70 protein-coding genes, 1 tRNA gene and 1 pseudogene (1 of these 72 running past the window's edge) are annotated in these 53,047 nt (G+C 66.1%); 49 read left to right on the forward strand and 23 right to left on the reverse strand.

Annotated elements, in window-relative coordinates:
* Nucleotides 1-64 precede the first annotated feature (64 nt).
* From AC07WC_RS15370 to AC07WC_RS15415, 10 genes and pseudogenes are all read left to right on the forward strand, one after another.
* Nucleotides 65-502: a hypothetical protein gene (locus AC07WC_RS15370; protein WP_495210846.1), complete on the forward strand. Its 438-nt coding sequence runs from the start codon at nt 65-67 to the stop codon at nt 500-502.
* Between the two features lie 70 nt (nt 503-572).
* Nucleotides 573-2,630, forward strand: a complete 2,058-nt coding sequence (locus AC07WC_RS15375; protein ID WP_495210767.1) for a TonB-dependent copper receptor — start codon at nt 573-575, stop codon at nt 2,628-2,630.
* A 249-nt stretch (nt 2,631-2,879) separates the two neighbouring features.
* Entirely contained in the window at nt 2,880-3,968 is a 1,089-nt protein-coding gene (locus AC07WC_RS15380) for an efflux RND transporter periplasmic adaptor subunit (protein ID WP_495210768.1), read from the forward strand.
* Nucleotides 3,965-7,090, forward strand: a complete 3,126-nt coding sequence (locus AC07WC_RS15385) for an efflux RND transporter permease subunit (protein ID WP_495210769.1) — start codon at nt 3,965-3,967, stop codon at nt 7,088-7,090. Before AC07WC_RS15380 ends, AC07WC_RS15385 begins: the two co-directional genes overlap by 4 nt.
* 129 nt (nt 7,091-7,219) lie before the next feature.
* Entirely contained in the window at nt 7,220-8,737 is a 1,518-nt protein-coding gene (locus AC07WC_RS15390; RefSeq protein WP_495210770.1) for an alanine/glycine:cation symporter family protein, read from the forward strand.
* Nucleotides 8,730-9,569 carry a TrmH family RNA methyltransferase gene (locus tag AC07WC_RS15395; protein WP_495210771.1) on the forward strand — a complete coding sequence of 280 codons (840 nt, stop codon included), beginning with the start codon at nt 8,730-8,732 and terminating at the stop codon, nt 9,567-9,569. Before AC07WC_RS15390 ends, AC07WC_RS15395 begins: the two co-directional genes overlap by 8 nt.
* A gap of 558 nt (nt 9,570-10,127) precedes the next feature.
* Nucleotides 10,128-11,129 (forward strand): hypothetical protein, encoded by a 1,002-nt coding sequence (locus AC07WC_RS15400; RefSeq protein ID WP_495210772.1) that lies wholly within the window; start codon nt 10,128-10,130, stop codon nt 11,127-11,129.
* A 61-nt stretch (nt 11,130-11,190) separates the two neighbouring features.
* A complete protein-coding gene (locus tag AC07WC_RS15405) occupies nt 11,191-11,343 on the forward strand; it encodes an alanine:cation symporter family protein (protein ID WP_495210773.1) in 153 nt (50 codons plus the stop codon).
* A 276-nt stretch (nt 11,344-11,619) separates the two neighbouring features.
* A pseudogene (locus AC07WC_RS15410) lies at nt 11,620-11,984 on the forward strand (alanine:cation symporter family protein); the annotation flags it as partial.
* Nucleotides 11,985-11,991: 7 nt separating this feature from the next.
* Nucleotides 11,992-12,138 carry a hypothetical protein gene (locus tag AC07WC_RS15415; RefSeq protein ID WP_495210774.1) on the forward strand — a complete coding sequence of 49 codons (147 nt, stop codon included), beginning with the start codon at nt 11,992-11,994 and terminating at the stop codon, nt 12,136-12,138.
* Nucleotides 12,139-12,188: 50 nt separating this feature from the next.
* Here AC07WC_RS15415 and AC07WC_RS15420 read toward each other — a convergent pair whose 3' ends face one another.
* From AC07WC_RS15420 to AC07WC_RS15435, 4 genes are all read right to left on the reverse strand, one after another.
* Nucleotides 12,189-13,610, reverse strand: a complete 1,422-nt coding sequence (locus AC07WC_RS15420; RefSeq protein WP_495210775.1) for a M28 family peptidase — start codon at nt 13,608-13,610, stop codon at nt 12,189-12,191.
* A 176-nt stretch (nt 13,611-13,786) separates the two neighbouring features.
* Nucleotides 13,787-14,200, reverse strand: coding sequence for a large-conductance mechanosensitive channel protein MscL (mscL, locus tag AC07WC_RS15425; RefSeq protein WP_495210776.1), 414 nt, complete (start codon nt 14,198-14,200; stop codon nt 13,787-13,789).
* A gap of 56 nt (nt 14,201-14,256) precedes the next feature.
* Nucleotides 14,257-14,964, reverse strand: a complete 708-nt coding sequence (locus AC07WC_RS15430; protein WP_019183922.1) for a fumarylacetoacetate hydrolase family protein — start codon at nt 14,962-14,964, stop codon at nt 14,257-14,259.
* A 109-nt stretch (nt 14,965-15,073) separates the two neighbouring features.
* Nucleotides 15,074-15,349: a hypothetical protein gene (locus AC07WC_RS15435; protein ID WP_019183923.1), complete on the reverse strand. Its 276-nt coding sequence runs from the start codon at nt 15,347-15,349 to the stop codon at nt 15,074-15,076.
* Nucleotides 15,350-15,526: 177 nt separating this feature from the next.
* On the opposite strand from AC07WC_RS15435, the gene AC07WC_RS15440 reads away from it, so the two are divergent.
* On the forward strand, nt 15,527-15,874 hold the full coding sequence (locus tag AC07WC_RS15440) for a Rieske (2Fe-2S) protein (RefSeq protein ID WP_495210777.1): 348 nt from the start codon (nt 15,527-15,529) through the stop codon (nt 15,872-15,874).
* 55 nt (nt 15,875-15,929) lie between these two features.
* On the opposite strand, the gene AC07WC_RS15445 is transcribed toward AC07WC_RS15440, so the two are convergent.
* Genes AC07WC_RS15445 through thiS form a run of 4 tightly spaced genes read right to left on the reverse strand, consistent with a single transcriptional unit; the run spans nt 15,930 to nt 19,569 of the window.
* Nucleotides 15,930-17,777 (reverse strand): SLC13 family permease, encoded by a 1,848-nt coding sequence (locus AC07WC_RS15445; RefSeq protein ID WP_019183925.1) that lies wholly within the window; start codon nt 17,775-17,777, stop codon nt 15,930-15,932.
* Between the two features lie 24 nt (nt 17,778-17,801).
* Nucleotides 17,802-18,536, reverse strand: coding sequence for a tRNA (guanosine(46)-N7)-methyltransferase TrmB (trmB, locus tag AC07WC_RS15450; RefSeq protein WP_495210778.1), 735 nt, complete (start codon nt 18,534-18,536; stop codon nt 17,802-17,804).
* Nucleotides 18,536-19,330, reverse strand: a complete 795-nt coding sequence (locus tag AC07WC_RS15455) for a thiazole synthase (RefSeq protein WP_495210779.1) — start codon at nt 19,328-19,330, stop codon at nt 18,536-18,538. The genes trmB and AC07WC_RS15455 overlap by 1 nt, the downstream gene beginning before the upstream one ends.
* Before the next feature lie 38 nt (nt 19,331-19,368).
* Nucleotides 19,369-19,569, reverse strand: coding sequence for a sulfur carrier protein ThiS (gene thiS, locus AC07WC_RS15460; protein WP_495210780.1), 201 nt, complete (start codon nt 19,567-19,569; stop codon nt 19,369-19,371).
* 204 nt (nt 19,570-19,773) lie between these two features.
* Here thiS and AC07WC_RS15465 point away from each other — a divergent pair, with 204 nt between their 5' ends.
* The gene (locus AC07WC_RS15465; protein ID WP_495210781.1) at nt 19,774-21,603 is read left to right on the forward strand and encodes an autotransporter outer membrane beta-barrel domain-containing protein; all 1,830 of its coding nucleotides are present in this window, start codon (nt 19,774-19,776) and stop codon (nt 21,601-21,603) included.
* A gap of 125 nt (nt 21,604-21,728) precedes the next feature.
* Nucleotides 21,729-21,802 (forward strand) — tRNA-Gly (locus AC07WC_RS15470).
* A 59-nt stretch (nt 21,803-21,861) separates the two neighbouring features.
* Here AC07WC_RS15470 and AC07WC_RS15475 read toward each other — a convergent pair.
* From AC07WC_RS15475 to AC07WC_RS15545, 15 genes are all read right to left on the reverse strand, one after another.
* On the reverse strand, nt 21,862-22,902 hold the full coding sequence (locus AC07WC_RS15475) for a tyrosine-type recombinase/integrase (protein ID WP_465163829.1): 1,041 nt from the start codon (nt 22,900-22,902) through the stop codon (nt 21,862-21,864).
* Nucleotides 22,903-23,100: a DUF4224 domain-containing protein gene (locus AC07WC_RS15480; RefSeq protein ID WP_346492260.1), complete on the reverse strand. Its 198-nt coding sequence runs from the start codon at nt 23,098-23,100 to the stop codon at nt 22,903-22,905.
* A 1-nt stretch (nt 23,101) separates the two neighbouring features.
* Nucleotides 23,102-23,389 (reverse strand): hypothetical protein, encoded by a 288-nt coding sequence (locus AC07WC_RS15485; RefSeq protein WP_495210782.1) that lies wholly within the window; start codon nt 23,387-23,389, stop codon nt 23,102-23,104.
* Nucleotides 23,386-23,574, reverse strand: a complete 189-nt coding sequence (locus AC07WC_RS15490; protein ID WP_495210783.1) for a hypothetical protein — start codon at nt 23,572-23,574, stop codon at nt 23,386-23,388. The genes AC07WC_RS15485 and AC07WC_RS15490 overlap by 4 nt, the downstream gene beginning before the upstream one ends.
* Nucleotides 23,567-24,211 carry an ASCH domain-containing protein gene (locus AC07WC_RS15495; protein WP_495210784.1) on the reverse strand — a complete coding sequence of 215 codons (645 nt, stop codon included), beginning with the start codon at nt 24,209-24,211 and terminating at the stop codon, nt 23,567-23,569. Before AC07WC_RS15495 ends, AC07WC_RS15490 begins: the two co-directional genes overlap by 8 nt.
* 123 nt (nt 24,212-24,334) lie before the next feature.
* On the reverse strand, nt 24,335-25,498 hold the full coding sequence (locus AC07WC_RS15500) for a hypothetical protein (RefSeq protein WP_495210785.1): 1,164 nt from the start codon (nt 25,496-25,498) through the stop codon (nt 24,335-24,337).
* Entirely contained in the window at nt 25,495-26,034 is a 540-nt protein-coding gene (locus tag AC07WC_RS15505; RefSeq protein ID WP_495210786.1) for a hypothetical protein, read from the reverse strand. Before AC07WC_RS15505 ends, AC07WC_RS15500 begins: the two co-directional genes overlap by 4 nt.
* Nucleotides 26,027-26,209, reverse strand: coding sequence for a hypothetical protein (locus AC07WC_RS15510; protein ID WP_474756410.1), 183 nt, complete (start codon nt 26,207-26,209; stop codon nt 26,027-26,029). Before AC07WC_RS15510 ends, AC07WC_RS15505 begins: the two co-directional genes overlap by 8 nt.
* Nucleotides 26,197-26,331: a hypothetical protein gene (locus AC07WC_RS15515; RefSeq protein WP_495210787.1), complete on the reverse strand. Its 135-nt coding sequence runs from the start codon at nt 26,329-26,331 to the stop codon at nt 26,197-26,199. Before AC07WC_RS15515 ends, AC07WC_RS15510 begins: the two co-directional genes overlap by 13 nt.
* Complete coding sequence (locus AC07WC_RS15520) at nt 26,328-26,564, reverse strand: hypothetical protein (RefSeq protein ID WP_495210788.1); 237 nt, start codon at nt 26,562-26,564, stop codon at nt 26,328-26,330. The genes AC07WC_RS15515 and AC07WC_RS15520 overlap by 4 nt, the downstream gene beginning before the upstream one ends.
* Nucleotides 26,561-26,737 carry a hypothetical protein gene (locus AC07WC_RS15525; RefSeq protein WP_495210789.1) on the reverse strand — a complete coding sequence of 59 codons (177 nt, stop codon included), beginning with the start codon at nt 26,735-26,737 and terminating at the stop codon, nt 26,561-26,563. Before AC07WC_RS15525 ends, AC07WC_RS15520 begins: the two co-directional genes overlap by 4 nt.
* Nucleotides 26,734-26,907, reverse strand: coding sequence for a hypothetical protein (locus AC07WC_RS15530; RefSeq protein WP_495210790.1), 174 nt, complete (start codon nt 26,905-26,907; stop codon nt 26,734-26,736). Before AC07WC_RS15530 ends, AC07WC_RS15525 begins: the two co-directional genes overlap by 4 nt.
* Complete coding sequence (locus AC07WC_RS15535; RefSeq protein ID WP_495210791.1) at nt 26,904-27,317, reverse strand: hypothetical protein; 414 nt, start codon at nt 27,315-27,317, stop codon at nt 26,904-26,906. Before AC07WC_RS15535 ends, AC07WC_RS15530 begins: the two co-directional genes overlap by 4 nt.
* Entirely contained in the window at nt 27,314-27,565 is a 252-nt protein-coding gene (locus tag AC07WC_RS15540) for a hypothetical protein (RefSeq protein WP_495210792.1), read from the reverse strand. The genes AC07WC_RS15535 and AC07WC_RS15540 overlap by 4 nt, the downstream gene beginning before the upstream one ends.
* A gap of 181 nt (nt 27,566-27,746) precedes the next feature.
* The gene (locus AC07WC_RS15545) at nt 27,747-28,145 is read right to left on the reverse strand and encodes a hypothetical protein (protein WP_495210793.1); all 399 of its coding nucleotides are present in this window, start codon (nt 28,143-28,145) and stop codon (nt 27,747-27,749) included.
* Nucleotides 28,146-28,640: 495 nt separating this feature from the next.
* Between AC07WC_RS15545 and AC07WC_RS15550 the strand changes: the two genes are divergently transcribed.
* The 36 genes from AC07WC_RS15550 to AC07WC_RS15725 form a co-directional block, all read left to right on the forward strand.
* On the forward strand, nt 28,641-29,141 hold the full coding sequence (locus AC07WC_RS15550) for a hypothetical protein (protein ID WP_495210794.1): 501 nt from the start codon (nt 28,641-28,643) through the stop codon (nt 29,139-29,141).
* Between the two features lie 109 nt (nt 29,142-29,250).
* Nucleotides 29,251-29,793 carry a phage regulatory CII family protein gene (locus AC07WC_RS15555; protein ID WP_495210795.1) on the forward strand — a complete coding sequence of 181 codons (543 nt, stop codon included), beginning with the start codon at nt 29,251-29,253 and terminating at the stop codon, nt 29,791-29,793.
* Entirely contained in the window at nt 29,790-30,101 is a 312-nt protein-coding gene (locus tag AC07WC_RS15560) for a winged helix-turn-helix domain-containing protein (RefSeq protein ID WP_495210796.1), read from the forward strand. The genes AC07WC_RS15555 and AC07WC_RS15560 overlap by 4 nt, the downstream gene beginning before the upstream one ends.
* Nucleotides 30,102-30,104: 3 nt before the next feature.
* On the forward strand, nt 30,105-30,992 hold the full coding sequence (locus AC07WC_RS15565; protein ID WP_495210797.1) for a helix-turn-helix domain-containing protein: 888 nt from the start codon (nt 30,105-30,107) through the stop codon (nt 30,990-30,992).
* Nucleotides 30,982-31,635: a hypothetical protein gene (locus tag AC07WC_RS15570; protein ID WP_495210798.1), complete on the forward strand. Its 654-nt coding sequence runs from the start codon at nt 30,982-30,984 to the stop codon at nt 31,633-31,635. The genes AC07WC_RS15565 and AC07WC_RS15570 overlap by 11 nt, the downstream gene beginning before the upstream one ends.
* A complete protein-coding gene (locus tag AC07WC_RS15575; RefSeq protein WP_495210799.1) occupies nt 31,635-31,883 on the forward strand; it encodes a hypothetical protein in 249 nt (82 codons plus the stop codon). The genes AC07WC_RS15570 and AC07WC_RS15575 overlap by 1 nt, the downstream gene beginning before the upstream one ends.
* Nucleotides 31,880-32,785 (forward strand): hypothetical protein, encoded by a 906-nt coding sequence (locus AC07WC_RS15580; RefSeq protein WP_495210800.1) that lies wholly within the window; start codon nt 31,880-31,882, stop codon nt 32,783-32,785. Before AC07WC_RS15575 ends, AC07WC_RS15580 begins: the two co-directional genes overlap by 4 nt.
* A 130-nt stretch (nt 32,786-32,915) precedes the next feature.
* Complete coding sequence (locus AC07WC_RS15585; RefSeq protein WP_495210801.1) at nt 32,916-33,149, forward strand: hypothetical protein; 234 nt, start codon at nt 32,916-32,918, stop codon at nt 33,147-33,149.
* Nucleotides 33,149-33,517, forward strand: coding sequence for a Ref family recombination enhancement nuclease (locus AC07WC_RS15590; protein ID WP_495210802.1), 369 nt, complete (start codon nt 33,149-33,151; stop codon nt 33,515-33,517). The genes AC07WC_RS15585 and AC07WC_RS15590 overlap by 1 nt, the downstream gene beginning before the upstream one ends.
* Entirely contained in the window at nt 33,514-33,984 is a 471-nt protein-coding gene (locus AC07WC_RS15595; protein WP_495210803.1) for a hypothetical protein, read from the forward strand. Before AC07WC_RS15590 ends, AC07WC_RS15595 begins: the two co-directional genes overlap by 4 nt.
* A gap of 49 nt (nt 33,985-34,033) precedes the next feature.
* Complete coding sequence (locus tag AC07WC_RS15600) at nt 34,034-34,237, forward strand: hypothetical protein (protein WP_353086557.1); 204 nt, start codon at nt 34,034-34,036, stop codon at nt 34,235-34,237.
* Nucleotides 34,221-34,925 carry a hypothetical protein gene (locus AC07WC_RS15605; RefSeq protein WP_495210804.1) on the forward strand — a complete coding sequence of 235 codons (705 nt, stop codon included), beginning with the start codon at nt 34,221-34,223 and terminating at the stop codon, nt 34,923-34,925. Before AC07WC_RS15600 ends, AC07WC_RS15605 begins: the two co-directional genes overlap by 17 nt.
* A gap of 285 nt (nt 34,926-35,210) precedes the next feature.
* Nucleotides 35,211-36,002 (forward strand): DNA adenine methylase, encoded by a 792-nt coding sequence (locus AC07WC_RS15610; protein WP_495210805.1) that lies wholly within the window; start codon nt 35,211-35,213, stop codon nt 36,000-36,002.
* Between the two features lie 52 nt (nt 36,003-36,054).
* On the forward strand, nt 36,055-36,261 hold the full coding sequence (locus AC07WC_RS15615) for a hypothetical protein (RefSeq protein WP_319624126.1): 207 nt from the start codon (nt 36,055-36,057) through the stop codon (nt 36,259-36,261).
* On the forward strand, nt 36,258-36,797 hold the full coding sequence (locus tag AC07WC_RS15620) for a lysozyme (protein WP_495210806.1): 540 nt from the start codon (nt 36,258-36,260) through the stop codon (nt 36,795-36,797). The genes AC07WC_RS15615 and AC07WC_RS15620 overlap by 4 nt, the downstream gene beginning before the upstream one ends.
* Complete coding sequence (locus tag AC07WC_RS15625; RefSeq protein ID WP_495210807.1) at nt 36,794-37,303, forward strand: hypothetical protein; 510 nt, start codon at nt 36,794-36,796, stop codon at nt 37,301-37,303. The genes AC07WC_RS15620 and AC07WC_RS15625 overlap by 4 nt, the downstream gene beginning before the upstream one ends.
* A 15-nt stretch (nt 37,304-37,318) precedes the next feature.
* Entirely contained in the window at nt 37,319-37,609 is a 291-nt protein-coding gene (locus AC07WC_RS15630) for a hypothetical protein (protein ID WP_495210808.1), read from the forward strand.
* 20 nt (nt 37,610-37,629) lie between these two features.
* Nucleotides 37,630-37,962, forward strand: a complete 333-nt coding sequence (locus tag AC07WC_RS15635; protein WP_495210809.1) for a DUF1064 domain-containing protein — start codon at nt 37,630-37,632, stop codon at nt 37,960-37,962.
* Nucleotides 37,962-38,177: a hypothetical protein gene (locus tag AC07WC_RS15640; protein ID WP_495210810.1), complete on the forward strand. Its 216-nt coding sequence runs from the start codon at nt 37,962-37,964 to the stop codon at nt 38,175-38,177. The genes AC07WC_RS15635 and AC07WC_RS15640 overlap by 1 nt, the downstream gene beginning before the upstream one ends.
* Before the next feature lie 611 nt (nt 38,178-38,788).
* Entirely contained in the window at nt 38,789-39,040 is a 252-nt protein-coding gene (locus tag AC07WC_RS15645) for a hypothetical protein (protein WP_495210811.1), read from the forward strand.
* Nucleotides 38,997-40,877, forward strand: coding sequence for a terminase large subunit (locus AC07WC_RS15650; RefSeq protein WP_495210812.1), 1,881 nt, complete (start codon nt 38,997-38,999; stop codon nt 40,875-40,877). The genes AC07WC_RS15645 and AC07WC_RS15650 overlap by 44 nt, the downstream gene beginning before the upstream one ends.
* Nucleotides 40,878-40,885: 8 nt before the next feature.
* Nucleotides 40,886-42,157 carry a phage portal protein gene (locus AC07WC_RS15655; RefSeq protein ID WP_495210813.1) on the forward strand — a complete coding sequence of 424 codons (1,272 nt, stop codon included), beginning with the start codon at nt 40,886-40,888 and terminating at the stop codon, nt 42,155-42,157.
* Nucleotides 42,135-42,977: a head maturation protease, ClpP-related gene (locus AC07WC_RS15660; protein WP_495210814.1), complete on the forward strand. Its 843-nt coding sequence runs from the start codon at nt 42,135-42,137 to the stop codon at nt 42,975-42,977. Before AC07WC_RS15655 ends, AC07WC_RS15660 begins: the two co-directional genes overlap by 23 nt.
* An 11-nt stretch (nt 42,978-42,988) precedes the next feature.
* A complete protein-coding gene (locus AC07WC_RS15665) occupies nt 42,989-44,239 on the forward strand; it encodes a phage major capsid protein (protein WP_495210815.1) in 1,251 nt (416 codons plus the stop codon).
* Nucleotides 44,240-44,298: 59 nt separating this feature from the next.
* A complete protein-coding gene (locus AC07WC_RS15670; protein ID WP_495210816.1) occupies nt 44,299-44,826 on the forward strand; it encodes a hypothetical protein in 528 nt (175 codons plus the stop codon).
* A gap of 3 nt (nt 44,827-44,829) precedes the next feature.
* Nucleotides 44,830-45,309, forward strand: coding sequence for a head-tail connector protein (locus tag AC07WC_RS15675; protein ID WP_495210817.1), 480 nt, complete (start codon nt 44,830-44,832; stop codon nt 45,307-45,309).
* Nucleotides 45,306-45,641, forward strand: a complete 336-nt coding sequence (locus AC07WC_RS15680; protein ID WP_495210818.1) for a phage head closure protein — start codon at nt 45,306-45,308, stop codon at nt 45,639-45,641. Before AC07WC_RS15675 ends, AC07WC_RS15680 begins: the two co-directional genes overlap by 4 nt.
* Nucleotides 45,634-46,137 (forward strand): HK97-gp10 family putative phage morphogenesis protein, encoded by a 504-nt coding sequence (locus AC07WC_RS15685; RefSeq protein WP_495210819.1) that lies wholly within the window; start codon nt 45,634-45,636, stop codon nt 46,135-46,137. The genes AC07WC_RS15680 and AC07WC_RS15685 overlap by 8 nt, the downstream gene beginning before the upstream one ends.
* Entirely contained in the window at nt 46,137-46,496 is a 360-nt protein-coding gene (gene gp17, locus AC07WC_RS15690; protein ID WP_495210820.1) for a tail completion protein gp17, read from the forward strand. The genes AC07WC_RS15685 and gp17 overlap by 1 nt, the downstream gene beginning before the upstream one ends.
* An 84-nt stretch (nt 46,497-46,580) precedes the next feature.
* Nucleotides 46,581-47,051 carry a phage tail tube protein gene (locus tag AC07WC_RS15695; RefSeq protein WP_495210821.1) on the forward strand — a complete coding sequence of 157 codons (471 nt, stop codon included), beginning with the start codon at nt 46,581-46,583 and terminating at the stop codon, nt 47,049-47,051.
* Nucleotides 47,052-47,180: 129 nt separating this feature from the next.
* Nucleotides 47,181-47,558, forward strand: a complete 378-nt coding sequence (locus AC07WC_RS15700) for a phage tail assembly chaperone family protein, TAC (RefSeq protein WP_495210822.1) — start codon at nt 47,181-47,183, stop codon at nt 47,556-47,558.
* 29 nt (nt 47,559-47,587) lie between these two features.
* A complete protein-coding gene (locus AC07WC_RS15705) occupies nt 47,588-47,851 on the forward strand; it encodes a hypothetical protein (RefSeq protein WP_495210823.1) in 264 nt (87 codons plus the stop codon).
* A gap of 3 nt (nt 47,852-47,854) precedes the next feature.
* A complete protein-coding gene (locus AC07WC_RS15710) occupies nt 47,855-49,822 on the forward strand; it encodes a hypothetical protein (RefSeq protein ID WP_495210824.1) in 1,968 nt (655 codons plus the stop codon).
* 4 nt (nt 49,823-49,826) lie between these two features.
* Nucleotides 49,827-50,588 (forward strand): hypothetical protein, encoded by a 762-nt coding sequence (locus AC07WC_RS15715; RefSeq protein ID WP_495210825.1) that lies wholly within the window; start codon nt 49,827-49,829, stop codon nt 50,586-50,588.
* A gap of 60 nt (nt 50,589-50,648) precedes the next feature.
* Nucleotides 50,649-50,978 (forward strand): hypothetical protein, encoded by a 330-nt coding sequence (locus AC07WC_RS15720; protein ID WP_495210826.1) that lies wholly within the window; start codon nt 50,649-50,651, stop codon nt 50,976-50,978.
* Nucleotides 50,979-51,045: 67 nt separating this feature from the next.
* Nucleotides 51,046-53,047: the 5' end (the start) of a tape measure protein gene (locus AC07WC_RS15725; protein WP_495210827.1), read on the forward strand. The gene runs 2,483 nt beyond the window's last position; 2,002 of the gene's 4,485 nt are visible here — the first part of the coding sequence; the start codon lies at nt 51,046-51,048; its stop codon lies beyond the right edge, outside the window.

Raw genomic sequence — 53,047 nt, forward strand, 5'->3', positions numbered from 1 at the left:
GGTGAACGTCCGCCGTCGCCCGTATGCCGTTTTTCTGCAGCTTGCCTTCGTGGCGACGCTGCTGATGGCGCTGGCGCCGCTGCTCAGCCGCTGGCAGCAGGCGCACGCCGAAGCCCCGGTGATGCTGATGCCGACCGGCATGACCCACGCGATGCCTGCGCCGCCGGATGCGCACGCGGGGCACGCCATGCCGCAGCACGACATGCAACATCACCTCATGCCGCATCACGACATGGCGATGCAGCCCATGGCGGTGGATGCCACGCCGGGTGCCCATGACGCCCCCGTGCCGTCGCCGCCGCCGATGAGCGAGCACGCCGGGCATGGCGACGCCTGCGAGTACTGCATGATGGCCTCGCGGCTGATGCCGTGGCTGGCGGTGCTGATCCTGCTGTTGCCGGCGATGCCGGTCATCGCACCGCGCGTGCTGCGCGCGGTGCCCACGCCACGCAGCCTGCGCTGGCCGGCCCACGCCGCGCGCGGCCCGCCCGCGCTCTCCTGAAACCACCGCCCTTCCTGCCCGTGTCGCCGTGATGGCGGCGCGTGCCTGCGTGCTTTTCTGGAGTTTCACCATGACTGTTTCTTCCCGCAGCGCGGGCGCACTGACGCGCCTGTCTGTTTCCCTCTCGCTGGCCCTGGTCGCGCTGCCGCTGCATGCCGCCAACGATGACGCCCGCACCCTCGATACGCTGGTGGTCACCGCCACCGCGCCGTCCTCGCCGCTGCACTGGGTCACCGATCCGCGCCTGCCGCGGCAGCCGGTGCCGGCCAGCGATGGCGCCGATTACCTGAAGACGGTTCCCGGCTTCGCCGCGGTCCGCAACGGCGGCACCAACGGCGATCCGGTGCTGCGCGGCATGTTCGGCTCGCGCCTGAACATCGTCAGCAACGAAGGCAACCTGATCGGTGCGTGTCCTTCGCGCATGGACAACCCCTTGTCCTACATCGCCCCGGAAACCTTCGACCGCTTGACCATCATCAAGGGGCCTCAGAGCGTGCGCTGGGGCGCCGGCGCCTCGGCCGGCACGGTGCGCTTCGAGCGCGATACGCCGCGTTTCGATCAGCCGGGCATGGACATCAACGCCAGTGCGCTGGTCGGCTCGCGCAACCGCAACGACCAGGTGCTCGATCTCACCGCCGGCGCCGCACCGGGCTACGTGCGCATCAACGGCAACCGCTCCGAATCGGATGACTACGAGGATGGCAACGGTGACGTGGTGCCATCCAAGTGGCGCAAGTGGAACAGCGACGTCGCGGTCGGCTGGACGCCCGATGCCGATACCGTGCTGGAGCTGTCGGCCGGCACCGGCGATGCGATCGCGCGCTACGCCGGCCGCGGCATGGACGGTGCCGCGTTCAAGCGCACCAGCTACGCCGCACGATTCGAAAAGGACAATCTGCCCGGTGCATGGGACAAGCTGCAGGCGAACCTGTACTACAACGACGCCGACCACGTGATGGACAACTACACGCTGCGCACGCCGAACCCGGCCAGCAGCATGCCGATGCCGATGGCGTCCAACGTCGATCGTCGCACCACCGGTGGCCGCATCGCCTCGGAGTGGCGCTGGCAGGACATCGCCATCGTGGCCGGCGTGGACGTGCAGGACAGCCGTCATCGCAGCCGCAACGGGATGGGGCGCAACGTGTACCGGCAGCAGCCGTGGCGCACCGACGCGCGCTTCGAGAACCTCGGTGCATTCACCGAGATCACCCTGGGCGAGGGCACCGCGCAACGCTGGGTCGGTGGCCTGCGCATCGACCGCGCCGAGGTGAAGGATGAGCGCGCCACCGCCGGCATGATGGCGATGCCGAACCCGACCGCCGGGCAGACCCGTCGCGAGAACCTCGGCAGCGGCTTCGTCCGGTTCGAGCGCGACCTCGCACCCGCGTTGACCTGGTACGCCGGCGTTGGCCACAGCGAGCGCATGCCCGACTACTGGGAACTGTTCTCGCCGGATCTCGGCCCGGTGGGCGCGATCAACGCCTTCACCGGCGTGCAGCCGGAAAAAACCACCCAGCTCGATCTGGGCCTGCAGTACCGCACCGACCGCCTCAATGCCTGGGTCTCGGCGTATGCCGGGCGCCTCCAGGACTACATCCTGTTCACCTACCGCGACGGCGGCATGATGGGCAGCACCAGCCAGGCCTCCAATGTGGATGCGCGCATCGCCGGCGCCGAGGCCGGTGCGGAATGGCAGCTGGCCCCGCAGTGGACGCTCGGCGGCACGCTGGCCTATGCCTGGGGCGAGAACCGCAGCGATGGTCGCGCCCTCCCGCAGATGCCGCCGCTGGAAGCCCGCCTCAGCACTGCCTGGGAAGGCGAACGCTGGACCGTGGGGGCGCTGGCACGTGCGGTGTCCCGCCAGGGGCGGGTCGCGGCCGGGCAGGGCAACGTGGTCGCCCGCGACCTGGGCCCCAGCGCCGGCTTCGCTACCCTGGCCTTGAACGCGGGCTACCGGGTCAACGACGCACTGCTGGTCAGCGCCGGCGTCGACAACCTGTTCGACCGCGCCTACAGCGAGCATCTGAACCTGGCCGGCAGCGCCGATTTCGGTTTCCCGGCCGATCCGGTGCGGATCAACGAACCCGGTCGCACGGCCTGGCTCAAAGTGAACTATCGTTACTGAGCACCACCGCTGGACGGGGGGCGATGCCTCCCGCCCGGCGCCGGCCGTTGCCGGGCACGACAGCCCGGCGTGGGCCGCGCATTTCGACATGCGTCGATACACGGCGATACATCCTGCGCGGGCCCCAGCACGGAAAGGCCTTCGCCCGTCACCGTCCGCTGTGAACAGCCCGGTAAACGCTTGGCACATATGCCCCGGCCCGACCCCTCTATACACTCGGCGGTCGAGAAACAACCGGGAATGGATTACATGTTGGGACGCATCGCAGCGCGCTTCGCCGCTGGCATCACCTTGGTCGCATTGGCTGGGTGTGGCAGCAAAGACGAGGCCGCTCGCCGGCAGGCAGACGCTGTACCGGTCACCACCCAGGTGGTGCGGACCTCGGCATGGAGCGACACTCTGCAGGCACTGGGTACGGCCAAGGCACGCGAATCGGTGACGGTCACCGCCAAGGTCAGCGAAATCATCGAGACGGTGCACTTCGAAAGCGGCCAGCAGGTCAGTGCCGGCACGCCGCTGGTGACCCTGCGTGGGCAGGCCCAGGAGGCCGCGCTGCTGCAGGCCCAGGCCACCTTCCTGGAAGCGGACCAGCTGTACAAGCGCCAGCGCGAACTCGCGGCGCAGCAACTGGTGGCCAGCTCCACGCTGGATACCCAGCGCGCCATCCGCGATGCCGCCGATGCACGCGTGCGTGAAATGCAGTCGGACATCGGCGATCGCCGCGTGCGTGCGCCGTTCGCCGGCGTGCTCGGCATCCGCCAGGTCAGCGCCGGCTCGCTGGTCACGCCCAGCACTGCGATCACCACGCTGGATGACATCGAGCGCATGCACGTGGACTTCCAGGTGCCCGAAGCCGAACTGGCCTCGCTGAGCACCGGCGACAAGGTCAACGCGACCAGCGTGGCCTACCCGGGCCGCAACTTCGAAGGCCAGGTCGCCACCATCGATACTCGCGTCGATCCGGGCACGCGTGCGGTCACGGTGCGCGCCGATTTCATCAATGCCGACCATGCGTTGCGCCCGGGCATGCTGCTGGATGTGCGCATGTTCCGCCCCGAGCGCCAGGCGCTGGTGATTCCTGAAATCGCCGTGGTGCAGGTCGGACGCGATTCCTATGTGTTCCGGGTCAAGCCGGACCAGGTGGTGGAGCGTGTGGACATCACCGCCGGCGCGCGCCGCAGCGGCGTGGTCGAAATCCGCGATGGCCTTACCGCCGGTGACCGCATCGTGGTGGACGGGACCGGCAAACTGCGTCCGGGCCTGAAGATCCAGGCCGACGAGGCGGCACCGGTCACCCCGGGCGCCACTGCCACGGCCGAACCGGACGCCGCCGGATGAAGCTTTCCGACGTTTCCATCCAGCGGCCGGTCTTCGCGGTCGTGATGAGCCTGCTGCTGGTGGTGCTGGGCTTCATGTCGTTCACCCGTTTGACCCTGCGCGAACTGCCGGCGATCGATCCGCCGATCGTGTCGGTCTCGGTCGATTACACCGGCGCGTCGGCGGCGGTCATCGAAAGCCGCATCACCCAAGTGCTGGAAGATGCGCTGGCCGGCATCGAAGGCATCGACACCATCAACGCGCGCAGCTCCAACGGGCGCTCGCAGGTCAGCATCGAGTTCACCTCCAACCGCGATATCGAAGCGGCCGCCAACGACGTGCGCGATGCGGTCAGCCGCGTGGCCGACCGCATGCCCGAAGAGGCGCGGCCGCCGGAAATCGCCAAGGTCGAGAGCGACGCCGATCCCATCATCTGGCTCAACATGAGCTCGACCTCGATGGACACGCTGGAGCTGAGCGACTACGCCGACCGCTACATCGTCGACCGCTTCTCCAGCCTGGATGGCGTGGCCCAGGTGCGCATCGGTGGCCGCCAGCGCTATGCGATGCGGATCTGGCTGGACCGCGACCAGCTCGCCGCACGCGGGTTGACCGTAGGCGACGTGGAAACCGCGCTGCGCAACGAGAACGTCGAACTGCCCGCCGGCCGCATTGAATCCACCGACCGCGATTTCACCCTGCGCGTGGAGCGCAACTACGTCAAACCCGAGGACTTCGCCGGCATCCCGCTGGGCAAGGGCGCCGACGGCTACGTGGTGCGTATGGGTGATGTGGCGAAGATCGAACTGGCCTCGTCCGAACGCCGTGCCTACTACCGCAGCAACGGCGAGCCGAACATCGGCCTGGGCATCGTCAAGACCTCCACCGCCAACGCGCTCGATGTCGCCCGCGAAGCGCGCGCCGAAGCCGAGCGGATCAGCAGTACGCTGCCGGAGGGCACGCGTATCTTCGTCGCTTTCGACAACACCACGTTCATTGAAGCCGCCGTCGATCGCGTGTACGCCACGCTGGTCGAGGCGATGCTGCTGGTGCTGGCGGTGATCTGGCTGTTCCTGGGCAGTTTCCGCGCGGCGTTGATTCCGGCGGTGACGGTGCCGGTCTGCCTGATCGCCGCCTTCATCGCGTTGTATGCGTTCGGCTTCTCGATCAACCTGCTGACCCTGCTCGCGCTGGTGCTGTGTATCGGCCTGGTGGTGGATGACGCCATCGTGGTGGTCGAGAACGTGCAACGCCGCATCGATCTGGGTGAACCCCCGCTGGTGGCCTCCAAGCGTGGCACCACCCAGGTCGCATTCGCGGTGATCGCCACCACGGCGGTGCTGGTCGCGGTGTTCCTGCCGGTCGGCTTCCTGGAAGGCAATACCGGACGCCTGTTCCGCGAGCTGGCCGTGGCCCTGGCCGCAGCGGTGGCGCTGTCGGCGTTCGTGTCGCTGACGCTGACGCCGATGATGGCCTCCAAGCTGCTCAAGCCGCATACCGGCCAGGCACCCAAGGGCCTGCACGGCGTCATCAACCGCAATCTGGATCGGCTGTCGGCCGCCTATGGGCGATTCCTGGAAGCGCACGTGACCCGCACCTGGATCTACATCGTGGTGATGATTCTGTCGCTGCTGGCCAGTGCGCTGCTGCTCAAGGTACTGCCGTCCGAGCTGGCCCCGGCCGAAGACCGCGGCTCGTTCCAGATCATGATCGACGGCCCGGAAGGCGCCGGCTTCGACTACACCGTCGGCCAGGTCCAGCAGGTCGAGAAGATCGTGTCCGGCTTCGTCGGCGAGGATGAGCCGATCGTGCGCGCCAACCCGCGCGTGCCCGGTGGCTGGGGCTCCAGCGAAGAAATGCATACGGGCCGGATCAGCGTGTTCCTGCAGCCGTGGCGGCAGCGCGATGTGTCCACGCCGGATGTGGCGGCCGACCTGCAGACCCACCTCAACGATCTGCGCGGCGTGCGCGTGCGCACCCAGGTCGGCGGCGGCCTGGTCCGCAGCCAGGGCCAGCCGTTCCAGATCGTGCTCGGCGGCCCGGAATACGCGGAGATCGCGCAATGGCGTGATCGCCTGCTGCTGCGCATGGCCGACAACCCCGGCCTGGTCGGTGCGGACTCGGATTACAAGGAGACCCGCCCGCAGATGCGCGTGAACATCGACCGCCAGCGTGCGGCCGACCTGGGCGTGTCGGTCACCGCGATCGGCAGCGCGCTGGAAACCATGATGGGCTCGCGCCGCGTCACCACCTTCGTCGACAACGGCGAGGAGTACGACGTGCTTGTCCAGGCCGGCCGCGAAGGCCGCGCCTCGCCGTCGGATCTGGCTGCGATCCGCGTGCGCGCCAGTGGTGGCGAACTGGTGCCGCTGTCCAACCTGGTCACGCTCAGCGAAGTGGCCGAGGCCGGCAGCCTCAACCGCTTCAACCGGCTGCGCTCGATCACGATCAACGCCGGCCTGGCCCCGGGCTATCCGCTGGGTGAAGCCATCGCCTGGGCCCAGCAGGTGGCCAGCGAAGAGCTGCCGCAGCATGCGCAGATCAGCTGGAAGGGCGAATCGCGCGAGTACCAGAACGCCGGCAGTGCCGTGCTGCTGACCTTCGCGATGGCCCTGCTGGTGGTGTTCCTGGTGCTGGCCGCGCAGTTCGAGAGCTTCATCCATCCATTGGTGATCATGCTGACCGTGCCGCTGGGCGTGCTCGGCGCGCTGCTGGGGCTGTATGTCAGCGGCGGCACGATCAACATGTTCAGCCAGATCGGCATCGTCATGCTGGTCGGCCTGGCGGCCAAGAACGGCATCCTGATCGTGGAGTTCGCCAATCAGCTGCGCGATGAAGGCCGCAACGTGCAGCAGGCCATCGTCGAATCGGCGATGGTGCGCCTGCGCCCGATCCTGATGACCTCCATCGCCACCGTGGTCGGTGCGATCCCGCTGGTGGTGGCCGGTGGGCCGGGCTCGGCCAGCCGCGGCACGATCGGCGTGGTGGTGATCTTCGGCGTGACCGTGTCCACCTTCCTGTCACTGTTCGTGGTGCCGGCGTTCTACTTGCTGCTGGCCCCGTACACGCGTTCGCCGGAGGCCGTGGCGCGCGAACTGGCCCGCCAGGAAGCGGAAACGCCCTCCGTGGGCGGGCACGCCTGACCGGAATGGGCGGCACTGCCGCCCATTCATCGAAATTGCCACTACGCAGCCCGGCGCGGATCGTGGAGAATCGACCGGGTCCCAGCCGACGGGGACGTTCCTTTTGTTTCCGCCGACTGGAGAGAGCGCGTGGAAGAAGTTGTCAGTTTCATCAACGGGATCATCTGGAGCAAAGCTCTGATCTTCCTGTGCCTTGCCGCAGGCCTGTACTTCAGCGCCCGCACCCGCTTCATGCAGATCCGTGGCTTCGTGGAGATGTGCCGGCTCACCGCGCAGGGTGAGAAATCCGAGGCGGGCGTGTCTTCGTTCCAGGCACTGGCCATGTCCATGGCCGGTCGCATGGGCATCGGCAACATCGCCGGCGTGGCCACCGCGATCGCCTTCGGCGGCCCCGGTGCGATCTTCTGGATGTGGGTGATGGGCTTCCTCGGCGCCTCGACGTCATACGTGGAATGCACCCTGGCCCAGATCTACAAGACCAAGGATGCCGAAGGCCGTTACCGTGGCGGCCCGGCGTACTACATCGAAAAGGCCATGGGCCTGAAGTGGTACGCGTTGGCCTTCGCCGTTGCGACCATCATCGCCGCCGGCTTCCTGATGCCGGGCGTGCAGGCCAATGCCATCGCCGACTGCATCATCAATGCCTGCCGCGGCGGTGCGCTGTGCGGGCCGCTGGACGGCCAGTTCATGGGCATGGAGTCGGTGCAGGCGCTCAAGCTGGGCATCGGGACCGTGGTCGCGCTGCTACTGGCCGTGGTCATTTTCGGTGGCGTCAAGCGTATCGCCAACTTCGCCGAGGTGGTGGTGCCGTTCATGGCCGCCGCCTTCATCCTGATGGCCATCGTCATCATGATCCTCAACTATGACCGCGTGCCGGACATGTTCCGCACGGTGTTCAGCAGTGCCTTCGGCGCGCATGCGGCGTTCGGCGCGATGATGGGCCTGGCGGTGGAATGGGGCGTCAAGCGCGGCATCTACGCCAACGAGGCCGGCCAGGGCACTGGCCCGCACGCGGCCGCCGCCTCGGAGGTCTCGCACCCGGCCAAGCAGGGCTATGTGCAGGCCTTCGCGATCTACTTCGACACCATGATGGTGTGCACGGCCACCGCGTTCCTGATCCTGGCGGCGGGCACCTACAACGTGTATTCGCCGGTGCCGGGTGGCGCGCCCGTGTTCGCCGGCCTGGCCGGTGTGGCCGAAGGCGCGGGGTATGCGCAGGCCGCGGTGGAAACCGTGCTGCCGGGCTGGGGCGCAGGCTTCGTGGCGATCGCGATCTTCTTCTTCGCCTTCACCACGATCATGGCCTATTACTACATGGCCGAGACCAACCTGACCTACGTCAACAACAACGCCAAGCGTCCGCTGACCGTGCTGCTGCTGCGCCTGGGCATCATCGGCATGGTGATCTTCGGTGCGTTCCACAATGCCGGCATGGCGTGGGCGCTGGGTGACATCGGCGTGGGCCTGATGGCGTGGTTGAACATCATCGCGATCCTGATCGTGCAAAAGCCGGCGATGCTGGCCCTGCGCGACTACGAACGCCAGAAGAAGCTCGGCCTGGATCCGACCTTCGACCCCGATGCCCTGGGCATCAAGAACGCCGATTTCTGGCGTACCCGCAAGCTGGAGCTGTCCCGTAGTGAATGATCCCTGGAAGAATGCGCGCCGTCCGTCCTCGCGGCCGCCGCGCGCCACGCCGCTGCCGCCCCGCGAAGGTGGCACCCCGCCGCCGCCCGGCCGTGGCAACGACGAGCTGCGCCTGTACGGCTGGAATGCCGTGCAGGCACTGTTCGAGCATCGCCCGCAGGCGCTGCGCAAGTTGTACCTGACCGAGGCGCTGATTCCGCGCATGCAGCCGGTGCTGAAGTGGTGCGTGGCCAACCGCGTCGGTTACCGCGTGGTGGAAGAGGGCGATCTGAACAAGCTCGCCGCCACCACCCATCACGAAGGGCTGGTGGCCGACGTGCTGCGCGCGCCGATGCTGGCGCTGGACGAATGGCTGGCCACGCTGCCGGCCGGGAAGCCGGTGCTGGCGCTGTGGCTGGATGGCGTGGGCAACCCCCACAACTTCGGCGCGATCCTGCGCTCGGCGGCGCACTTCGGTGTGGCCGGGCTGCTGCTGCCACCGGATTCCACCCTGGCGTTGTCCGGTGCGGCCGCGCGCGTGGCCGAAGGTGGCGCCGAGGCGGTGCCGCTGGTGCGCCTGCCGGCGCTGCCCGAGGCGATGGCGCAGCTGCGTGGTGCCGGCTTGAGCCTGGCCGCAACGCTGGTGGAGGGCGGCGATGATCTGTTCGCCGCTGAGCTGCCTTCGCGGCTGGTGTACGTGATGGGTGCCGAAGGCGAAGGCATGGACCGCGCGCTGGCCCAGGGCTGTGACCATCAGGTCTCGATTCCGGGTACTGGCGTCGTGGAAAGCCTCAACGTCGCTTCGGCGACGGCTGTCCTGTTGGCGCAGTGGTACGGACGCAGTCGCGTTTGACCACTGTGTGCGTTTTCGGGGGAGCGCGGCGTCATTCGCGCCACCCACGGTGTGATCGGTTTCACCAAAATGGTCGTGACGACAACGCTTTCGGATTAATCGCATAGTGCATGCAGTGAAATCTGCGCACAGTGCGGAGTAGACGCTGTGCTGCGTGGATGAGGAGAGACACCCTCGCAGCGCGGCGATCCGCTTGTCCGGACCGCGAAGGTCTAGCGGCTCTCACCGCGTGGGGTGTGACGTTATCCCGGTAGCCCGATCGCACTGCGACCGGGCTTTTTTTGTCCGTCGCGGAGGGATTCAGCGCTGCGCGCGGGGGGTTACCGCTCGCCGGCGCAACAGCCGCCATTCGATCAAGCGGGGTGATCGAACAAGCCATCGCGAGCTGCCTGAAATTATCGTTTTCAACAGCATTCGAGCGACATGGGGGGGGCGACTTGTGCGATTAATCACAGAACACGACATTTCAGATTTTTGCGCATTTACGTGTTCCGTCGGTCTGTGCAGGTTGGCGCGTTGGTGCACCTCTGCGCCGTGCGCGTTCTTTCGGAGATTTACATGACCTTGCCGCTGTCGCGTTCGATCCGTCTGATTCCCCTCGTCATCGCTGTCGTTGTTGGTGCTGCCGTCTGTGTACCCGGTGCGGCCCAGGCACGCAGTCTTGACGATGCCAATTTCACCGGTCCGCTCATCACTCCCAATCCTGCGGGCATCGCGCAGGGGCATCTGTATGTCGAGCCTTACCTGATCCGCGTCGACAGCCGCTCCAGCTATGACGGCGCCGGCAACCGCCATCGCAGCGCGCAGGACAGCAGCGCCTGGCTCACGGTGCTCCCGATCGTCTATGGACTCGGCGAGCGGGTTACCGTCCAGGCCAACCTGAGCGCTGTCCGGGCCGAATCGGGAGGCGCGCGCAGCAGCGGGTTCCGCGCTGGCGATACCACTGCGAGGCTGCAGTATCTGCTGCAGGCACCAAGTGCCGACGGCACCCGGCCTGCCATCTCATTGGCGTTGAGCCAGCGCTATGCCACCGGCAGCCACGACCGGATCGGCGGCAATTCGCTCAATGCGCAGGGCGATGGCGTACAGCGCACCAGCCTGGCGCTGGGCATCCAGCAGGTAGTGTGGATGCCGAATGGCCGGCCACTGCGTTGGCGCGGGCAGCTGAGCGCCAGCCCGGCACCGGCGCGCGTGGCGGTGCACGGCCACAGCGTGTACGACACTCCGGCGGGCTTCCGCGGCAGCGTCGCGCGCGGCTCCGCGCTGTCCGGTTCGCTGGGAGCGGAGTACAGCATCAACCCGCGGTGGGTCGCGGTGATGGAGGTGGCCGCCAGCCGAGAAACCCGTCGTCGCCTCATCGGCTATGCACCGGGCACTCAGGGAATCGCGCACCACATCGATGAGGTGCGCCCCGCCAGCACGAGCGTGACCTTGGCGCCTGCAATCGAATACCACTTCACGCCGAAGATTGGCCTGATCGCCGGCGTGGAATTCAGTGTCGCCGGGCGCAACAGCGGCCACTTCATCAGCCCGCAGGTGGCCTTGGGCATGTACTTCTGAACCGATCACCGCCGCCTGTGGATGCCGCCCGGCATCCCGCCGAACCGACAAGGAGTACCTCATGAGTGTGGAAGCCGTTATTGGCTGGATTTTCGGTGTGATCTGGAGCCCCGCGCTGGTTGGACTGTGTTTGCTGGCAGGCCTTTATTTCAGTGTGCGTACCCGCTTCGTCCAGTTGCGCAGGCTGCCGGACATGGTGAGGTTGATGTTTTAGTCGCTCGCTTCGGCCGCCGGCGTATCCTCGTTTCAGGCCTTGAGCATTTCCCTGTCAGTCGGGCCGGCGTGGGCAACATCGCAGGGGGCGCGATGGCCATCGCCTAGTTGGTATGCGTGCCTGTTCGCGTTGAGTACGGTGATCGGTGCCGGTCTGTTCCTGACCGGGACCCAGTCCAATGCCATCGCTGCCTCGCTCTCACATGCGTGGCAGGTGCCTGCGTGAGCCTCGGCGGCTGGGGTGGTTGTGGTGCTGTCGCTCGTGATTTTTGGCGGTGTGCGTGGCATCGCGCAGGTGACCCAGGTGGTCGTTCCGTTCATGGCCGTCGGGTACCTGCTGGTGGCCGCCATCGCGGTAGTCATCAATCTGCAGGCCGTGCCGGAGATGTTCATGCTGATCGTGCGCAGTGCGTTCGGAACGGACGTTGCGTTCGGCGACATGATCGGTGCTGCGATCATGTGGGGCGTTCGACGCGGTGTGCTGTCCAACGAAGCGGGCATGGGCATAGGGGCGCACCCTGCTGCTGCGGCGGAGGTCAGCCACCCGGTCTACAGGGACTGGTGCAGTCGTTCTCCATCTACGTAGACACGCGCATGGTGTGCAGTGCGACCGCCTTCCTGATCCTCGCCACCGGCGTCTACAACGTGCATGACCCTGCCCAGGCAGAAACAGCGGGCGGGGCGGTGCGGACAGCAGCGGGCCGGCCTGGATCCGTGCTTCGATCCCGCGCAGATCGGCATCCGCAACGCAGCGCTGTGGAAGAACATCGCCGCCGCGAAACGCCTGTCTGGCTGATGTCGCAGCAGGCGAGGGTGTGCCCACAACGGCCTCGCCCGTTGCTGGCCTTACTCGCTCGGCGGTGTGGTCGGCTTGGCTTCACTGCCGAAGCTGCCATCGGCCTCGGCGGCCAGGTAGGCAAACACGGTGTAGGCCGCTACGTTCTGCGCCAGGGCGGCCGGGTCGATCTTGTCCAAGGTATCGTCGGCGGTGTGGTGCAGGTGGAAGTAATCGCTGCCGTCCTGCGCCAGCCACGCCCACGCGCCGCCCTTGGCGGCCAGCGGACCCACGTCCGGGCCCGGGCCGCCCTTGTCGGCGGCGTACTCGATGCTGAGCGGCTTGAGCACCTCGGCGATCTGGCGGGTCGCCTCGCGCGAGTTGGCCGGGTTCGGCGAGCCGGTGTTGAAGGCATAGATGCGACCCGCGCCGAAATCGCTTTCGGCCGCGAGCTGGTGCAGCACCACGTCCTTGGCGTGGGCTTCGGCATACGCCTTGCCGCCGTACAGACCCTGCTCTTCGTTGGCGAAGGCGACCACCCGGATGGTGCGCTTGGGCGCCTGCTTGAGCTGGCCGATCAGATGGCCCGCGGCCATGGTGATGCCCACGCCCGCGCCATCATCCACCGCGCCGGTGCCCAGGTCCCAGGAATCGAGATGTCCGCCGATCACCACCACTTCCTTGGGCAGGCTGCGCCCGGTGATCTCGCCGATCACGTTGTACGAGGTGGCCTTGCCATCCCAGCCGCAATCCAGGCTGAGCTTGAGCGTGGTGCTGCCCAACGCGAGCAGCCGCGCCAGCTGGTTGGCATCGGGCACCGACAGCGCCGCCGCCGGGACCGGGGTCAGGCCTTCATCGAAGCGGGTGATGCCGGTATGCGGCACACGGTGCGAGTCAGTCCCGGCCGAACGCATCACGAAGCCGATCGCGCCCTTGCGGATCGCCTCGGACGGGCCCTTGCTGCGCACTGCACCACCGTTGCCGTAGTCGCGGCCGTCGCGGTAGGCGGTCATCTGGTAATCGACGAAGGCGATCTTGCCCTTCAGCGAGCCTTCCGGCGCGGCCTGCAGCGCGGCCAGATCGGCGAAACGCACCACCTCGGCTTCGACCGTGCCACCCGGGCTGCCGCCGAGGGCGGTGATGGTCAGCGGCTGCGCGTGCTTGCCGATGACTTCGGCGTGCTCACTGCGGCGCTCCCACTTGGGGAAGGTGACCGGCTCGGTCCAGACCTTGTCGAACCCCAGCGATTTGAACTTGGCCACGGCCCAGGCCACGGCGCGTGCGTCGGCTTCACTGCCGGCGATGCGCGGGCCGATTTCGGTGGTCAGCGACTCGACCACTTTCCAGCCGGTGTCGTCCTTGAGGGCCTGCTCGCGCAGCTCGGCAGCGGTGGCCAGCGACTTGGGCGGCAGCGTGGTGATACCGGTCGCCGCGAATGCGGGTGCGGCCAGCAGGGCGAGGGAAGATGCGATGGCAAGGACGCGGCGACGCATGGGACGAACTCCGGGAAACGGGGCGGAAGCGTCCGAGCTTACCAGCCTGCCCGGCGCGTACATGGGCGGGAGGTCATGCCCGGGCGGATGCTGATTTCCAAAAGCGAAAGCCCCGCCAGGGCGGGGCTTTCGATGGGTGCTGCCGGCCAGCGGCCGGCACTGCCCGGGTTGCCGCCTCAGTGCTTGAGGTTGTCGCGGATCTCGCGCAGCAGCAGCACTTCTTCACTCGGCGCCGCCGGGGCGGCCGGCTCGGCCTGCTTCTTGCGGGCCAGGCGGTTGATGAACTTGACCACCATGAAGATGGCGAACGCCACGATGATGAACTGCACCACGGTGTTGAGGAAATCGCCGTAGCCGATCACCACGGCCGGGATCTCCTTGCCGTCTTCGGCGATCCGCGCCGGGGCCAGGGTCCAGGCCAGCTCGGAGAAGTCCACGCGGCCGATCACCCAGCCCAGCGGCGGCATGATGATCTTGTCCACCAGCGCGGTGACGATCTTGCCGAACGCCGCACCGATGACCACACCGACCGCCAGGTCGATGACATTGCCACGCATGGCGAATTCTTTGAACTCAGTCAGTACACCCATCGGGCTCTCCTGTCGTAGGGGAAATCAAATGACGCCGCAGCGTAACGCAGCTTTCGTCATCCGGCGATGATGCCGTGGCGCTCGGCCACGTTTTCCAGGCGTGCGCTGAAACGGTCGCCCGGCTTCAATGCGGCCACGCCGGAGGGCGTCCCCATGAACACCAGATCGCCCGCGCGCAGCGCCCACAGCTTGGAGAGCTCGTGCAGGATCTCCGGCACGTTCCAGATCATCTGGTCCAGCAGCGACTGCTGGCGAACTTCGCCGTTGATCTCCAGCGACAGGTTGAGGGCGGCCAGATCGCCCACTTCGCCGGCCGGCACCAGTTCGCTGACCGGGGCGGACTGATCGAAGCCCTTGGCCGGGTCCCAGGGATGGCCCTTGGCCTTGGCCTGCGCCTGCAGATCGCGGCGGGTCAGGTCCAGGCCGACGCCGTAACCGAACACCAGCGCTTCGGCCTGGTCGACCGGCAGTTCACCGGCGGGTGCGTCCTTGCCGATCGCCACCACCAGCTCCACCTCGTGGTGCAGGTCCTGGGTGGCAAGCGGGTAGGGGATCACATCGTCATGCCCGACCACGATCGCATCGGCCGGCTTGCTGAAGAACATCGGGCGGCCACGATCGTCGGCGGCAGGTACGGCCGCGCCCATTTCGCGCGCGTGATCGGCGAAGTTGCGGCCCACGCAGTAGATGCGGCGCACCGGGAAGGTACCGCCACCGGCGACCGGAATGCGGGGCTGTTCGGGCGTGGGGATTACATCGGTCATGCGCGCGTCCTGTGGAGAGGTTTCGCCGCAGTCTAGAGCGTTTTCCCGCGCCCACAAACAGAAACGGCCGCGCAGGGGCGCGGCCGTCATCGGGAGGGAAGCGCGTCGATCAACGCGACATCGGCAACGCCTGCTTGCGGACCACCCGGTATTCACCGTCCACGACCTGCGACGGAGCGGTGCGCGCATTCTTGCGCTGGGCGAGCAGCTTCCATGCCAGGCCGGCGATGATCATCGCCGCGCCCACGAACACACCAACGAACACCAGCGCGGCCAGGATCGCCAGGCCCAACAGGCCGACCGCGACGCGCACCAGCGGGTGGCGCGGCTTGCGCGGCGCGAACAGGGTGCGGAACTGGTTGAACTGGAAGATGCGGCTGTACATGGCACTCTTTTGGCTGAGGTCAGCAGTGGACGAGTATCCGCGCTGGCTTTTGTCATTGAGTGAAAAAGTCGTTAAACGTACCGCGCGTTCATTGCAAATCAATGACTTGTATTCATCCGGGAGCCAGTGACATGAGCGCGTGAGACACTGTGCTTCCGTTGCCTGTTGCTGGATGCCATGTCCCCGCCCGAGACCACCGCCATCGCCCTCATCGCCCTGGATGCCATTGCCGACGGGGGATTCGCCGACGTCGATGCCAGCATCGAGGGCGACAGCGAATCGGTGGTGCTGTACCGCGACGGTGAGCAGGTGCGTGGGTGGCTGAACATCTGCCCGCACGCGGGGCGCCGGTTGGACTGGGCGCCGGGTCAATTCCTGAAAAGCAAGGACGGTCACCTGGTCTGCGCCGCACATGGCGCCTCGTTCTCGCTGGACAACGGCGACTGCGTGGCCGGGCCGTGCCGGGGTGATCGCCTGCGCACGGTGCCGGTGCTGGTCCGCGATGGGCAGGTCTGGCTGGGATGACAACGAACGGCCGGCCACCCACCATCTGGTGGTGCCGGCCGCTGGCCGGCACCACCTAGAACATCAGGTTGATCATCAGCACCACCACCACCGTATAGATCAACGACAGTGGGGCGCCGACGCGCCAGAGCTCGCGCGGGGTGTAATTGGCCGGGCCGGTGATCATCGAAATCACCGGGTTGGACGCGGTCATCAGATTGTTCGAGGCCGACAGCGCCACGATCAGCGCGAACGCGGTCGGGCTGCCGCCTGCCGCCAGCGCCAGGTTCACCGCGATCGGCACCATCACGATCGTCGCGCCCACATGGCTGATCACCAGTGAGAACATCGTGGTCAACAACGCCAGCGCGATCTCCAGCACCCACACCGGGATGCCGGTCGGCAGCCGGTCGATGGTGTGGCCGGCGATCCATGCCGCCGCGCCACTGCTGTCCATCGCCCAGCCGAGCGGAATGAGCCCGGCCATCATGAACACCGTTTTCCAGTTGATCGAGGCATAGGCCTCGTCCATGCGCAGCACGCCGGTCAGCAGCATGCCGGCCACGCCGGTCATCAGGGTCAGCGCCACCGGCAGCTTGGAGGTCAGCGCGATCAGGATGGTGATGGCGAAGATGCTCATCGCGATCTTGAACTTGTGCGGCCGCTGCTCACCCTTGGGATAATCGGTCACCACCACGAAATCGCGGCTCTTGGCCGCCTGCGCCAGGTCGGTCCAGATGCTGTGGAAGACCAGCATGTCGCCGGCGCGCAGTGCCACGTTGCGCACGTCTTCGCGGATCACCTGCTTGTCGCGGTTGATCGCCAGCAGGCTGATGCCGCGCTGCTTGCGCAGGCGCAGGTCCGAGGCGCTCTTGCCGATCACATCGGAGGTCGGCGGCACCACCGCTTCGGAAATGCCGGCGCGGCTCGGGTTGAACAGATCGCCCAGGTGCTTCAGCCGCGAGGACATCCGCAGGAACTGGTTCTGCGCGAAATCGCTGACCTGCTGGCGCGCGCCCATCACGCCGAGCACGCTGCCCACCCAGATCCGCATCTCCGCCGGCGGCGCCAGACGGGTGTCGTTGCCGGTCTTGAGCGCCAGCAGCAGCGGCGCATCGTGCACGTTCTCCGCCTCGCCCAGGGTCATGCCGACCAGCGGACTCTCGGCGGTGACCACCAGCTCGAACACATCGCCTTCGATGCCGTAGGTCTTGGCGAAGTAACTCTCGGTCCGCGACGGGGTGACGCCATCGTTGGCCAGCGTTTCTTCCTCGACCAGCTTGCGGTCGCCGAAGTAGCGGAAGTACAGCAGCGAGGCGATCAGCAGCGCCACGCCGATCGGCAACGGCGCGAACATGCGCAGCGGCTCGATGGTGGCCAGGCCGGAGGGGAGGTTGTTGTTGGCCGAAGCCAGCAGATCGTTGAGCAGGATCAGCGGCGAGTTGCCGACCATGGTCAGCGCGCCCCCCATCACGATGGCCGCGGCAATCGGCAGCAGCAGCCGTTGCAGGGTCAGCCCGGTGCGCGCGGCCAGGCGCGAGGCGACCGGCAGGTACAGCGCCATCACTGAAGGATTCTGCATGAACGAGGAGTTCAAGCCGGCGATCGCCGTCGTCATCATCAGCAGGCGCGTCTCCACGCCATGCCCGCGCCGCAGCAGCCACGCCGCCAACCGGTTCAATGCCCCGGTGCGGTCCAGGCCCGCACCGAGGATGGTGGTGGCGATGATGCTCATCACCGCGTTACCGGAGAAGCCACCGAAGATCTCTTCCGGTGCGATCAGCCCGGTGACGCCGAGCACCACCAGCACCACCAGCGCCACCACGTCGGCGCGGATGCGCTCGAACAGGAACATCGCCATCGTGAAGCCGACCAGCCCGAGGACGAGCTTCATGTCGGTAGTCAGCGTCAGCGCGGTATCCATGGGGTGGCGCGGTTCCTTGTCGGATCAGGTGCGGTCGTACAGCAGGTCCCACACCCCATGGCCGAGCTTCTGGCCACGGGTTTCGAAATGGGTCTGCGGGCGCCATTCCGGCCGCTCCACCTGCCCACGCGGACCGGCGCGGTTGCTCAGCCCGGCGGTGGCGTCGAGCACGTCCCACATCTGCTCGGCGTAGTCTTCCCAGTCCGTGGCGCAGTGCAGGCGGGCACCGACGCGCAGCTTGCGCACCAGCAGCTCGGCAAAGCCGGGCTGGATCAGGCGGCGCTTGTTGTGGCGCTTCTTGTGCCACGGGTCCGGGAAATAGATGCGCACTTCATCCAGCGCGCCATCGGCGATTTCCTTCTCCAGCACCTCCACGGCATCGTGGTGGTACAGGCGGACATGATCGGCATTGTCGTCGGCCAGGGCGTTGAGCAGGCGGCCGACCCCGGGGGCGTGGACTTCCAGGCCGATGTAGTCGCGGCTCGGGTCCTGCTGCGCGGCGAAGCGCAGCGCGGCACCGTTGCCGAACCCGATCTCCAGCACCTTGTGCGCATCGCGCCCGAAGGTGGCCTCCAGATCGCGCGGCTCGCCGGTGAAGTCCAGCCCGAAGCGCGGCCAGCGGTCGTCGAAGGCGCGCTGCTGGGCGGGGGTGAAGCGGCCCTGGCGCAGCACGAAACTGCGGACCTCGCGGCGGCCTTCGGTGATGGTGAAGGGCTTGGGCGGCGCCTTGGCGCCAGCGCTGTCGAAAGGATTGGTCATCAGCCGATCAACCCGTCGATCGGCGAGGAAGCACTGGCGTAACGCTTGCGCGGAATGCGGCCGGCCAGGAAGGCCTCGCGGCCCGCTTCCACGGCCTTGCGCATCGCGCTGGCCATCAGGATCGGATTGCGCGCGCCGGCAATGGCGGTGTTCATCAACACGCCATCGCAGCCCAGCTCCATCGCGATCGCCGCATCGGAGGCCGTGCCCACGCCGGCATCGACGATGATCGGTACCTTGGCATCTTCGATGATCTGCAGCAGGTTGTACTTGTTCTGGATGCCCAGCCCCGAGCCGATCGGTGCGGCCAGCGGCATCACCGCAGCGCAGCCGATCTCTTCCAGGCGCTTGGCCAGGATCGGATCATCGGAGGTATAGGCCATCACCTCGAAGCCATCCTTGACCAGCTGCTCGGCCGCCTTGAGGGTCTGCACCACATCCGGGTACAGGCTCTTCTGGTCGCCCAGCACTTCCAGCTTGGTCAGGTTGTGGCCGTCCAGCAGCTCGCGGGCCAGCCGGCAGGTGCGCACGGCGTCCTCGGCGGTGTAGCAGCCCGCGGTGTTGGGCAGGATGGTGTAGCGGTCCGGCGGCAGCACGTCGAGCAGGTTCGGCTCGCCCGGGTTCTGCCCGATGTTGGTGCGGCGGATCGCCACGGTGACGATCCGGGCGCCCGCGGCCTCGGTGGCCAGGCGGGTTTCTTCCAGATCCTTGAACTTGCCGGTGCCGGTGAGCAGGCGGGAAGCATAGGTCTTGCCGGCGATCACCAGCGAATCAGTGGGGACAGGTGCGTTCATGCCCCGAATTATCGCCTATCGCGCGTCACGATGCTGCCTCACCCACCGCCGAGCGCATGCACGATCTCGACCACGTCGCCGTCATGCAGGCCGTGGCTGGCGTGCTGGCTGCGGGTCACGATCTCGCCGTTGACCTCGACCGCCACGCGGCGCTCCAGCAGCTGTTCGCTGAGCAGCAGGTCGTGGACGGTGGCGGTGTGCGGAAGCTGGCGGTTCTCGCCGTTGAGCTGGATGTTCATCACCGTATTGTCCCCCAATCCCTCCGCAGTGCGTACCCTGTGCGCCGCGCGGCAGAGGTGCCGCGAGCGCCAGGCCAACGATGGCCGGCGGCGGAGCTGCGGCGTTCATGCCGCAGCGCAGCGTGATGCCGGCGGGGTGCAGTGGAAACATGGCACCGTGCGCCGGCGTACGTCCGCCGTTTTCCCCACCCTCAAGGAGTTTCCATGTTGCTCAGCAAACGTCCGATCCGTTCCCTCATCGCCGTGGCCATCGCCCTGGCGGCGGTGCCGGCCATGGCGCAGTCGCCGTACACCAGGACCGTCTTCATCGGTGACAGCCTGACCGACGCCGGCTATTTCCGCCCGCTGCTGCCGGCCTCCGTGCAGCCGGTGACCGGCCAGTTCACCACCAACCCGGGCTGGACCTGGGCCCAGCACGTGGCCGACTACTACGGCACCAACGGCGCTGCCCACGGCAACGGCCAGAACGGTGACAACTACGCCATCGGCGGCGCCCGTGTCGGCGTGGACACCAGCCAGGTGCTGGCCGCGGGCACCCCGGCGGTACCGGTGTACTCGCTCAAGACGCAGACCGCCCAGTACCTGGCGGCCAACGGCGGCAAGGCCGACCCGAACGCGCTGTACACCGTGTGGGGCGGTGCCAATGACCTGTTCGCGATCCAGGCCGGCGCGCCGCTGGTCTCGACCCTGACCAATGCCGTCACCGACCAGGTCGGCATCGTCGGCACGCTGAAAGCAGCGGGCGCCGAGTACATCGTAGTGCCGACCATTCCGGACGTCGGCCTGACCCCGGGCGCCCGCGCGGGTGGCCCGGCCGGCATGGCCGCCGGCACCGCGCTGGCCAAGGCCTACAACGACGCCCTGTTCGGTGGCCTGAAGGCCGCGGGCCTGCAGGTGATTCCGGTGGATACCTTCCACATCCTGCAGGAAATCGTCGCCAACCCGGGCCAGTACGGCTTCGTCAACGTGACCAGCCCGGCCTGCACCACGGCCTCCTCGCTGACCTGCAACCCGACCAGCTATGCCACCCCGGACGCGGCCAACAGCTATGTGTTCGCCGATGGCGTGCACCCGACCACCGCCACCCACGAGATGCTGGGCGAATACACCCTGTCGATCCTGGAAGCCCCGCGCAACCAGCAGATCCTGACCCATTCGGCGCAGACCATCGGCCGTTCGCGCGCTGACCAGGTCAGCTGGCACGTCGACGGCCGTCCGGCCGACGGCCTGAGCTGGTGGGGCAACCTGCGCGGCGACATGCAGCGCTATGCGCACGCCGACCTGTACGACGGCATGGCCCCGGCCGGCCTGTTCGGTGTCGATTGGGCGCGTGATGGCATGGTGGTCGGCGGCTTCGCCGGCTACGGCCGCATGGATGCCGATTTCGGCAACAACAAGGGCGATTTCACCCAGTCCGACACCACGCTGGGCCTGTTCGCCGGCTGGTATGGCGAGCGTGCCTGGGTCAACGGCCAGCTCAGCTACAGCTGGCTGGACTACGACGTGACCCGCAAGCTGCAGCTCGGCCCGGCCACCCGCATCCACAAGGGCTCGCCGGAAGGCAGCAACCTGACCGCCGCGTTGAACGCCGGCTACGAGTTCGGCACCGAGGGCGGCTTCCGCCACGGTCCGGTCGCCGCCGTGATCTGGCAGAAGGTCAAGCTGGACGGCTACACCGAGTCCAACCTGAGCGCCTCGGCGCTGGGCTATGGCGATCAGGATACGGATTCCACCGTCGGCCGCGTCGGCTGGCAGGCCCGCTTCGATGGCGGCAACGTCAAGCCGTACGTGCAGGTCACCTATGACCACGAGTTCGAGGACAGCAAGCAGGCCAGCGCCTGGCTGCAGACCATGCCGGACGTGGGCATGTACAAGGTGCCGGGCCTGGAGTTCGACAAGAACTACGCCACCGCCGTCCTCGGTGCGCGCCTGAACCTGTGGGGCCTGAGCAGCAACATCGGCATGAGCACCACCACGATGCAGAAGCGTGCGCGTGACGTGTCGCTGTTCGCCAGCTTCGGCGGCAGCTTCTGATCCCGGCGTGCGCCGCGCCCGTCCGCGGGCGCCGCGCACGGCAGTGCGAAGCAGGAACCAACGGGCGGCCCAGTGCCGCCCGTTGCGTTCGAGGGCCTCGCCCGAATAGACTTACGCCGCGCCTTGCGGGTGTAGCTCAATGGTAGAGCTGTAGCTTCCCAAGCTACTGACGAGGGTTCGATTCCCTTCACCCGCTCCATATCCCCCAATGCCTGCGGGGATTTGAGCCGCTCCGCAATATCCCAGCCGCTCCGCAATTCAGCGAGTCGGCGTAGCTTTAGAGCCCCTTTTCTTTCGCACGTAGATCTCGGTCGTAGTGACCGATGAATGCCCCAGCTGGGCCTGCGCTTCGCGAATGTCATTGGCCGAATCGGCCTTGTCCGTTCCTGCCTTCGCGCGCAGGTCCCGGAACTGAAACTCCCCCTTTGCAATTCCGGCGTCGTCGCGCGCCTTGTCAAACCGGTAGCGCAGTGCTGCCCGGCCGAGTGCCAGCCCGCTGTCATCCACGATCAACCGGGTGCTGTATGGCTTGGATCTTCCGTCGGGTAGCTTCTCGCTCTTCCGCTTCGCGATCCGCTCCAGCAACGCCGCGAGCTCACCCGTGATCTCCATGATCACCTTGTTGGTGGACTTGGCCTGCGTGATTGCCAGGCCGCGAGGCGTGATCTGGCGCATGTCCATGGACCAGACGTCGCCGACGCGCTGGCCGGTGAGGTAGGCAAGATCCATGGCATCCCGCAGTGATGCGTCGGCGTGGCGGTAGACCGCCTGGAACACCTCGTCCTCCACGTACACGCCGCGGCCAGATTCCTTGTTCCGCCGGATGCCCTCACAGGGATTGGGGAGGTCGGTGACACCCTTGCCGCGCGCCCAGTTCCACATGTGCGAGAACAGGGACACCTCCCGATTCGCGATCACCTTGGAAGGGCGCCAGTCCAGGTACTGCCGGATGTTGATGGGCCGGATTGCCTCGAACGGCGCCGGCGGCGCGTCGAAGAAGCTCAGCAGTGCAGTGATGCAGCGGTTGTTGAGGCGCTGGGTCGTCACTGCCTTCGTCGGCACGACCTCGGCCTGGTATCGCTGGGCCACGTGGCGGAAGGTGACGACCGCGGCGGCCGGGATCGTGTTGGCATGTTCGAACTCCGCCCACTTCTTGATGGCCACGCCATAGTCGCTGCCCAGCGGCGTCTCCTTTCGGGGCTTCCCGCCGTGATCGTAGTAGTAGTGCACCACGCCGGACTTCTGCCGACGTGCGCGGAACCGGGGGATAGCCCCCGGCTTGCTTGGTTTCCTTCCCATTTATGCAACCTTGCTCGGGGTCCATGTCAGCGCCTGCTTGGCGCTCGCGCTCGTTCCTTCAACGCTGGAGCGCAGCACGACAGGCCAGTCGTGCGCGTCCAGGTAGTGCTTGATCCCGTTCTTGCGAAGAAAGGCAGCTTGGCGCGCGCGCTGTGGCGTGCGGCACAGGGTGACGATCTCGTCGCGCGATAGGAACATGTCAGCCACTGGCCACCCGTCCTTCGCCCGGCATCAGCAGGCGCATCTGGATTACGTTGTCGGCAACGGCCGGCTCGGTCGTCCGGCGAATACGGGCGGGGCGGTTTACCCGCCTCCATTCCGCGATCGCGGCGTCCGGCTCGGCATGCTTCCGGGTATGCCGGCACCGGCACTCGACGAAGTGGCCGCCGCCGGCGGCGAGGCCGCGCAGGTCGTGGATGTGGCGCGCGCTGTGGCCGGCGGCGCAGTCCGGCAGCGGCTCGGGGTGGCTGATGTGTCGCTGGGTCATGCGAACAGCTCCGGTTGAATGGGGAACGCCGGCGGCGCCGGGCGGGGAAGGGTGGCGGCGCGGCGGCGAGCCGACTGGGCCATGCGGAACATGCACCAGAAGCCGTGGCCTGCCTGCCGCCTGGCGCGCGCCTCGCCGATCAGCACGCGCGCTGTGTGCTTGGCCTGGGTGATGGGATCAGCCACCGGCCGCCTCCAGGCGCTTGAACTCGATGACCCACACCCAGGGGTTTGCTTCCCAAGATGGCTCGCCGTAGACCTGCGCCCACAGCTGGTGGAATGCCCACTCGGGGTGGTCGCACGGTCCGGGCAGCCAGCTGCCGCTCTCCAACTGGGAGAGGCCTTCTGCCACGGCGTCCGCTTCCGTGATCGCCTGCAGCCGCTCAACGCGGATGGCGGTGATCTCCAGTACCAGGCGGCAGGCCTCGCGCGGCATGTGGATGCTGGGCCGCCACTTGATCCCGTAGTCTTTTCGGGCGTAATCGCCAGGCGAGCCCGGCAGCGTGTCCGCCGAATAGGCGTAACGCTGGATTGGGCCATCGATGTTGGGTCGATGCTCGATACCGGTGCCGCGCAGGTCGGTGAAGCTTTCCCGCACCCACAGCCGGTCGCCGGGCTGGCCGAAAGGGCAGAAGTGCGCGGTCGTCGGGCCGTGCGCGTGCCGCAGCGACGACCGCCAGCCTTGCGCGGAAGGGTTCGGAAAAGTGGCCTGCGCAATGTCGTCGGCCGGCTGGGGGCTCAACACCCGCCGGGTCTGCGTCTTCGGGCCGGCCAGGATGGCGCGCACCATGGCGCCGTTGAAGAGGATCGGTCGCTCGCGCATTACACGTCCTCCCGCAGCCTAGTGCGCAGGTTACGCGGCGGCTTGACGGTGGCCAGGGAGCCCGGAACGGTATTGGGGCAGGCCGCGCGGGCGCGTTGAAGGTCGAGGGCGCGCTGTTCGATCTCAGCCATTGCCCACCCCCGGCTCTGCATCGCGCTGGCTGTCGATCAGCGGCAGCCAGCCAACCGGCGTGCCCGTGCCCTCGGTGAAGTGGTCGTGCGTCCAGCACCAGCCTGCGAACCGCCAGCCGATCCTTGCGCCTTCACTCACGTTATCGTCGTTGCATGCGCCGATGGTCCAGGTCGCGCTGATGCTGTCATCGATGGCGTTTTCATCGAAGTCCACCAGCAGGCGCACAAGCGTGCCGTCGCGCGGCGCGGTGTCCATCGGACGCGCCCCCCGGTCGATGCCCTGCTCAGGCGATACGCCGTGCTTCTGGGAGAACTCCGTGATGCGCTCAGACAGCCGACGCTGCGCGTAGTCGTCGCCCGGATGGCGGGCAAGGTAGTCGGCTGCATCGCCAATTCCCTGTAGGCCCGCGATGCGCTGATACGGGTGATCGGCCTGCGCCCCCGGCTGGCGGGCGGCGAGGGCGGCAATTGCTGCATCGAGTGCTGCGGTGCGCTGTTTCCCATCAACATGGTATCCGGCACGTAGCAAGTCCAGATTCTTTGCATGCTCCAGCCCATCCCCCTGCACCTCGCCAACCTGCTGCTTGCCAGTTGCGGCGAGGGCGACCGGCTCCGGTCGCAGCGCCATTGGTCGGACGAACCACGCATAGGGGCCATCTTCGGTGTCACCCTTCCATGCCAGGCGCCACTCACCCTCAGCCGGCGCTACCGGGGTCCATGCGCGCATTTCCGCCCAGTACAGTTCGTCTCCCTCCTCCAGAGCCGCCTCGGTGAACTCGCCGGCAACGATCTGGAAGTCAAAGCCCTGAGCGTGAACCAACTTGTCCAGCGCATCTTCGCGATCATCAGGCCAGCTCGGGATATCCGGGTGGGCGATGTCGCCATACTCCGTGGGAGCAGGCAGGCGCGTCGACTGGTAGAGACCGCGCCATGGGTCGGTAACGTCAACGGACGCATCCCCCAGCACCCCGCCAACTTGCTGCATGGCAGTTGCGGCGAGGTGCTGGGCGAGCGCGCATGCGAAGTCGGCAGCCAGTTCAGTCGCGATATAGGTCGCGAAGTCGTGTCGACCGATCTCGCGGGCGAAGAAGTGAGCGATGTAGCAGCGGGCGCCATCGCTGGTGCTGATCGCCGTGTTGTTCTTGTCGGTCGTCATGGCAGGCTTCCTTTCTCGTGGTCTCTGATGCGGTCAATGAGGTAGGTGGCTTCCCTTCGCCATTTATCGCGGTCGAAAGGGCCGAGGTGCTTGGCGAGGTAGTGGAGCTTTTCGAGCGGTTCGATCAGCCAGGTGATGCGGAAGGGCATGGCAGAGCGGTGATCGCGGAGCGGGGCATGCGGTCGGCAGTCCGGTCCTGCGAGCCATTCGACTTCGTCGCAGTCCAGGCATCGCCCGTCACCATTGCTTCCGGGCGGCCACCGGTGGTCCTGCATTCCGACCGGCGGGTGGAGGTAGAGCGCGCGGATGGTCAGATTCCGGCGGCGCGGGTTGGCCACGTCCTCGAGCCTGGCCTCTGCCCAAGGCTCTCTGCTGCCGGGCAGTCGGCATTCGTATCGGACAGGCTTCTGCGTCCCATAGAGCTGCTCCATGAAGACCTTTGCCCAAGCGGCGGCAACCTCGGCGGGCACCGGATCGCCGGCGGCGCCAGCGCGGCGCATGGCGCGCACGGTAGAGGCCACGGTCGGATCAGCCATCGCGGCCGCGCCTCCACGCATCGGGCACCTGGGTGGCGCAGAGCAGTGCGCCCATGAGCAGGTAGACGCCGGTGTCTTCGATGCCAGCCCAGGCCATGGCGAAGGCGACGGCCGCGAGCAGTGCGCCGAGCAGCACCAGGCCGCCGGCACGCCAGTGGCGAATCAGCCCGCGCATCGGATCTGCTCCATCAAGGCGGCGAAGTGCTCTTCCTCCCGGCGCTGCAGCCAGGAGGCCGCCACGATTGCGCCGGCGGCGAAGCCAACGATCAGGCCGAAGGCGAAGTCGATCCCGCTCATGCGGCCCCCGGCGTGTGGTTGCGAGCGGCGCGAGACAGGTCGCGGGTCATGTCGGAGACGGCGCGGGCAGCGCTCTTGTGGCCGTCCAGCACCTCACGGCGGGCGAGGGCAGCGGCACGGGCGATGTGGTGCGGGCGATAGCCCATGCGGCGGGCAGCGATCGCCACGGCCAGGCCGGCGCCGTTGGCGCGCTGTGCGGTGTTGGTGGGGAACTGGAGGATGACGGCGCTCATTCTTGCTCCTGGGCGGACTGGGTCACGCGGATGTTGGTAATGGCCCCGGAGGCGTCGATGTCCGCCTCTACGGAGGCGTCCGGGCCGGTTGCGAGGTCGATGCCGCACCAGACCGGCCGGGCGATGGGCGGCAGGCCGCGCTTCATGGCGGCGATGAAATCCTGGTCCGTCATGCCTGCGCTTCCCAACGGGCGGCCTTCATGCGCTGAAGGGCTTCTTCCAGCTGGGCCATTTCGGGATGCTCGGGCTCGCCCTCGGCGGCGCGCGCGTCATCGATCAGCCTCTCCAGGCCATGGATGGCGTGTGCCATGTCGCGGCGGGTCAGGTGGTTGAGAGCGCTCATGCGGCACCGCCTTCGCGGATCTGGTCGCCCACCCACTTCCTCATGCGTACCCATCGCGCCTCAGGAGTCTCCTTCTCCCAGCGCCACTCGCCGTCGTTCTCGAAGGCGATCTCGGCAGCCAATGCCTCGGCTACGCCGAACTTCTGGCTTACGGCCTCACGGTCGGACGGATCAAGGCCGCTCATGTCGACGCCGCGCTTTGCGCCGATGACGCCCAACGTGCAGTAGCAGCCGCTGTTGTCCTGCAGCTCGTCAGCGATCAGCCTTTTTTCCGGCATAGCGTCCAGCGCTTCACGGAGTTCGATCAGGAACTGCTGGCCGCGCTTGCCGCGAATGGCCGAGGCGACTGCCCCACGCCAGCGGATAAGGGACCAGTTCTCGCAGTCGTCGCTGTATCCGCTCCTGCTCATGCCTGCACCTCGACCAGGTCGGCGTTGCCGCGGGAGATCTCGATGCGGCCGGCGGGCACCATCCCGCGCCGGGGATTGGCCGTGCGGCGCACCTGGAGGCAGGCGCGGGACAGGTCCTGGCAGAGCTGGGCGACCTCGTCGGGTGCGAGGCTGACGGTGGCTTCGCCAACCTTGATGACGATGCTGCCGGTGTTGGGGCGCGCTTCCACGACGGGGATGGCGCGCGCGCTGACGGTGATGGAAGCCATGGAAGTCTCCGTGCCCCGGCCCGGATGGGCTGTTACTGGGGCGACGGGGCAACATTACCGAAATGGTTATGAGTGGTCAATACCAAAACGGTAATTAGATCCGCCGGCGACACGGGCAGCCGGGCGCGAGGCAACAAAAAACCCCGCCGGAGCGGGGTTCAGAGGCTACTACGACTGGCTTTTAGCCATAGCGCGTGCGGAGTAGGCCGGCGTCTTCAAAGGTCACTCCATCGCGGATGCAGTCCAACGCACGCTCTAGATCGCGGTGCAAATCGACCAGGGAATCGTCGCTGAGGTCTTCGATGCCGGTGACGCCAAAGCACGCTTGATCGATAAGCAACTGGATCGCCGGCCCCCAGTGTCTCCGGTAGTGCCGAATCATTCGGCAGTGGGAATCCCTGGTGATGCTGTCCATACCGCGCTGCTTTGCGGCTGGAACAAGTTTGAGGCGCGGTGGGGTGTGAGCCTGCCCGGCGCCCCCGTCCATCGCTTTAGCCAGTCGCTGCGCCAGTTCCTGTAGCTGGTCCTCTCTTAACGCCATCCTTACCCCCGTTTCGCTCCAACCGATCGACAAATGCACGCATGAAATCCAATACGTTGCTGTCGTCGAGCGACCTGGCTTCCGCTGCCACCGTTTCGTACGCGGTGGCTAGAGCTTCGGCATCAATGTTCGGGACTGGACCTCCGCCCCGGATCTCCGACACCAACTGCAGCAAACGTATTGCGGAGCGAAGGGTAGAGACATCAAGTCCCAGTGCGTGAGATTCGCCGGAAGGACGATCAAGGGTGCCAGCTGCAATCCCCATTGCGGCTTCAAGATCGCGCGCAAGGCGGTGCCCGATTCCTTTCGGATTCGTCTCCGAAATCCACTGGCTCACTTGCGGCTGCTGCCACCGAGTGCCGCCGAATTGGCGAGCCCACTCTGCCGGGCCGCCAGCGTCAGCGACACGGGCGCGCATGTTGATAGTTCTCAGGGTGCTGGCATCCATGGCGGTAATGGTCCTCCCCATTACCATTTCAGGAAATGACCGAAACGGTATTGCAACCACATAACCAAAACGGTAATGTGTGCCGCATGAACCTGACCGACTACGCCATTTCGAAGGGGGGCACCGGCAAGCTGGGCTGCCCAGTTCTGGCCTGCACTGCGCTCGCAGCCCAGTGCAGCGCAGCGACGCTCTACATGATCGCCAGGGGGCATAAGACAGTGAGCGCGCGCCTCGCCGTGCGGATCGCTGGCGCCACGGCCAACGAGGTGGAGCCGCGGGATCTCAGGCCGGATGTGTTCGGCGCCGCCGATGCTGTCGCTGAGGCAGCTCGGGCCGACACGGTTGCGCTCGCCCCAATTACAAAACGCGCGCTGCGCTCGCGGCTGTGTCTCAGCAGCGATGGGCATCTGGCCAAACTGTTGAAGCTGTCGGCGGCTGAGGTTGAAGCCTGGCCAGACGATGACCCCATTCCGGCCTTGCCGCAGGTGCTGCAGCTGCTCGGTGTGCAGGAACAGCCGCCGCCGGCCGCTTCGGCGCCGGACGACCCGGACGCCGACCGTATCGACCTCGGCATCCACGCCGCCTGATTGGCCGTCCTTGGCCATCGTCCCTGAATTGAATTCGTCCATGACGCCGATCGTGCGCCATGACGGGCCAGCTCGAAACCTTGAAACACCCGTCATCCCAAGGTGAACCATGACCTGCCGTACTTCCTCGATTAACTGGCTCGACTGCCTCTACAACGCCGTGCGCAAGACGCCGGGCGGTGTGATCGAGGCTGCCAAATGGCTGACCGACCGCCGCGGCAAGTCCATGCACCCGGAGACGTTGCGTTCGAAGCTCAACGGCACCGAGGGTGAGTCGGTGACGATCGAGATTGCTGAGCTGCTGACCGAGTGGATGCAGGAGAAGGCCGGCGGCAGCGAGTACGCCCTGGAATGGATGCAGGCGCTGGCCGGCCGGTTCGGCATGGCCGTGGACGTTGTGCCGCCGGCGCCGGAGGGCGGCTGGGCCGACGAGATCGGTGCTGTGCAGCTGAAGTTGCTGGAGATCACCACCCGGATGGGGCGCCTGTCCGGAACCACCTTGGACGCGATTGCTGACCGGCACATCGACAGCGACGAAGCGGCACTGATGGTGAGCGAGGCCCGCGCGCTGCGGACCATGGCGCACCGCTTGGAGCGGAACGTGGCGCGTGCCGCGGCGAAGGGCAAGCAACCCACGAGGGCGACCCGATGAACCATCTGGCGCGATCCACCGATATCAGCACCAGCCATGAGGCCGCCGTGCACGTGGTGTCCAGCGGCCTGCAGGCCGCCCAGCAGGACCGCGCTGCCAGCGCGATCAAGGCGCATCCGGGCCTGACCAGCATGGAACTGGCCAAGGCCACCGGCCACGACCGCTACATGCTCGCGCGCCGCCTGCCGGAGCTGCTGGAAGACGGCCGCGCATGGCGTGGCCCGAAGAAGCCGTGCGCCGTCAGCGGCCGCAGCGCATGCACTTGGTGGCCAGTGGCCCCCGGCGACAACTTCACCTTGGCGGTCTGAACCATGTCCACGATCATCATGAGCCAGTGCTGGCCGCTGCAGAGCCTGAGCGTCACCCAGAAGGCTGTACTGATCTCCCTGGCCGATCAGGCCAACGACGACGGCGTGTGCTGGCCGGCCGTGGGCACCATCGCCAAGCGCTGCTGCATGTCGGCGCGGGCTGTTCGCGATGCAATGGATCATCTTGAGATGGTGGGCCTGCTGTCACGTGAGCGCCGCTTCAACAGCAGCAACGTCTATGCGGTCACTCCGGCGAAGTTCGATGCGTCCGCTGCTCCTTCGAAGAGCAAGCGAAAGGCCGGAAAAGCGGGGGATGCACCGGGCGCAGGGGCTGCGCCCCATGCAGGGGGTGCGCCCGCTGCATCCGGGGATGCGCCCGGTGCAGGGGGTGAGGCAGGGGGCGCAGGTCTGGAGGTGCGCCCCCTGCCGCCTAACCGTCATATAACCCCCATTGAACCGTCAGAAGAACCGCCAGTTCCGGCGCTGGCCGCGCCGCTGTCGAAAGCGGCCCTCGAAGCGCAGATGCAGGAAGCCTGCAAGCAGACGTGGGGTGCCTACCGCACGGCCTACCGCCTGCGGCACGGCGTGGACCCGGTGCGCAACGCCAAGGTGAACACCAACGTGCGGGACCTGGTGAAGCGGCTGGGCAGGGAGGAGGCGCCGCAGGTGGCCGCCTGGTTCCTGGGCGTCAACGAGCAGTACGCCGTGAAGCGGATGCACGACCTGGGTGTGCTGCTGGCCGGGGCCGAGGCATACCGGACGCAGTGGGCCACTGGCCGGCAGGTCACGACGACCAGCGCGCAGCAAGTCGACCAGACCCAATCGAACCTGAGCGCCGCCGATGAAGCGATCGAGCTACTGCGCAGCCGGAGGCCGACCAATGCTGTCTGACCGCGAGCAGGAAGACCTGGTCAAGGGCCTGATGGCCACGGCCGAGGTGATCGGTGACCAGCTGCGCCCGACCGCAGCGGCATACATGGTGCAGGACCTGTCCTGCTACTCGATGGTGGTGCTGGAGCGCGCGCTGGCCGGGTGTCGCCGGGAGCTGAAGGGGCGCCTTTCCTTGGCCGCAGTGTTGGAGCGGATCGACGACGGCCATCCGGCGCCGAACGAGGCGTGGGCGCTGGCCATCCAGGCAGCGGACGAGCGCAACACCGTCGTGTGGACCACGCTAACCCAGCAGGCATGGAACACGGCGCTGCCGCTGGTCCAGGTCGGCGACAAGATCGCCGCCCGGCCGGCCTTTTTGGAGACGTACACCCGGCTGTTGAAGGAAGCGCGCGCTGCACGCCGTCCGGCCAGCTACACCCTGTCGCTGGGCTTCGACCTCGCCAGCCGCAACGCCGTGCTCATGGATGCGCTGAGCAAGGGGCTGCTGGCGCACGAGGATGTGAGCGACTACCTGCAGCTGACCGCGGCGACGCCGGCGTTCAATCCGGTGGCCCTGTTGGCTGGGAAGGTCGAGGTCGCCCCCGGCGCCAACGCGAAGGTCTTGGCGCGTCTGGAGGAACTGGCAAGGGAGCTGGCCGCCTGATGCGCTCGGACAACAACCAGCTGGACATATTCGATCACGATCCGCGCCTGGCCGGTAAGAAGCTGGCAAAGCTCTATCGCGAGTCGGCCGACGAAGCGCTCAAGCAATACCAGTTCAGTGCCTCGGTGAGGCAGGACCGGCACGACCACTACATCGCGGAGGCGGAGCGGCTTGAAGCCATCGCCCGCAACGCTCAACGCGCGGCCCGCCGCCGCACCCGAAAATCCAAAGGAGCAACAACCCGATGAAACCACTGGTCATCTACCACGCCAACTGCGCCGACGGGTTCACCGCGGCATGGGCCGTCCGTCAGGCCATGGACTGCGACTTCTACCCTGGGGTGTATGGCGACCCGCCGCCGCCGAATTCGACTGGCAGGGACGTGATCCTGGTGGACTTCTGCTATGCGCCGGATGTGATGCGTCTCCTGCAGAAACTGGCGGCGTCGATCCTGGTGCTCGATCACCACAAGAGCGCCGAGGCATACCTGCAGCCCGAGCATCAGCATATCGTGCGGATCGATCAATCCGCCCACAGCTTCAACTGGGACAAGGTGCTGGCGTACGCCAGGGCAGACAAGGGCTGGATACCGCACACGGTGATCTACGCGCTTTTCGATCAGAATCGCAGCGGCGCTGGGATCGCGTGGGACTTCTTCCATCCCGGCAAGTCCAGGCCGCTGTTCCTGGACCACGTGGAAGACCGTGACCTGTGGCGGTTCGCGCTGCAGCACACGCGCGAGATATGCGCGGCGGTGCACAGCCATCCGTACACGTTCGAAGCCTGGGACGCGCTGGCGGCCGAGCCGACGTTCTCGCTCTACCAGCAGGGCTTGGTGCTCGAGCGGGCGCGGGCGAAGGACATCGCCGAGCAGCTCGCGCAGTGCCGCCGGGAGCTGGTGATCGGCAACTACCGCGTGCCGGTCGCGAGCATTCCTCGCTGCCTCGTCAGCGACGCCGCGGGACAGATGGCGAAGGGGAGTGCCTTCGCGGCCTGCTACCAGGACACGAGCGCCGGCCGGAAGTTCGACCTGCGCTCGACCCCCGACGGCGTGGACGTGAGCGAGGTGGCCGCGCTGTACGGCGGCGGCGGGCATGCGCGCGCTGCAGGGTTCACGGTCCCGCGCGACCACGAACTGGCGAGGGCGTGATGGGCAAGCTCTGGCAAGAGACGCTCTGGGACGCCGCCGGTTACCTGTTCCTTGTCTGCCTCATGGGGGCTCCGGCGTGGGTTGGCCTTATCGGCGGCTTGCTGGTCGTCCTGATGCGGAGGGCGCTCTGATGGACTTCACCGCCTTCAGCACGCGCAGCAAGTACGCCGCCCAGATCAATGCCGGGTACTCGGCCCGATTGAACGGTGACGGGCTGAGCACCAACCCGCACATGGTGTGGGTGGACACGCAGGACGAGCTGGAGCCGCGCAAGGTGCAGCCGCTGGGCGAGAAGGCGCTGGCCTGGCAGCACGGCTGGCGCCTCGCCGACCGCGACGAGAAGCGCCGGGCGGGCGCGCGCTGATGTGGTCCAGCGCTCCACCACCGACGCAAGCCGAGGGAGCCCGCATCGAGGCGGCCAAGGTCGGGCCCTGCATGGCATGCCTGTCGCTGGTCGCGCAGGGCCTGCTTGCGCCCGGCCAGACCGTCTACGGCTGCGACTACAACCACGCCAAGAGCGGGAACAAACGGCGCGGACACGCCTACGGGTACGCCCTGTGCGTGTGGCACCACCGGCGCCACCCGATTCAGGGGAAGACATTCGCAGAGATGCGCGAGATCTACGGCCCGAGCCTGATGGACGGCTCGCGGACCTTCCACGAAACCTATGGCAGCGACGACGAGCTGATTGAACAACAGACCTACATCATCGAGTTGAGGGCAGTTGCGTGAGTGAGAGCAAGAAGACATGCGCCGATCAGGTCCGTGCGGCGTTCGACCAGGCCCCAGCCGAGGGGCTGAGCTACGCGGGGCTGTACGAGAAGCTGGCAGCCGATGGCGTGGATACAGGCAAGGCCAAGGATCGCATCAACAGCTCGCTGCGCTACCTGGTCGCGCGCGGCTATCTGCTCAGGGCCGGCGAGCGCGAACACACGATGTTCCGCAGGAGTGGCACGGCAATGGCTCGGCCCCGTCTGACCGAATCGCAGAGGGCAGAGCGCACCAAGGTAAAGAACCGCCGGCGCGTGGAGAGGGCCAGGGCTGCGCGAGGTGTGACGGTAGGGCTGCGAGCCGCAATGATTCCCAAGCCCGTCCGGGCGGCTCCCACGGCCAAGCCGGTTTTCGAGACGTTCGAGCAGTGGCAGGCGAGGGGCGGGAAGGTCGAGCGCCTGAGTGCGGCCTGGGAACGGCCGGGGTAGAGGGGACGGCGTCGCGATCGGTGCGACGCACTGGGAAGAAGCTGGACGGATGGACCTGACCCGCTACGACGACAAGGCGCTGGCGCTGCTGAGCAGCATCCAGCAAGACATAGCCGCGATGCGATGGACGAGGGCGTGGACCGCCCCAGCCGTACGCCGCGAGGCACAGCAGGCACTGCGCCGGGCACGCGCGCTGCGCCGTGAAATCAATCGACGAGAGCACAAGGGGAAAGTCCATGGGGAACAAACGTGAGCTGATGGCGCGGCTTGGACCGTCAACCGTCAAATTCGATACGGGCCGGGGCGGAATTGCTGACCTCACCAATCAGGACATCGCCGGGGCGCTGGGCATGGTTCCCGGCGGTCTGGGGCGAGAGCTACTGGAAGCGCTGTGGTGGCCGGAAAGTGGCATGCGCCGGATCCAGCAGCTGCGCCAGGCAGTCATCGCGCTGGTGGCGCCCGAGTACATCCGCCAGCAGCAGGCCCTGAGCGTCGCCCGAACCGAGTTCGGCATCGCCAAGGCAAGCATGGGCTGGGCAGGTGGCGCCGTGACCAGTACCCAGCGGGTAGAGCACCGTAGGGCGGAGGCGAAGTTGGAGGCCGTGCGCGCGCTGTGCTGGCCGAACAACACGATGGAACAGCTGGGGAGCTTGGCTGCGGCTGTGATCGGCGAAATGGCGAGCGCCAGTTGCTGCGATGCCTGCGACGGCCGGCGGGTGCAACCTGCAGCGGATGGCACCGGTGCGGTGCAGTGTGAAGGCTGCGGAGGATCTGGCGTCGAACCGCTCAGCGGCAGGAAGCGCGCGATAGCCATCGGCGCTGATCAATCGGCGTACCGGCGGTTCTGGCAGCCGGTTTATGAGTGGATGCTGGAGCGCATGCGCGACGCGGAGTCGGATGCCGCCGAAGCGTTCAGCCGGGCGCTCGCGCGCGCTGCATAGTGAGGACTTGATGGGTCATCAATAAAGCGGGCAATCTTCCCACTATCCAGACGCAAGCCCCGGCCAAGCCGGGGCTTTTTCTTTGCCCGCCATCCAGACCGGATTAACCCTCGCGATCAGCCGGCAGCGAGGCGGGCGTTTCATAGACAGGATGGCCCCGCAGCTGCTTGCAGGCAGCTGGGGGCCGCCGCAGTACGCGCTTGTCAGCCGCGCGCCATTGGCCGTGATCCTGGTGCTCTCGAGAGCCCGGCGATTGTGGCTGTGACTCGTTTCATAGGCTGAGATTTGAAGACCAAGACGATTTTCCCTTGGCCGGGCGGTAAGACCCGGCTAGCCCACCACCTGTTGCCGCTTATCGAGGCTGCGCCCCACACCTGCTACGTGGAGGCATTTGCGGGCGGCGCCGCGATGCTGTTCGCGCGGCAGCCAGCGAAGGTTGAGGTGCTCAACGACACGCATGGCGAACTGGTTCGTCTCTACCGAGTGGTCGCCAACCATCTTGACGAGTTCGTCCGCCATTTCCGCTGGTCACTGACCAGTAGGGAGATGTATCGCTGGGCTCAGCTGCAGAACGTCGAGACGCTGACCGATATTCAGCGCGCCGCGAGGTTCTACTACCTGCAGAAACTCTCCTTCGGCGGCAAGGTCGCCGGTCAGACACTGGGTGTGGGGCCAACGGCCAGCAAACGCATCAACCTGCTGCGGCTTGAGCAGGATCTGAGCGACGCCCATCTGCGTCTGCACGGCGTGGTGGTGGAGAACCTGCCCTGGCAGAAGTGCATCAAGAAGTACGACTCCGAATCAACGCTTTTCCTTCTCGACCCCCCTTACTGGGCGACCGAGGGTTACGGCAGCGATTTCGGCCTCGAGCAGTATCAGGAGCTCGCCACGACGATGGCAGCCCTGAAAGGCAAGGCAATCCTGACGATCAACGACCACCCAGCGATGCGGGGCATCTTTGGGGCTTTTCCATCCATGCAGGTGCCGATTCGCTACACGCTCGGCGGAGGCAACGGGGTGGGTCGTCAGGAACTGATCTACACGACCTGGAAGCCTGATGGCTGGCCAGAAACCTAGAGAACCAACCGGGAGGGGCGATATGCCGAACCGGACAATCCACGGGGCAACCATGCGGGACGAAATCATCAGCACCGCGGCGAGTGCTGCGGCAAAGGTCACGCCGCCGGTCGCGGTGGCCGGGGCCGTCGCCGGCGGCGTCAACCTCGACCGTCTGGTCGTGATCCTGACTGTCGTATACCTGGTCGGCCAGATCACCTATCTGGTTTGGCGCTGGGTCCGCGAGTGGCGGCAGGCTGCCAAGGCGACCAAGGCATGAGCAGGCCCGGTGGCGCGCCAGGTCGGTCGCTGGTGGCGCTTCTGGTCCTGAGCGCTGCCGGCTTGGTCGCGATCGTATCGAGGGAGGGCTACACCGATACGGCCGTCATCCCCACCAAGAACGACCGCCCCACCGTCGGCTTTGGATCGACCTTCCACGCTGACGGGACGCCGGTGCGGCTCGGTGATCGAATCACCCCGTATCGCGCCCTGCACACCGCTCAGGCGCACATCGCGGGCGAGGAGAAGCGATTCCGCGCCTCGCTCCCCGGCGTGTACCTCACGCAGGGTGAGTACGACCTCTATCTGGACTTCACGTACCAATACGGGGCAGGAAACTGGCAGGCATCGTCTATGCGGCGCCAGCTGCTGGTGGGCAACTACCGTGCCGCCTGTGATGCCCTCTTGCTGTGGAAGCGTGCCGGCGGCTACGACTGCTCGACGCTGATCAACGGCAAACCCAACAAAGTGTGTTGGGGCGTGTGGGATCGGCAGCTGGAGCGGCACGCCAAGTGCGTTGCCGAGCTTGCACCATGAGCCGGGGCCACTTGGGGGTTGGGCTGCTGATCGCATGGGTCGTGTGCTGTGTGCTGTCGTTCGCTGCAGGCTGGTCCTGGCGCGGCGATCGCGCGGCTCTCAGTACCGCCACCGCCGAGGTGGCCGATGGACGAGTGGCCCTGGCTGGAGAGCAGGCGGCGCGATCTGTCGATCACGAACAGGTAGCAGGCGTCCAGCAGGCGGGAGATACCGCCGACAAGCGACAGGAGAAGATCAATGCTGACTATCAAGACCGCATTGCGGCTGCTGTTGCTGGCCGCGATGGTGAGCTTGGCCGGCTGCGCGGCCACTGGGCCAGCTGCGAAACCAGCCGCCTGGCCGATGGTGCCGCCGCTGCCGCAGCGGCTGCAGAACAAGACCGACTACGCCGGCTCGGTGCGGCTGGAATTGTACGGGCCTGCGAACTCGCCCAGTCCGAGCGAGACGAAACCGTAGACCGATACCGGGCCGTCGAGACGGCCATCAACGGCGCCAAGCGCCCCTGATCCCTGGAGATCACCATGTCCCGAACCATCAAAGTACTCGGCGTCACCCTCTGGCCGACTCTCTCCCAGCGTCTTGCACAACGCCTGCGCGCCGTCGAGGTGGACGGTGAGGCCCTGCGTAGCGAGCTCGCCGAGGTCAAAGCGCACAGCGAGAACGTCGATTCCGCTGCCGGCTCTCAGATCGCCTCGCTCAAAAGCCAGCTGGCTGCGGTCAATGGGGTTCTGATCGAAGTGCAGGGCCGCTTGCCGCCGCTGGCGAAGGCCAAGAAAGCCAAGGCCCAGGTCCGCCGCCGCAGCCCGCGCTGATGCCGGGGCAAGGCAAGGCCATGTTGGCGCTCGGCCGGCTCAAGGTCGGCCAGATGAACAAGACCGAGGCCGCGTATGCGGAGCGGTTGCGCCAGCAACAGGCCGCCGGTGAGATCCAGTGGCACAAGTTCGAAGGGATCAAGCTGCGCCTGGCTGACAGCATGTTCTACACCCCCGACTTTGCGGTGCTAGCCGCTGATGGCGTGATGGAACTGCACGAGGTCAAGGGCTTCTGGATGGACGATGCCAGGGTCAAGATCAAGATGGCGGCCGCGCTGTACCCGATGCGCTTCATTGCGGTCCGGGCGAAGCCGAAGCGGGACGGAGGCGGCTGGGCCGTCGAGGAGTTCTGATGGACGAGCGCATAGACCGTCTGCTGTCGCTGGCCGAGCAGCAGCACGCAACCATTGCGGAACAGGGACGACAGATCGCGCAGCAGGCTGAACAGATCGGACTGCTCACGCAGTCGGTCGTGCTGCTGCTGGGCGAAGAGGTGGGCGTGCCAGTGCCGGACGCCGACGCCGCGGCAGAGCCGCAGCGCACCGACATGGACGGCAAGCCGTACTGATGGCCGGCTTGGCAGGCAATCGTCAAGCCAAGCGGTCTATGCCCACCAACAGCCGGGCATGGCGCCAGCTCCGCGAAACCATCTTGGTGCGTGATCTGTACCAGTGCCAGGAGCATGGCTGCGGAGTGATTTGCACCGGCAAGGGCCAGGCACATGTTGATCACGTCGATGGCAACCCGAACAACAACGACCCCGCGAACCTTCGGACGATGTGCATCGGCTGTCATAGCCGCAAGACCGCACGCGAGGACGGTGGCTTCGGTAATGCCGCGCACACGGTCATCGGCTGTGACGAGGATGGGTGGCCACTGAGACGGCTACGGGCGACCGCGGCCGACATCGGCGGGACGGAAGTTATCCACAGCCCGAAGGCAGGCCGAGGGTGGGGGGGCCGAAAAGTCTGAGCGGAATGCCCGGCGATACGTGCCCCCTCCTTTCTTCGCGCATCCACAGTTGGAAAGACGACCCCCTGAGGGTGGGGATTGATGGCAAACCCGCGAACGCCGGCGGCCAAGGCGGCAGTGTCTGGCGCTGCGGCGAAAAACCCGAAAAGGCACCAAAACCGGAAGACCCCAAAGGCCACGAAGGCAATCGGTCCTCCATACAAGGGGATGACCAAGCAGCAGGTCGCCGTCTGGAAGGAGCAGGTGGAAAACATGCCCTGGCTGCATGCCGGCCATCGATTGCTCCTGCGTCAGGTCTGCATCCTCGGCGCGCGGATGGAAACAGATCCCGTGATGGGGGTGTCGGCTATGCAGGCACTTGGGTCGCTGCTCTCCAAGTTGGGAGCAACGCCGGTCGACGAGACGAAAGTACACCATGGCAACGGCGAAGACGAAGACCCGGACGACAAACATTTCTAACTGCCGCACCAGCGAGTACCCGCTCGCGGTGGTATCTGGGAAGGTGGTTGCTGGACCCCACGTTCGGAACGCATGTCGTCGCCATCTCAAGGACCTGGAGGAAGCGGGCGAGCGCGGACTTTACTTTGACCGCGAGGCGGCCGATAAGAAAATTGCCTTCTTCGAAGAGGTGTTACGCCTCAGCGAGGGCCAGTTCGAAGGTAAGCCCTTCCAGCTTCACCCCAGCCAGGCCTTCAAGATCGGGAGCTTGTTCGGATGGAAGCAGGCTGATGGAGAACGTCGATTCCGGCGTGCCTACATCGAGGAAGGCAAGGGGAACGGCAAATCACCTATGGCCGGCGGCATAGCGCTTATCGGTCTGTGTGCAGACCAAGAGGCAGGCGCCCAGGTCTACGCAGTGGCGTCACACAAGGATCAGGCAGGAATTCTGTTCCGCGATGCGGTCAAGATGGTAAAGGCATCGCCCGCGCTCAAGAAGCGCCTGCAGTTCTCCGGCGGCGAGGGCAAGGAATACAACATCGCGCACCACAAGTCGCAGAGCTACTTCCGACCTGCGTCCAGAGACGTCGGCAAAACCGGCTCCGGCTACCGCCCGCATTTCGTGCTGGCCGACGAAGTGCATGAGATGGCGGATGGGCGGATCATCGAAATGATGGAGAACGGCTTCAAGTTTCGCCGCTCTCCGTTGTTGTTCATGATCACCAACTCCGGCAGCGACCGGAATAGCGTTGCATGGGCGGAACACGAGCACGCGGTAAAGGTGGCTGCTGGGAGCCACGAAGCGGTTACCGATCCGAGCTTCGTTGGCGAGGTGATCGACGACAAGACCTTTTCCTTCGTCTGCGGTCTGGACGAGGGCGATGACCCGCTGGAGGATCCACGCTGCTGGTTGAAGGCGAACCCCATGTTGGGGATCACCATCACCGAGGAGTACTTGGCGGGCCGCGTGAGCCAGGCCAAGCAGATCCCGAGCAAGCTGAACGAGATTCTGCGCCTCAATTTCTGCATGTGGACCGACGCGGACCAGGCGTGGATGAGCCGCGACACAGTCGAACCCTCTCTGCAGGAATTCGACCCGGCGGATCACCACGGGGCCAAGGTTCACCTGGGGCTTGATCTCTCGCAGAACCGCGACATCACCGCTCTTGGCGCTGTAGTCGAGACGGGCACCACTGAAGTGACGGTGGAGGTCGAGGGAAAAAAGAAGGTGGTGAGCAAGCCGACGTTCGATGCATGGGTTGAAGCATGGACGCCAGGCGACACGGTCAAAGCGCGGGAGCTACGGGACAAGCTGCCTTACAGCACTTGGATCAGGAATGGCCACCTCTACGGCCCCAAGGGCCAGACGATCAGCTTTCGCCACGTCGCCCAGACGTTGGCCGAGTACGACCGGGACTACGAAATCGTGCAGGTCGCTTACGACCGGTATGCATTCCGCAAGTTCGAGGAGGAAGTCAATGACCTAGGTCTTTCGATTTCGTTCGTTGAGCACCCGCAGGGCGGTCTGAAGAAGGGCAAGCCGCCCGAAGAGGCCGTGAAGGCCGCGGCCGCCGCGAAGAAGCCGCCGCCGGAGGGCCTATGGATGCCTGGGTCGGTCCGCCTCTTCGAAGAGGCTCTGCTAGAAGGCCGCGTCCGCATCCGCGGCAACCCAGTGTTGGTCTCGGCAATCATGTCGGCCGTGATCGAGTGCGACAAGTGGGAAAACCGCTGGCTCTCAAAGGCCCGTTCGGTAAACAAGATCGATGCCGCAGTGGCCCTCGTGATGGCCTTCGGATCTGCCCACTCAGCGGTCAAACCTGCCTCCGTGTATGAGCGGCGTGGCATCAGATTCTTATAAGGAACGCAATGTCCAGGTTCAACGAAGCCCAGCTCCAGTCGCTGGACCGGTTCTGGAATCCCCTCGCCGAGGCATCCGCGCCACCGCTCAACGCGCGCGCTGAAGCCGGGCAGTTCAAGGGAATGGATAATCCCGCGCTGCTCGAGTTCATGCGTGCTGCTGGCGGGCAGGGCAGCGGTGGCTACCAGCTACGGAACATGGCTGTATTGCGCTGCGTGTCACTGATCTGCGGCACTGTGGGCATGCTGCCGTTGAACGTGATTGAAGCTGGCCCGGCGAAACGCGTAGCCACCGAGCACCCGGCGCACCGATTGTTGCGGCTCAAGCCGAACCCCTGGCAGACGCCGATCGAGTTCAAGCGGCAGATGGAGCTGGCGCGGCAAAGGCATGGCGACGCCTACGCCCGAATCGTGTGGTCAGCCGGTCGGCCGATCCATCTGATTCCGCTGGAATCCACCGCCGTCGATGCGGACCTTGGCGACGATTGGCGCATGGTCTATCGCTACAACAGCAAGAAGCGCGGCGAGGTGATCCTTAAGCAAGAGGAAGTGCTGCACGTTCGCGACATTTCTGTGGATGGCGTGACCAGCCTGTCTCGGATGAAGCTCGCAGACCGGGCCATTCGCCTGGCGCTGGACGCAGAGAGGGCAGCCAGCCGGATCTTCGAAACGGGAAACATGGCCGGTGGCGCCATTGAGGTTCCAGCTGCTCTCAGCGATGAAGCGTACGCACGTATGCGGGCGTCACTCGACACCGAGTACGCAGGTGCCAGCGCCGCGCAGAAGTGGATGCTGTTGGAGGAGGGCGGCAAGGCCAACAAGTTCGGAAGTACCGCCCAGGAGGCGCAGCACGTCGAGAACCGCAATGCCCAGGTCGAAGAGGTCGCCCGTCTGTTCGGCGTGCCCCGACCGCTTCTGTTCCTGGACGACACCAGCTGGGGCAGTGGCATCGAGCAACTCGGCATCTTCTTCCTGCAGTACACGATGCTCGAGCACTTTACGAACTGGGAACAGGCTATCGCGCGAGCACTGATCGCCGAGCGCGACCTTGAGCGCTACCAGCCCAAGTTCAACGTCCGCGCCTTGATGCGCGGCACCCTGAAAGATCAGGCGGACTTCTTCGCCAAAGCGCTGGGGTCTGGTGGCACAAAGCCCTGGCACACGCAGAACGAGATCCGAGACCTGCTGGACTATCCCGAATCGGATCAGGCTGGCACCAACGACTTGATCAACCCCATGACACAGAAGGGAAAAAGCAATGAGCCTCCGGCAGCTGCCTGAAATCCGCGCCGAGCGCAGGCTGGGCGCTGCCCAGTTCGACATGCGCCCTGATGCCTTGGAGCGCTGGGAGCCCGAGGTCAGGGCCGCCAGCTCCGGCGACAACAGCATCTCGATCTACGACTCGATCGGCGAGAACTGGGAGGGCACGGGCGTGACGGCCAAGCGAATCAGCGCGGCCCTTCGCTCAATAGGTGATCGGGACGTTGTAGTGAACGTCAACTCGCCGGGGGGTGACTTCTTCGAAGGGGTAGCGATCTACAACCTGCTGCGGGAACACAAGGGCCGCGTCACGGTTCAGGTCATGGGCCTGGCCGCTTCGGCAGCTTCGGTGATTGCCATGGCCGCCGACGAGATCCTGATGGGTGATGGCGCATTCCTGATGATCCATAACGCTTGGGCGGTAGCGATCGGCAACCGGCACGATATGGCCGACGCCGCTAAGCTGCTGGAGCCTTTCGACGCGGCGATGGCGAACGTCTACGCAGCTCGCTCCGGCATCACAGTAGCCGAAGCGGCGCGGATGATGGACGAGGAAACGTGGATCGGCGCAGCGCAGGCGGTGGAAGACGGCTTCGCCGACGGCTTGCTCGATGGCGCTGCAGCTACGAAGGGTGCTACGCAAGCGGGCGGGGGGCGAAAGGCGCTCGCGCTGGTCGAGGCTGCAATGGCCAAGGCCGGCCACTCGCGCTCAATGCGCCGCGACACCTTGAAGTCCCTGTTCAACGGCAAGCCGAGCGCTGCCGACCCTGCCATGCCGAGCGCTGGCGGAAACGAAACCACGGCCCTGTTGCAGGGCCTTCTCGACAACATCAACGCCTAAGAGGCCAACAAATGACCAAGATGACCCACGGCCGCGTTCCGCGTGGCCTCGTTTCCGTGCACGCAGATGGTGGCAGCCAGCCCGACGTGAAGGCGCTGGTGGAGAGCCTGAACAAGGCATTCGCCGACTTCAAGGCCGAGCACAACAAGCAGTTGGACGAGATCAAGAAGGGCAATGCCGATGCATTGCAGGCCCTGAAGGTCGACAACATCAACGCCGATATCACGCGTCTGCAGGCTGCGGTCGACCAGGCCAACACCCAGATGGCCGCGTTCCAGATGGGCGGTGGTGGCGCCGCCAGCGACGTGGCCGATGCCGAGTACACCGAGTCGTTCCGTGCTCACTTCCGCAAGGGTGAAGTGCAGGCTGCCCTCAACAAGGGCGCGGCCGACGAAGGCGGCTACCTGGCACCGGTCGAATGGGACCGCTCGATCACCGACCGCCTGGTCATCGTCTCGGACATGCGGCAGCTGGCCAACGTGCAGCCCTGTTCGGGTGCCGGCTTGACCAAGCTCTACAACACCGGCGGCACGTCCTCGGGCTGGGTCGGCGAAGAAGACGACCGCCCGGAGACCGCGACCTCAAAGCTGCGCCCGCTCAGCTTTGGCTGGGGCGAGATCTACGCCAATCCGGCCGCAACCCAGCAGCTGCTGGACGATGCCGAGATCGACCTGGAAGCATGGCTGGCCGGCGAGGTGGAGCTGGAGTTCGCCAGGCAGGAAGGTGATGCGTTCTTCTCCGGCAATGGCGTCAACAAGCCGTTCGGCATCCTGACCTACGTGGAAGGTGGCGCCAACGCCGCCAAGCACCCGTTCGGCGCCATCAAGGCCGTGAACAGCGGTGTTGCCGCCGGCATCAATGGCGACAGCATCCTGGACCTGGTTTACGACCTGCCGTCAGCCTTCACCGGTGGCGCCAAGTTCGCCATGAACCGCAAGACCCAAGGCGTGGTGCGCAAGCTGAAGGACGCGCAGGGCAACTACCTGTGGCAGCCGTCGCTGGTAGCCGGTCAGCCGTCCACCCTGGCCGGCTTCGCCGTGCAGGACGTGGCGGCCACGCCGGACGTTGCGGCAAACGCGATTGCCATGCTGTTCGGTGACTTCAAGCAGACCTACACCGTGTACGACCGCAAGGGCGTGCGCGTGCTGCGCGATCCCTACACCAACAAGCCCTACGTCATGTTCTACACGACCAAGCGTGTGGGCGGCGGTGTGCACAACCCCGAGCCGATGCGCGCCCTCAAGATCGCGGCTGCGGCCTGATCGTCAACCTGCCGGGTGGTGTCGCGCCACCCGGCCCCAGCCATGATCGAGGTTCAGCAATGGCAAAGTTCATCAAGCCTTTCCGTGGTGTGCGGGCGGGCGAGATCTATCCGGTCCAGTTCGCCGTTGGCGAGGCGTGCCCGGCCGAGCTGGAAGCCGGCGCACTGTCTGTCGGTGCGCTATCCCTGGCAGCCGCCCCACTGCTCACGTCCAGCTTGGCGGGGTCCAACACCCTCCCAGACCAGGTGCCGTTGGCCGATGGCGTCACTGCGGGCGTGGAAGATGTGGTCAGCCACGCTCACACGGCGTCGGGCCTTACGGCAGAGGCCTGGAACGCCTTGGCTGAAGACCAGCGGGAGCAGGCAATCGGCGTATCCATCCAGCAGCTGAACGCCGAGGCAGAGGCCAAGGAAGCAGCGACCAGCAGCGAGCCCGCGGCCGCCGGCACTGGCGATGCAGGTAACACCACGCCGGCAGCTGAGAAGGGTGAACTGATCCAGCAGTTGGAGGCGGCTGGTGTTGCCTTTGACAAGCGCTGGGGCGTGGACAAGCTCACTGCGGCGCTCAACGAGGCCCGGAAGGACTGACAAATGAGCCTGATTTCGATCGAGCAAGCTCGGGCGCATGTCCGGGTGGAGGATGACTACCCGGTCGAGCAGCTTCAGTCTGCGATGGACGGCGCGCAGGACGCCGCGCAAGCGTATCTGAACCGGCGTATCTATGAGAGCAAGGACGCTCTCGACGCCGATCGCATGGAGTACCCCGCCGCAGTGGGCGCCGCTGCGTCCTCCCGCGACAGCGCGCTGGCGGCAGCGATGTTCATCCAGGACGCCGAGGAGCGATCAGCGGCAATTCGCCTTGCGCGCGTCGTGTATCAGGAAGCCTTTGCTGATGTCGGGAGATGCGTGAATGGAGTCGTGGTGAACCCGAGCATCCGTTCAGCGATCTTGCTTACGATGGGCCACCTTTATGCAAACCGGTCCGATGTGGTGGTCGGCGCGCAGGCGATGGAGCTCCCGCATGGTGCAAGGGCACTTCTCCGCCCCTACCGCAGGGTGATGATGCCATGAGCCTTCAGGACGGTGAGCTGACAAGTCGGATTCGGTTCGAGCGAAAGGTGACGGAGCGGGATCCACTAGGTGGCGACGTCGCCTCTCGGTGGGAAGCCGTAGCCAGCGTGTGGGCAAAGACCACCAACAACCTGGCAGCGACCACGGAAATGATTGCCGCAGGGGCTGATCGATATCGAGAACAGGTCCGGTTCGACCTTCGGCTTCGGACGGTTGAGCCCGCGTGGAGGATCATGTTCAGAGGGAGAGCATTTGACATAAAGTCGATCGCTCCCAGCAATGATCGGAGCGAGCTGGCCATCATTGCCGTTGCGGGGATCTCAGATGGCTGAGCCAATCCAGATCCGTGGCCTGGCCGGGCTGCTGACGTCCTTGCGGGAACTGCCGCAGGAAGTGCGCGGAAAGCCCCTACAGGTAGGAATGCGCAAGGGCGGCAACATCATCCGAAATGAGGCGCGACAGCGAGTGCCGAGGGCGTCCGGGTTTCTGGCGACACAGATCGTCGTCCGTCGGGCCAACGCGAAGAACCGCCGCAAGGCTGGCGTGGGCACCGGTGGCGAGTACTACACCGTCGGTGTCCGGACCGGAAAACGGGTTAGGTATGCGAACACGAAGCGCAACCGGCGGAAGCGCCGGGCTGGCAAGCTCTACGAACAGAGCGGCTGGGCGTACTACTGGCGCCATCTGGAGTTCGGCACCAAGAAGATGGCAGCCAAGCCATTCCTGACACCAGCAGCTGAGGCCAAGGGGCCGCAGGCCGCCCAGGTGATCATCGACGAGACCCTGGCAGCCATGGACAAGCTCATGAAGGCGAGGGGGTGGAAATGATGGTGCCGTTGATCCAGTCGATCCTTCAAGCCAGCGGCCCTGTGCGCGCGCTGTTGGGCGACCCGATTCGCGTGTGGCCGCAGGTGGCGCCCGAGGGCGTGGCGCTGCCCTACGCAACGTGGAGCGTCGTGGCTGGCTCGCCCCTGGCGCAGCTTTCCGACCCACCGCCGGCGGACGGCTGGCGGGTTCGCCTGACCGTATGGGGCGACGGCGCGAGCCAGGCCAGCGCCGCTGCGGTGGCCATCCGCGACGAGGTGGAGCGGCACGGCAGCATCGAGTCCTACAACCCCACGCCTGATGACGACGACACCGGTGCCTTCGGCATTTCCTTCGACGTGCGGCTGCTGGCTATCCGGTAGCCCCCAACACCGCAACCCCAACCGCCGGCGCAAGCCGGTTTTTTTGTGCCCGGCGACCGGGCTTCACAGAAGAGGTAAACCGCAATGGGCGTTCTGAAGTCCAAACACACCCAGCTGTTCATCGCCACCGCGCTCGCAGAGGTCACCAAGGTGACCCGTCTGCGCTCGGTTGGCTTCCCCGATGGCCAGGCATCGGAAATCGACGTCTCCGACTTCGACGATGACTGGGATCAGTTCGTGGCCGGCCGCAAGGCCACGGGCAGCACCACCGTCGAAATCAACTACGACGCCGTAGACCACGAGAAAATCGAGGCGCTGCATACGAGCGGCGCCGTCGTGGACTTCTTGGTCACCGCGCCGAAGTCTGAAACCGAGGGCGTGGAAAAGCCCGTAGCCGTCAATGGCGTGATCACGCCGCCGGAAGACGTCGTCTCCAAGCAGTTCAAGGGCTTCGTGCAGAACTTCGCTGTGCAGGTTGCCGACAACGACATCTGGAAGGCGACCATCACCATCCGCGGCTCCGGAGCAGTGATCACCCACCGCCCGGCGCCCTGACCGGCGCAACGGCGCTCTCTCTCTTTCGGCCCGCTTCGGCGGGCCATCTCTTTGGCCGGGCGCGCGGGGATCCCCGCGTGTTAGCCGTGCGCGGCCCGCGCGCCCAGCCACCATTTCAGGAAACGGCCCATGAGCAAGACCAACGACACCCCGGCGACCGATACGCGCGCCACCGAACAGACCGTGCTGCAGGCCTTCACCAGCCTGGGCATGTTCGCCTCCAAGGACGTGCATGCAGACACCATCACGCTGCCCAGCGGCGACAAGGCGCAGTTCCACGTGCGCGAGCTGCCGGACGCTGAGTTCCGCAAGCTCTTCCAGGACGGCGATCGCGCCAAGCTGATCGCGGCGACCATCTGCGACGAGAACGGCAAGTCGGTGATGACGGCCGCCCAGGCGGCGCAGCTGAAGCCGCTGGTAGCCGCCGAGCTGCAGCAGGTGGCCATGAAGCACTCGGGCTTCGGCGACAAGGCTGCTGACGCCCAGGCCGACGCGGGAAACGCCTAAGGCAGCGGGGCGAGGACTGGTTCTGGCATGTGCTGGCCGGCCATCTGCACCGCACGGTGGCCGAGCTGCGCGGAACCATGTCGCGCAAGGAATTCCTGCAGTGGTGGGAGTTCCACAAACGAAACCCCATCGATCCGGTGGGGCTGCACATCAGGCCGGCCGCATTCGCTGCCTTCACCTTCGCCGCTCACAGCCAGGGAGGCACGAAGCGCGGGATGCAGGAGTTCATGGACGTGCTGGTGCCACGATCGGACGACGACGAGGCCCAGGACTGGTTCGATTCACTGGGATGACCAATGGCTGACAACTTCGGGCGCTTCGCGGCGGTTCCCATCGGCCCCCTACTGGCTGCGCGAGATGGCGGCCTCACGCTCGCCACCACTGCCGCGGCCAGCATCCACCGCATGGCCAAGTCGGATGTGGCGCAGAGCGCGGGCACAGTGGGCGTGGAAATCGCCGTATGGGGCGACGACCCTATGGAAGCGGTGATCGGCGTGGTTACTGCGGCGGCGCCGCTCAACAGCTATCCGGGCGGCTTGGCTGGCGGCATTGGCTGGGAGCTGGGAACGGGACGGGTGATGCTGAACGGTGCGGCCGTCGCCAGCGGCCTGCCCATCGCCAAGCACGGCGATATCGCTGGGTTGCGCGTCTTGTTCGGCGCGCCGACGCGCCTGCAGTTCTACCTGGGCGCCACTCAGATCCATCAGCGCGATATCACCCTGGCCGGCCCGTTGCACTTTGCCGGCGCTCTGGCTGCAAGCAAGGCTGGTGGTCTGTGCATGGTGGTGAATGCCGGGCAGTGGAACGCGCGCGGGCCGGCGGCGCTCGCCGGCTGGAAGGTGGCCGCGGCCTCGGGGCTCGTCACCCGTCTGTCCGACGCGGACTGGCTGACCGCACCGGGCGACCTGCCCGCCAACGCCCGCTACGAGGGGTTGATCGCCGAAGGGGTGAACCTGATCAGCGAGATCAACTTTTGGCCATGGGGCGGCGACCCTGTAACCCAGACCAGTGCCGCCGAGTGCGTGGTGCTCGACTCCGAAGGGTTGCTCGACAACCTAGCACTTTCCGGCGCCTCGGGGATGCCCGTCCAGATCCGCGCGGGCAGCTCCGCCGGCATGCTGGCTGACACCTCGGCGGTGTTCCGCTTCACCGTGGATCGCATTGAGATCAACGACGACGGCACCAAGACGGTTCACTTCCGCGATGCCCATGACGACCTGGACGAGACGATCAACCGCGGCGTGTTCATGCCGAACATCGCCGCTCTGGCTTGGAAGCCGCAACCGGTGGTGATCGGGGCGGTGGCCAGCGTGCCGGCGATGGGCGCCAACTCGGATGCGACAGCGATGTTCGTCTCGGACGGCAGGGTCTACGCCGCTGCGGTGATGGACCGTGGTGACCTCATGGAGCCGGGCACGTTCTCGCTGTCGCCCGACGGGCAGCAGCTGATCATGAAGTCGCCACCGGTCACACCGGTGGTCGCCGATCTGTCCAGCGTTGGGCCAGGTCAGCGTCCGGCCACGCTCCAGCAGGCGATCGCCGACATCATGGGGCGTCTCGGCAAAACGTCGTGGTCGGGCGGCGACTGCGCCGCGGTGGATGCCGCAACTGGCTACGCCGGCGTGGGCTACTACGCGGGCAATGCGATCACGGGTCGGGATGCCATGAATGCCATCCTCCCGAGCTATGGAGCCGCCTGCTACCAGGACGCAACCGGCGTGCTGCGCTTCACCAGGGTGGTGGCCCCCGAGACCTTCTCCGGCGCTCCAGCTTTCGAGCTCACGGAGAACGACTTGGCTGAGGATCTGCAGGCGGTGCCAGACGACGCGCCGAACCTGACGCGCCGAATGGCCTACCGGCCAAACGCTCAGGCGTTGGCTGCCTCGGACCTTGTGACGGATGTGGTCGACGTGCCGCAGGCGCGCCGCGACGAGCTGACCGGCTTGTTCCGCGCGCAGGTCTACGGTGGCGGCGTTCTCCACCAACACTACCGCCGGGCGGATGCCGCAGATCCGGTGCTGTCGCTGTTCTGGCATGCAGCCGATGCGCAGTCGGAGATCGACCGGGTGGTGGGCATGTACCGGCAGCAGCGGTTCTTCTATCAGGTAACGGTACGCGGCGACCAGAGCCTGGCCCCGCAACCCGGCCAGGTCGGCCGGCTGACTTACCCGCGCTATGGGTTGGACGAGGGCAGGGCGGTGTTGGTCCGTCGCGTGGAGCGCAATCCGGCCACGGGTGACGTGGTACTGACGATGTGGGGTTGATCAGATGCTGATCGGATATGGAATGCCGGCCACTCAATCGGTGGCGTTGGTGGGTGGGACCTGGCTGACGGCAGACGGCGCAGCGGCGCTGTTCGACGGCAAGCCTGCGCGCCGGGCGCGCATCGCCCGCACCGGTGCGCTGTCGGTCAACATCACCCTGGCCGAAGCTGTCGTACCGGGTATCGTGGCCGTGCTGGGCCTCAACGTTCCCGCCGGTGTCACCGTGCGGGCGGCGGGCGCCACCGGCAAAACCATACGGCTACCGACCGGGACCGTATGTGCTTGGCTGTTCCCGGCCGGCTCAGCCGCGGTCAGTAGCGTGGCGGTCGAGATCGACACCACTGTTGCCAACGTTGAACTCGGGGAGATCGCGATCTTCCGCGCGGTCGACGTTGGGATCACGGATGGATGGGCGGTGGCGGCGGTTGACGCCAGCACGCACACCCGTACCAAGGGCGGGCAGGTGAACACCGTGGCAGGTGCGGTATACCGCCGGTTGACCGCCACGCTGTCGGGCCGCGCGACTGAGGTGGTGCGCAAGGGTGGCCTGGCCGGAACGGACTGGGAGACGGTCGCAATGGCGATGGCTGGGCGCCAGCGTGCATGCGTGGTGCCGCAGTACCGCGACATCCAGACCAAGGCGTTCGACCCGGTTCTGGCTGCGCGCGCTGCGATGTACGGTCACGCAACCCAGCTGCCCTCGGCCGAGAACATCAGCCGGCAATACTTCAGTGGATACATGGAGTTTGAGGAGGTTCCTGCATGACGGTTTCGTCGGCCGACTTCCGGGTGAGACAATCCGCGCCTCTTGACTAAGGAAGCAAGGATGATTGAACACACGAGCAAAGTGGACGTGCCTGACGATGAGCCGCCGTCTCCCCTTGATGAGCTGCCAACCCGTGCAGGTGCGACGCTGGAGGATATTGGGAGGCTAATGCTCTTCCTGTCTGTCGCCGGAGGTGGCGTTGGAATCTTCGCCTTCGGCCGAATCCCCACTGTAACGAGCTGGGGCATCAGCTACGAATGGCATCCCATTGTTGTCTTTGCAGTTCTGATCAGCTCGGTTTGGGCTGTAGCCCTCTCCTGGGCGGTATACAGAGCGGGAACGACGCTTCGATGGCTTGAGGCTATCGGGCGGAAGCTCGACATCAAATAGTCGCGTAGCCCTCGAGGCTCCGCTGTGACCAGGCCCGCCATGTGCGGGCCTTTTTTATGGACGGAATATGGCCCTTTACACCCTGACGGTTGACCTGCTCGCCGAAACGGGCAGCTTTGAGCGTGACTTGGGCAAGGCAGCTCGGGCATCTGATCGGTCGGCGCGGGCCATGCGGCAAATGCAGCGCGAGATGTCCGACAGCTTCGCTCAGGCGGCCCGCGACGCAAAGGTCTCTGTCACGAGCATAGATCTGAGCATGGCCACCTTGGCTAAAGGCTTCGGCGCGATCGGCGGTGGCGCTTTGCTCGGCAAGTTCATTTCCGAGACGGTGAACGCCCAGAACGAGCTGGCACAGCTGAACGCGGCTTTGAAGTCCACTGGACAGGCCGCTGGCTTCAACAGCAAGCAACTCGTCGAGATGGCTGACAAGATGGCCAAAGCGACGATTCACTCGTCGGGCGAGATCGTCAATGCGCAGACGCGGCTGCTGTCCTACACCGGCATCATCGGTGAGAACTTCCCTCGCGCGCTGCAGCTGGCGATCGATCAGTCGGTGCGTCTGGGCGAGAACATTACGCAGTCTGCTGAGACCGTCGGCAAGGCGCTGGAATACCCGGCCGAGGGTGTTTCTGCGCTGACCAAGCAAGGCTTCAAGTTCACCGCGCAGCAGAAGGACATGCTGGCGTCGCTGGAGGCGGCCGGACGGCTAGGCGAGGCGCAGGCCATCGTCATGGGAGTGATGGAGGAATCATACGAGGGAGCGGCCAAGGCGGCGCGGGAGACGCTCGGTGGCGCGCTCATCGGCTTGAAGGAGTCATTCAACGACCTTCTGGGTAGCCAGGCACAGAGCGGCGGGATCGCCGCGGCTACCGCAGCGGTCAACTCGTTTGCTGAGAACCTCAGCGTTGTGGCAGCGGCGGCGGTCCCGCTCGGCGTCGGCTTGGGCGTGTTCTACGCCGGCGGGAAGCTGACGAAGGGGCTTGCTGCCCTCAATACGCTTTGGGCGACCAACGCAGTCGTCGCCAATCGCGCGTCGGTTGGCATGATGGGGATGGTCCCAGCAACGGTTCGTCTCACCGCGGCACAGACCGCCGCCCGCGTCGCCGCGCAGGGATTGTCATCTGCCTACGCTGCCCTTGGAGGCCCGGTTGGCATCGCTGCTGCACTCGCCACCGCAGCGGCCGGTTGGTGGGTGATCCGCGAAAGCACCAAGGATGCCGAGGGAGCGCTCATCGATTTCAACGGAACGATGGACGACACCATCGAGAAGTTCCGCGAGCTCAACAAGCAGCAGCAGGCGGGCGAGATCCTGCGGTTGCAGAAGGAAATGCAAGCGGGCTACGACGCGATCGCCAGCGCGATTGATCGTATGTATGGCGTAGCGAACAGCGAGGTCGGTGGCATCCCCGCTCGTGAGTATGGAAAGCAGGTGCGCGCGCTGCGCGAGCAGTTGCAGGCCGGGAAGGTCAGCGCAGATCAATTCGCTGCTGAGCTCGCCAATGCCAACGCCAAACTCTTGGATGGTGCGCCCGCCGCCAAGCGAATTACCGACAGGTTCGTTGAGCAAACCGCATCAGCCGCCACGCTGGGCCTGAAGTACGAGCAGCAGAATCAGCTGCTCGGCACGTTCATCGGCACCAGCAATGACGCAGAACGGCAAACGGACGCAACCACCGCAGCATTGAATCGCCAGGCAGTGGCGTCCAAGGCCGCTTCTGATGGGATCGACCAGCACCTGAAGTCCCTGCAGTCCAGTATCGACGGCCAGCTCGTCAACCTGGTGCGCCTGAAGCAAGGCGCCGAGGCAGCGTTCATGGTCGACGTTGGCCAGAAGATCAACGCCGCCGGCGGCGCGGACAAGCTGAGCGCGGAACAGCGCGCTGAGTACAACAAACAGATCGCGCTGGGCTTGAACTTGATCCGCCAGACGGAGGCGGCGCAGAAGGCTGCTCAGGCCGCGAAGGCGGGCGACAAGGCGGCGATCAAAGAGCACAAGACGGCGACCGAGGCGCTTGAGCGCTATCGCCAGCAGGCTGAGCTGGCGGCGGCGGCGATGAATGGTCCGCTCG

Source organism: Stenotrophomonas sp. GW821-FHT01H02A, from assembly GCF_059422145.1.

Coding starts and splice junctions, on each gene's coding strand:
- AC07WC_RS15580 (WP_495210800.1), top strand. CDS start 31,880: ATGAAACCACTGGTCATCTACCACGCCAACTGCGCCGACGGGTTCACC.
- AC07WC_RS15455 (WP_495210779.1), bottom strand. CDS start 19,330: ATGAACGCACCTGTCCCCACTGATTCGCTGGTGATCGCCGGCAAGACC.
- AC07WC_RS15535 (WP_495210791.1), bottom strand. CDS start 27,317: ATGAGCAGGAGCGGATACAGCGACGACTGCGAGAACTGGTCCCTTATC.
- AC07WC_RS15660 (WP_495210814.1), top strand. CDS start 42,135: ATGAGCCTCCGGCAGCTGCCTGAAATCCGCGCCGAGCGCAGGCTGGGC.
- AC07WC_RS15520 (WP_495210788.1), bottom strand. CDS start 26,564: ATGAGCGCCGTCATCCTCCAGTTCCCCACCAACACCGCACAGCGCGCC.
- AC07WC_RS15695 (WP_495210821.1), top strand. CDS start 46,581: ATGGGCGTTCTGAAGTCCAAACACACCCAGCTGTTCATCGCCACCGCG.
- AC07WC_RS15475 (WP_465163829.1), bottom strand. CDS start 22,902: ATGGGAAGGAAACCAAGCAAGCCGGGGGCTATCCCCCGGTTCCGCGCA.
- AC07WC_RS15655 (WP_495210813.1), top strand. CDS start 40,886: ATGTCCAGGTTCAACGAAGCCCAGCTCCAGTCGCTGGACCGGTTCTGG.
- AC07WC_RS15565 (WP_495210797.1), top strand. CDS start 30,105: ATGTCCACGATCATCATGAGCCAGTGCTGGCCGCTGCAGAGCCTGAGC.
- AC07WC_RS15720 (WP_495210826.1), top strand. CDS start 50,649: ATGATTGAACACACGAGCAAAGTGGACGTGCCTGACGATGAGCCGCCG.
- AC07WC_RS15555 (WP_495210795.1), top strand. CDS start 29,251: ATGACCTGCCGTACTTCCTCGATTAACTGGCTCGACTGCCTCTACAAC.
- AC07WC_RS15380 (WP_495210768.1), top strand. CDS start 2,880: ATGTTGGGACGCATCGCAGCGCGCTTCGCCGCTGGCATCACCTTGGTC.
- AC07WC_RS15440 (WP_495210777.1), top strand. CDS start 15,527: ATGTCCCCGCCCGAGACCACCGCCATCGCCCTCATCGCCCTGGATGCC.
- AC07WC_RS15465 (WP_495210781.1), top strand. CDS start 19,774: ATGTTGCTCAGCAAACGTCCGATCCGTTCCCTCATCGCCGTGGCCATC.
- AC07WC_RS15575 (WP_495210799.1), top strand. CDS start 31,635: ATGCGCTCGGACAACAACCAGCTGGACATATTCGATCACGATCCGCGC.
- AC07WC_RS15710 (WP_495210824.1), top strand. CDS start 47,855: ATGGCTGACAACTTCGGGCGCTTCGCGGCGGTTCCCATCGGCCCCCTA.
- AC07WC_RS15385 (WP_495210769.1), top strand. CDS start 3,965: ATGAAGCTTTCCGACGTTTCCATCCAGCGGCCGGTCTTCGCGGTCGTG.
- AC07WC_RS15585 (WP_495210801.1), top strand. CDS start 32,916: ATGGACTTCACCGCCTTCAGCACGCGCAGCAAGTACGCCGCCCAGATC.
- AC07WC_RS15505 (WP_495210786.1), bottom strand. CDS start 26,034: ATGGCTGATCCGACCGTGGCCTCTACCGTGCGCGCCATGCGCCGCGCT.
- AC07WC_RS15635 (WP_495210809.1), top strand. CDS start 37,630: ATGTTGGCGCTCGGCCGGCTCAAGGTCGGCCAGATGAACAAGACCGAG.
- AC07WC_RS15525 (WP_495210789.1), bottom strand. CDS start 26,737: ATGACGGACCAGGATTTCATCGCCGCCATGAAGCGCGGCCTGCCGCCC.
- AC07WC_RS15435 (WP_019183923.1), bottom strand. CDS start 15,349: ATGTACAGCCGCATCTTCCAGTTCAACCAGTTCCGCACCCTGTTCGCG.
- AC07WC_RS15485 (WP_495210782.1), bottom strand. CDS start 23,389: ATGACCCAGCGACACATCAGCCACCCCGAGCCGCTGCCGGACTGCGCC.
- trmB (WP_495210778.1), bottom strand. CDS start 18,536: ATGACCAATCCTTTCGACAGCGCTGGCGCCAAGGCGCCGCCCAAGCCC.
- AC07WC_RS15650 (WP_495210812.1), top strand. CDS start 38,997: ATGGCAACGGCGAAGACGAAGACCCGGACGACAAACATTTCTAACTGC.
- AC07WC_RS15685 (WP_495210819.1), top strand. CDS start 45,634: ATGGCTGAGCCAATCCAGATCCGTGGCCTGGCCGGGCTGCTGACGTCC.
- AC07WC_RS15415 (WP_495210774.1), top strand. CDS start 11,992: ATGACCCTGCCCAGGCAGAAACAGCGGGCGGGGCGGTGCGGACAGCAG.
- AC07WC_RS15550 (WP_495210794.1), top strand. CDS start 28,641: ATGAACCTGACCGACTACGCCATTTCGAAGGGGGGCACCGGCAAGCTG.
- AC07WC_RS15715 (WP_495210825.1), top strand. CDS start 49,827: ATGCTGATCGGATATGGAATGCCGGCCACTCAATCGGTGGCGTTGGTG.
- AC07WC_RS15530 (WP_495210790.1), bottom strand. CDS start 26,907: ATGAGCGCTCTCAACCACCTGACCCGCCGCGACATGGCACACGCCATC.
- AC07WC_RS15680 (WP_495210818.1), top strand. CDS start 45,306: ATGAGCCTTCAGGACGGTGAGCTGACAAGTCGGATTCGGTTCGAGCGA.
- gp17 (WP_495210820.1), top strand. CDS start 46,137: ATGGTGCCGTTGATCCAGTCGATCCTTCAAGCCAGCGGCCCTGTGCGC.
- thiS (WP_495210780.1), bottom strand. CDS start 19,569: ATGAACATCCAGCTCAACGGCGAGAACCGCCAGCTTCCGCACACCGCC.
- mscL (WP_495210776.1), bottom strand. CDS start 14,200: ATGGGTGTACTGACTGAGTTCAAAGAATTCGCCATGCGTGGCAATGTC.
- AC07WC_RS15400 (WP_495210772.1), top strand. CDS start 10,128: ATGACCTTGCCGCTGTCGCGTTCGATCCGTCTGATTCCCCTCGTCATC.
- AC07WC_RS15480 (WP_346492260.1), bottom strand. CDS start 23,100: ATGTTCCTATCGCGCGACGAGATCGTCACCCTGTGCCGCACGCCACAG.
- AC07WC_RS15590 (WP_495210802.1), top strand. CDS start 33,149: ATGTGGTCCAGCGCTCCACCACCGACGCAAGCCGAGGGAGCCCGCATC.
- AC07WC_RS15640 (WP_495210810.1), top strand. CDS start 37,962: ATGGACGAGCGCATAGACCGTCTGCTGTCGCTGGCCGAGCAGCAGCAC.
- AC07WC_RS15420 (WP_495210775.1), bottom strand. CDS start 13,610: ATGCGTCGCCGCGTCCTTGCCATCGCATCTTCCCTCGCCCTGCTGGCC.
- AC07WC_RS15445 (WP_019183925.1), bottom strand. CDS start 17,777: ATGGATACCGCGCTGACGCTGACTACCGACATGAAGCTCGTCCTCGGG.
- AC07WC_RS15630 (WP_495210808.1), top strand. CDS start 37,319: ATGTCCCGAACCATCAAAGTACTCGGCGTCACCCTCTGGCCGACTCTC.
- AC07WC_RS15615 (WP_319624126.1), top strand. CDS start 36,055: ATGCGGGACGAAATCATCAGCACCGCGGCGAGTGCTGCGGCAAAGGTC.
- AC07WC_RS15600 (WP_353086557.1), top strand. CDS start 34,034: ATGGACCTGACCCGCTACGACGACAAGGCGCTGGCGCTGCTGAGCAGC.
- AC07WC_RS15570 (WP_495210798.1), top strand. CDS start 30,982: ATGCTGTCTGACCGCGAGCAGGAAGACCTGGTCAAGGGCCTGATGGCC.
- AC07WC_RS15405 (WP_495210773.1), top strand. CDS start 11,191: ATGAGTGTGGAAGCCGTTATTGGCTGGATTTTCGGTGTGATCTGGAGC.
- AC07WC_RS15375 (WP_495210767.1), top strand. CDS start 573: ATGACTGTTTCTTCCCGCAGCGCGGGCGCACTGACGCGCCTGTCTGTT.
- AC07WC_RS15625 (WP_495210807.1), top strand. CDS start 36,794: ATGAGCCGGGGCCACTTGGGGGTTGGGCTGCTGATCGCATGGGTCGTG.
- AC07WC_RS15515 (WP_495210787.1), bottom strand. CDS start 26,331: ATGAGCGGGATCGACTTCGCCTTCGGCCTGATCGTTGGCTTCGCCGCC.
- AC07WC_RS15700 (WP_495210822.1), top strand. CDS start 47,181: ATGAGCAAGACCAACGACACCCCGGCGACCGATACGCGCGCCACCGAA.
- AC07WC_RS15495 (WP_495210784.1), bottom strand. CDS start 24,211: ATGCGCGAGCGACCGATCCTCTTCAACGGCGCCATGGTGCGCGCCATC.
- AC07WC_RS15605 (WP_495210804.1), top strand. CDS start 34,221: ATGGGGAACAAACGTGAGCTGATGGCGCGGCTTGGACCGTCAACCGTC.
- AC07WC_RS15665 (WP_495210815.1), top strand. CDS start 42,989: ATGACCAAGATGACCCACGGCCGCGTTCCGCGTGGCCTCGTTTCCGTG.
- AC07WC_RS15430 (WP_019183922.1), bottom strand. CDS start 14,964: ATGACCGATGTAATCCCCACGCCCGAACAGCCCCGCATTCCGGTCGCC.
- AC07WC_RS15540 (WP_495210792.1), bottom strand. CDS start 27,565: ATGGCTTCCATCACCGTCAGCGCGCGCGCCATCCCCGTCGTGGAAGCG.
- AC07WC_RS15560 (WP_495210796.1), top strand. CDS start 29,790: ATGAACCATCTGGCGCGATCCACCGATATCAGCACCAGCCATGAGGCC.
- AC07WC_RS15370 (WP_495210846.1), top strand. CDS start 65: ATGGCGCTGGCGCCGCTGCTCAGCCGCTGGCAGCAGGCGCACGCCGAA.
- AC07WC_RS15510 (WP_474756410.1), bottom strand. CDS start 26,209: ATGCGCGGGCTGATTCGCCACTGGCGTGCCGGCGGCCTGGTGCTGCTC.
- AC07WC_RS15645 (WP_495210811.1), top strand. CDS start 38,789: ATGACCAAGCAGCAGGTCGCCGTCTGGAAGGAGCAGGTGGAAAACATG.
- AC07WC_RS15500 (WP_495210785.1), bottom strand. CDS start 25,498: ATGACGACCGACAAGAACAACACGGCGATCAGCACCAGCGATGGCGCC.
- AC07WC_RS15675 (WP_495210817.1), top strand. CDS start 44,830: ATGAGCCTGATTTCGATCGAGCAAGCTCGGGCGCATGTCCGGGTGGAG.
- AC07WC_RS15670 (WP_495210816.1), top strand. CDS start 44,299: ATGGCAAAGTTCATCAAGCCTTTCCGTGGTGTGCGGGCGGGCGAGATC.
- AC07WC_RS15620 (WP_495210806.1), top strand. CDS start 36,258: ATGAGCAGGCCCGGTGGCGCGCCAGGTCGGTCGCTGGTGGCGCTTCTG.